This window comes from Flavilitoribacter nigricans DSM 23189 = NBRC 102662, assembly GCF_002646595.1.
Lineage (GTDB): Bacteria > Bacteroidota > Bacteroidia > Chitinophagales > Saprospiraceae > Flavilitoribacter > Flavilitoribacter nigricans.
On the sequence record NZ_PDUD01000009.1, the window covers coordinates 288,357 to 346,027 of the forward strand.

Genomic DNA, 57,671 nt, shown 5'->3' on the forward strand with positions numbered 1-57,671 from the left:
GAAGTTGGAAATGAGCAGGAGTACGGTCACGCCGAGCATCACCCAAAAAATGATGATGATGGCCCGGGCGCGCTCCTGATTGGGGCGAAGTTTAGTTTCCATCAGAGCGTTATTTTCAAATTCACCCCAATGTACACTTTCCTTCCCGGATTTTCACCCATTTCCGGCAGATCCGGCGATTTGCCCTAGCGTTTCCGGGAAGACCGGCCACCGCCACCGCCTTTCCGCTTTCCGTTGCCGGAGCGGCTGCGGTTATTGTTGCCCGATGATCGCCGGCGATTCTGCTGACGCCCGTTGCTGCGGGCGTTGCCGCCGCTGTCTTCGGAAGTCATTACTTCTCCGTCTTCCACCAGGGCCATATCGATCCGTCGGCGCTGCAGGTCCGTTTTCACGATCTGTACATCCAGCTGATCACCGCGTTTGATCACCCGGCCGTTGTGGCGGCCTTTGATGCTCAGGCGGCTGCTGTCCACTTCGTAGGGCTGATCCATCAGTTCGTACGGGATCATGCCTTCGCAGCGACTGTCGATGAGTTCGACGAATACCCCGAATTCCGCAATGCCGGAAACCAGTCCCGCAAATACGTCTCCGATGTGTTTCTCCATGAATTCCACCTGTTTGTATTTGATGGATTCCCGCTCGGCGGTCTGGGCATTGCGCTCCATGGAGGAGATGTGCTTACAGCGCAGTTCCAGTTTATCTTTCTTCACCCGGAAGAAATTGCCTTCACCGAGGTTGCGCTCCAGGATCCGGTGTACAAGTACGTCGGAATACCGGCGGATCGGCGAGGTGAAGTGCGTATAATTATCGAAGCCCAGGCCGTAGTGACCGATGTTGTCGGTCGTATAGATCGCTTTGGCCATCGTACGAATGGCGATCGGTTCCAATAACTTCAGGGCCGGGTTCTTTTCGGCCGCTTTGCCCAGCGCATTGTAGGCCTTGGCCACATCCTTGGGCGATTTGATATTCATGTTGTATCCCATATCCCGGGCGAAGGCCACCAGGTCTTCTACCCGATCGGGGTCCGGTTCATCGTGTACCCGGTAGACGAAGGGGATCTCCGTGTCTTTGCCCTTCTGATCAATGTAAGTCGCTACTTCGCGGTTGGCCAGCAGCATAAAATCCTCGATCAGCAGGTGCGCGTCCTTGCGCTCCTTCACGTACACTTCCAGGGGCGTACCGTCTTCAGCCAGGCGGAATTTCACTTCATCGGTCTCGAAGTTGATCGATCCCTTGCGGAAGCGTTGTTTGCGTAGCTTTTTGGCCACTCGGTTAAGCACCTTCAGTTCCTGCGCGTATTCACCTTTCCCGGCGTCCAGGATATCCTGTACTTCGTCGTAAGTGAATCTGCGGTCGGAGTGAATAATGGTCCGGCCGAACCAGCGTTCCACCACCCGGTCTTTCTCATCGAAAACAAATATCGCTGAGAAGGTCAGTGAATCTTCGTTGGGACGTAGGGAGCACAGCTCATTGGACAATTTCTCAGGCAGCATCGGCAATACCCGGTCTACCAGATAAACGGAGGTCGAGCGTTCAAAGGCTTCCTGGTCCAGAGCGGTCCCCGGACGCACATAATAGCTAACGTCGGCAATGTGTACCCCCACTTCCAGGCGGCCGTCCTCCAGATAGCGAATGGACAGGGCGTCGTCAAAGTCCTTGGCGTTATCCGGATCGATCGTAAAGGTGGTGATCTCCCGGATATCGCGACGAAGTTCGATCTCCGCTTCGGGGATATGGGTCAGTAAATGTTTGGTCTCTTCTTTTACCGCGGCGGGGAACTCCAGGTCAAAGCCATTATTAATGAGAATGGATTTCATCTCAATATCGTGGCTGCCGGCCGCCCCGAGTACGGCGGTGATCTCTCCCACCGGTTGTTTGTAGCGCGAATGTTCCCATTCGGTAATGGCAACGATCACTTTATCATCGTGCTGCGCATCCATGAGGTCTTTGGTGGCCACCCGGATCTCCAGGGGCACCACACTGTCCGTAACCACCACGGCGTGGCGGGAAAAGCGCTGCAGGGTACCGAGGAAAGCGGACTGGGCCCGTTCCACGACTTCGAGTACTTCACCTTCCAGTTTTTTGCGACCGCGCGGACGCCAGGTCCGGATAGACACGGTATCGCCGTGCAGGGCGCCGTTCATATATTTTTCGGAAACGTGAACGTCATCCGACAGGCCTTCCACCAAAATATAGGCGTCGCCTTTGCGGGTCATATCCACTTTACCCTGATAGGTATTGCGGTCACTCTTGGCATTATCTGAAGCCGGCAAACTGGCGGCATCTACTTTATATCGGTATTCTCCCACCACTTTCAGCGATCCGGACGCAACCAGTTGGTCCAGCGCATACTGCACCGAATCCTTGTTGTTCTCAATCTTTAATTTCTTAATGATCTGACGGGGATTGAATTGCTTCTTGGAGTGGTAGCGGAAAAATTTAAGTAGTTCTCGTTGTAGTTGTTTGGAGCTTAGCTTACTTCCTTTAATTTTTTTCTTCTTCTTTTTTGTCATTCTAAAGTTTTGGGTATTTTTCTTAAAAACCGTTTTGTGATTAGATAAGTTTCCTCGGGCGTATATTTTTCGATCCCGCCCGGGATGAAATAAGAAAATAACACACGCAATATACTGATAATCATCAGATTAAAAAAAATATTCAAAAATAGTGCAATAATGAATTTTGCGAATCGTTTTAGTTTTCGAAAGTCAAGGATAAGAAATAATTGAACCGTTATCACGCATTTCCCCCCAGCATTATACAGAGATCTACTTGATTAAACACGCTTAAATCAATCTTTCCCGGCCTCGTGCCGACAACGCTTTTCCCTTACCGTTCAGCTACTTGTATGCAGCAATACAGCCTTTGGCTGTTGGTGTTCACTGGCATTGATCAGTGCTGTGCCCTGGCGTCTGAAGGTGAATTTTCCCCGTTTTAATTCTTCTAAATCTAAAAGTATCGAAGCATTCGTACTTAGTTGAAACAATCTACATTTTTAAACTTAAATTCTAATCTGATGATGCTGAAGAAAGCATTCGTAATCCCAAGTGCATTCACCTTGTTGTTAATGCTGTTTACTTTCGCTTCTTGTGAAAAGGATGATACTACAGGACCGGACGGTGCCAGAGGCACGATGAGCATTGAAATAACCGATGCTCCAATTGATGACGCTTCCGTCCAGGGGGTTTTTGTAACTGTGGCGGACGTGAAGATCGACGGCCAGAGTGTGGAAGGTTTTACCTCTAAGACCATTGATATTAAAGCTTACCAGGAAGGAAACGTAGCGCTGTTGGCCGAAACGGACCTCACCGCGAAAACGTATTCCAGCATTTCTCTGGTACTGGACCATACTACCGATGCCAGCGGAAGCGCTCCCGGTTGTTACGTATTGAAAACGGACGGCACCAAAGAGGCCCTGATGGCCGGTGCCCAGAATACCACCGAACTTACCCTGAACGGTCAGAACATCATTGTGGAAGACAACCAAACGGCCGAAGTAGTGATCGATTTTGACCTGCGCAAAGCGATCAAGCGCGAAGGACAGGACGCCTACGATTTTGTTGCCGGCAGTGACCTGGCCGCTTCTCTGCGGGTAGTGACCAAAGCCAGCGCTGGTACCATTACCGGTAAAGTTTCCCAGTGGGACAACTATGCGGACAAAGTAGTGGTGTACGCCTATAAAAAAGGTACCCTGGACGCAAACGCCGAAACGCAGGGCAGCGGTGACGGACAACTGAAGTTCACCAACGCCGTAACCAGCGTACAGGCCAAAGCCGACGGAAGTTTCGAACTTCACTTCCTGGAGGAAGGTGACTACGAACTGTACTTCGCCGGATACGAGGATGATGACCAGGACGGGCAGTTCGAACTCAAGGGCAGCCTTTCTATCGACATCAACCTGCTGGCTGGTCTGGACCTGAGCCTGATCGACGTAGAAGCCAATAGCTCTACCACCGTAAATGTAACGATCATCGGCATTCTGCCGCTGTAAGCATAAGCATTAGTTAGATAACGTTCAATCCTTAGTTTGACTTTCCAATTTTAAGCAAGTAACTTGTCAAGGGTTGTTCTCAGGAATGGGAACAACCCTTTTTGTTTTCTCTACCATCCTATTTTGAGCAGCTGTATTTTTTTTCGCCAGCATAAACGGTACCCTTAGCAATGCCCTTTTGGTTGCCCATGGTGCGATATGCCCACTGGCTACTCCATATATATAAGCTATCCGATCATCCAATTCCCCAAACCGCACATTCCAGGCAAAAATGTGTTATAATAAATGAAGGCGATCCCGCCTCACCTGCAACCAGCTGGAGTACAGCGCTGCCCGGAAGATAACGGCAGCCAGCCGCAAAAACAGAATCCGGTCTGTCCGGATGATCCGCTTATTTTCCCGGTATTGAGAATAGGCTTACCTTTGTGAAAAGCCGAGCAATGATCCGCAATCTGCGAGCTTTGGTGTACCGGCTCTGTACATTTTCCCCATGATTCGTTATGGCCAGACTGGCTATTTTCTTTGTGAGGTCCCCGAATATCCTTCCCAAATCTTTTTTTCGCAATTTTCTTCTTGTTCAGTATTGATCATATTTAATCATATTGATTTTATTTAATCAAATTCGGTTTTTGTGATTCGGTGTAAAACATTGATATTCAATCTGTTATAAAATTGGCACGGCATTTGCAATAGTATAAATGAACTTGCAATAAAAAAATATACCTATATGACTACCATCGAATTCACTGAACAACTAAACCAATTTGAAGCATTCTTGAATAACTTTGCGCTGAGGTTGACGCATAACCAGGAGAAGGCTAAGGATTTGGTCCAGGACACGTCACTGCGTGCGTTCCGGTATCGTGAAAAATTCCAGGTAGGTACTAATTTTAAGGGCTGGATCTCTACTATTATGCGTAACACTTTCATCAACCAGTATCGCAAAGACAAGAAGCGTCGCCACGTAAGTGAGCCGGTTGAAAGCTTTGCATACGCCCTGGAAGGAAAAATCATCACTCCGAACGAAGGAGAATCAAACTTACGTATGCAAGAAATCATATCCATGTTTGACAGTATGAGCGACCTGTACAGTGTACCTTTTCTGCTGCATTACCGCGGATTTGAGTACAAAGAGATCGCCGAGAAACTTGACCTGCCTATCGGTACGGTTAAGAGTCGTATCCACACCGCACGCAACAAAATGAAAGCTAACATCGAACAACAATATGCTTCTAGAGTTATTAAGTAAGTTGGAAGTTCGCATAAGCATCAAAAAATAACTAAGAGGCTGTCTTTCCGACAGCCTCTTTTGTAGTCTATAGCCATATGAATTGGAAACATCCTAATACCATTTCTTTCTTTATTCTGATCTGTATTCTCCTCTTTGCCTTATCCATTGCTTATTTATTGTACCAGGAACAACCCGAAGGAACCGTGTTCCAGGGGGAGAACAGTGACTATACCTTTTCTTACGACCTGGGCAAACCTTACCAACAATATTATCTACCCAATGACCTGCGGGAAATTTCCGGCCTGGCCTGGAATACAGAGGACCAGCTTTTGTCCATCCAGGATGAGGAAGGAGTTATCTTCGTTTACCAGACCGGTAAACAGGAAGTGATCCAGAAGGTAAAGTTCGGCAAGAATCTGGATTACGAAGGCATCGCCCGTTCCCGGAACAAGATCTACGTACTCGAACGCGACGGCGATATATTTGAGATCGACAGCCTCTTCGGCGAATCGGTAGAAAGTAAAAAGTACGAAACGCCCCTCTCCTACCAGCAGGATGCGGAAGGCCTGGCCTACGACCACGTAGATGACTGCCTGCTCGTAGCCTTGAAGGAAGCTGGTGAGGAAAGTAACGAAACCGGTGAAGGACTCAAAAGAATGATCTACAGTTTCGACCTCAACGATAACCGGATGAGCGAAACACCCCTTTATTATATCGATCAGCTAGAACTCGGACGGCTCATCTATCAGAAAGAAAAATCCTACGAATTCAAACCTTCGGGGATCGCAGTACATCCTGAAAATGGTTATATTTATGTGATCTCCTCGGTAGGTCGCTTACTGGTAGTAATGAATCGAACGGGAGAGTTGCTTTACGCCGAACGCCTCAGTCCCAGTCAGCTTCCTCAACCTGAGGGAATTACCTTCGATGAAGAAGGTCGCTTATATTTGTCCAGTGAAGGCCGTGGTGGCCAGGGACGACTATTGGTCTTTAATCCGAAAAATTAATGAGTACGACTATTAAAGAAGATATACTTGACCAGAGTAGAAGTCATCTACGTGAATGGTATCAAGAACAAATGCCGGCTGCCTATGTGTATCACAATTTCTTCTTCGCTGAAGAAACGGTGGAAGCGGTACAGAAGGTGGCTGATAAATCCGAACACGAGATCAGCGACAGTGACTTTGAGTTGCTGAGTCTTGCCGCCTGGTTTCAGTTTACCGGCATGGCCCGGAAGGAAAGAGATTATTATGACGAGAGTGCATCGATCGCCAGTGATTTCCTTAAGGAACGCGGGTTCGGGCAGAGCGGCATCAAAACGGTACAAAGTCTAATCCGTTCCATCCGTCCGGATCACGAACCGGCCAACGTCATGGAAAAGGTCTACCACGACGGTATTCACCTCATCGCCGGTCGCAAAAGCTTTTTCAAAAAGGCAGATCTGCTGCGGCTGGAGGAAGAACACCTCCGGGAAGAACCCTACACGGAAAAGGAGTGGTCCGAACATGTGATCGAACTGCTCACCAATACGCATTTCTATACGGCCTACGCCCGCGGCAAATACGGTAAGCGCAGGCTCGAGCATTTGTCCAAGCAGAAGCAGAACAACGTCAAGGCCGAGCGCAATACGATCAAAAAGCTTACGGGTAAGGATATGGGACGTGGGATCGATACGCTGTATCGGACCGGTTTCCGGAACCACATCAACCTGAGTAGGATCGCCGATGGGAAGGCCAACATGATGATCAGTATCAATACGATCGTACTCTCTATTCTTTTGGCTGTATCCGGTGCGGGTCTGAGCTTCATCGAGAACTTCTTTTACGATAGTCCCGGATTTGCTCTGCCCGTGATCATTTTGTTGCTGAGCTCGCTTACGGCCCTGGTCTTTGCTGTGTTTTCGGCAAAGCCAAGTGTAACGACCTATAAATTAAACAGCAATTTCGATCCGAATTCAACGGAAACCAATATGTTGTATTTTGGAAATTTCCTGCAGTTGGAAAAGGAGGATTTTGTGCACTATATGGATAATCTAAAGGTTGACCAGGAGCAGCTTTATAATGATCTTTCCCGGGACCTTTATAACTTAGGTTTGGTGCTCCGGAAAAAATACCAGCTGCTTACCATATCGTACAATGTATTTGTAGGGGGATTGGTACTCAGTGTATTGGTATTCCTGGCCATTTACGTGTTGATGGCGTAAATCGCCATCAAACTGCGTTTCCCTGTCTAGACTTTATCTTTACTTTGTCCATAAATTCCAGCAAATTTACTTTGCCGTATGCGTTATAGGTAGCAACCAGCAGGCCGCGTATCTTATCCATGGTTTCGAGAGCAAATACGATCGAGATCCGGTTTGGATTATGGTCTTTGGGAAAGAACCGGTGGAACTCTACTATTGCGACTTCAGCAGGTGGGTATTCCCGATCACTTTCTTGGAGGATCAAACAATTGTCCTCCAAAATGAATTGTTCGGAAAATCCCCGCTTCTTTAGTGCTTCGGCCGCCCGGGCCAGGCTGGGATATCTTTTAAATTTCATGATCGCTAACGTTTTTTGTTTGTTTGTTTATGTTGGAATGGTTTTACATTTTACTACTCAGCAGGTTTTTCGTCTTTCAGTAATTGAAGCCATACAAAGGTCAGAATCAGACCGAATACCAGACATTCAAAGATCATCAGACCGTTGATCATTACGGAGTCCATAAAGGAATTGACCTCCAGACCAAATTTTTGCAAGACACCACTTTCGAGCCCGAACAGACTTACAACGAGATTGATCGCCGCCATCGTTACCGCAGCCACAAAAGAGGTAAACATACCCAGGACCATACCGTCCTTGAAGACTTTACCACTCGGTAGAAAAGATTTGTACTTATTCAAAAGCTGGCCAAGAACCAAACCGAGTGCGAGATATTTGACGAAATCCCATCCAACATTATCTTCACCTACTAAACTACTGATTATTAAAGAAATAGCCCCCATGATCGCACCTGCGGTCAGGCCGTAGGTCGTACCTTTCTGGTAAAATGGGAATCCATAGTCCTCCGACCGAACGTTCTCGTTCTTATCAACAACTACTATTTCATTTTTCTCACTAACTTCCATTTTTCTCTATTTTGATTTAAAAATTGGGATGAAGTGAGGAGAAAAACTCCCCACTTGATCTACTCAGAGCGTCGTGAAATTTATTTTCCAACGCCCGTCCTGATCCACTCATTCTAATGCACAATTGGTTGAGTTGTGAATCGAACTATGGAAAACTAACTCTTTCAGGCTACTACCTTCTGACTGCTTCTCCAGGCATCCAGCATCCAGCTTACTTTTTCCAGATTGCTGAGGAAACCGCCGACCATATCGATGGTACCTTCGTCACTTACCGAGTCGGCAGCCTTGATTACCCGGCGCATATTTTCAATGATGATCCGGTGATTTTCGAGAATGACATTCACCATTTCCACATCTTCTTCTACCCGGCCGGCTTCGGATACCTCAGCGCGATCCAGATATTCGGAAAACTGAGATACCGGACGCATGCGCAGGGTCAGGATCCGCTCGGCGATCTCGTCAATTTTCAGACGGGCATCGTCGTAAAGTTGCTCGAACTTTTCGTGCAGGTCCAGGAAGTTCTCACCCTGGATATTCCAGTGAAAATTTCGCAGGTTCTGGTAGTATAAATGATAGTTGGACAACAACGTATTCAGCTCATTTACAGTGCCTTTTACTTTGTCTTTATCCATGCCTAAATAATTCATGTTATTGAGTATATTTTGATTTTTAATTAAATTGATTCTCACTATTTAAACTGAAATCCGGCACGCTGTGTTCACTAAAATTTTAAGATTCCGGGTACCGGAACACCGAACCAGGCCTACTGTTCCGGGGTTATAAAACCGAACTATAAACCGGCGCTTCTCTGCCGCCCCATTTACTTAAATTAATAATGCTTAATCGTTAACTTATGTCAATCATCGGTAATGTTATCAAGACAGCCATTGAAATAAAGAATACGCTGACGCCCGAGGTGAAAAACGCCTACGAAGCCCAGCAGGATCAACTGACCAACCTCCTATCCAAAGCCGAAAAAACCTCTTTCGGTCTTTTTTACAACTTTGCGGAGATCCGGAAATCGGAAAATCCGATAGAAGCCTTCAGTAAAGCCGTTCCCATTCACGATTACGATCTGATCCACAACGAGTGGTGGCATCAGCAACAGGATAAGCCCAACATTACGTGGCCGGGACAGCCTAAATATTTTGCGCTGAGTTCCGGTACCACCGGCAAGGAAAGTAAACGCATCCCGGTGACGGATGAGATGCTGGCCTGTTTTCGCTCGGTTGGGATCTCACAGGTAGAAAGCCTGTCCAATTTTGATTTTCCGCCCGAGTTCTTCGAAAAGGACGTATTGATGCTGTCCAGTTCGGCCGATCTGGAAAAACACAAGGATCACCTGGAAGGCGAGATCAGCGGGATCAATACCAGTAATCTGCCAAGTTGGTTCGACGGCTTCTACAAACCCGGTCTGGAGATCGCGAGTATTCCCGATTGGGACGATCGCGTGGTCGCTATCGCCGAGGCGGCTCCGGAGTGGGACATTGTAGCCCTGGCCGGTATTCCCTCCTGGATCCAGATGATGCTGGAAAAGATCATTGAAACCCACAATCTAAAAAATATACACGAGCTGTGGCCCAATCTGCGGGTCTACGCGTCCGGTGGTGTCGCCTTCGAACCCTACCGGGAAAGCCTGGAACGCCTGATGGGTTACCCCCTGATCTACATGGATACCTACCTGGCTTCTGAAGGCTTTTTCGCCTACACCGCCCGGCCGGACACCATGAATATGCAGTTGGCGCTCAAGCACGGCATTTTCTACGAATTTATTCCTTTCGATGAGACCGGCTTTGACGAGACCGGTAACCTGCTGGAAGACCCGAAGGTCCTTTCCATCGAAGAGGTAGAAGAAGATAAGGACTATGCACTGCTGGTGTCCACACCCGCCGGCGCCTGGCGCTATATGATCGGCGATACGATCAAATTTACCGACCTGGATCGCTACGAGATCCGGATCAGCGGCCGTACCAAATATTTCCTGAATGTGGTGGGTTCGCAGTTATCCGAAGATAAGATCAACAACGCGGTCAACCAACTGGCGCAGGAAATGGACGTTGAGATCAATGAATTTTCCGTCGCCGCGGTGAAAGACGACAACGACGAGTACATCCACCAGTGGGTGCTCGGCACCAAAGCCGATATAGATGCAGAAAAAGCGACGGAACGCCTGGATGCCATCCTTCAGGACCTGAACAAGAATTATAAGGTTGCCCGTGAGAAAGCACTGAAAGGAGTAAGCGTGCGAACGGTACCCTCCCAACAGGTGTACGACTGGCTGGCCAGCCGTAAGAAAAAAGGCGGCCAGATCAAAATGCCGAAGGTGATGAAATCCGAAATGATGGAAGACCTGATGGCCTATCTGGACGAACAGTAAGCAATTGAGATCACGGGGGATCATTTGCCCCTGTTTCATAAATTATAGCAACCGGCCTGTAGTGTGTACTTACGCTACAGGCCGGCCCATTTTATATACGTTTTTCACTCACAGATCTCATCGATCCATTTCTGGTCGATCTTACCCTGCTCATCTATGTGGAAAACCGCACCGACCACACACCCCTTCGGCCCCACCGAATCCAGCGTGTAACGATAATCGAATCCCATATCGATCGGCTCACCGAGTACATCCCTTACCAGAGCGGTATCCGCGCCCAATTCGATCATATCCACCACTTTTTGCAGGCTCCGGTAATCCTGATATTCCTGATAATGTTTGCCGGCCGCGATCAGAGTGGTCACATTGGAACAGGCGACTGCCGCTCCCGAAAAGAGTATGATCCATCCAGCTTGCTTTAGCATCTTCATATAATGTTTTTAATTTTTTCATTCCAACCACGATTTGCGCCCGGCAGGATCCCAACGAACAGAATTTCTCTTGAGATACTTGAATTTATAAAGCATTAATTTCTAGAGGATTAATAACTTTAGAAGAATCTTTCAAGTAACAAAACGAAAACCAAAACAATGCACGTCAACATCAACCGCCGCCGCTTCCTCCTGGGCGCTGCCGGCACCCTCGCTGTTTCTACCCTGAATGCCTACCAGCTCGATCTGCTTTTCCGGGATCCGCCGCTGCGGGTCGGCCTGATCGGCGCCGGCTGGTACGGCAAGAATGACTTATTCCGCTTGTCGCAGGTCGCCTCGATCGACATCGTTTCCATCTGCGATGTAGACCGGCAAATGCTGGAGGAAGCCGCCGAAAATGCGCGCCAGTGGCATGCCTCGGGCAAATCCCCCCGAAAGTACGCCGATTACCGGAAAATGCTTGCCGAAAAAGATCTGGATATTGTGATCATCGGTTCACCGGATCACTGGCACGCCCTGCACGCGATCGAAGCCATGCAGGCGGGTGCTCACGTCTACGTGGAAAAACCCATCAGTGTGGATGTGCTGGAAGGGGAAGCCATGGTAGCGGCCGCCCGTAAGTACAACAAGGTGGTGCAGGTGGGTACCCAGCGGGTAAGCACCCCGCACCTGATCGATGCTAAGGAAAATATCGTGGAAGCCGGTCAATTGGGCAAGATCTCCCACGTGGAGATGTGCTGCTATATTCACCAGAGAGAAAACGGCAATCCTCCCGTGCAAAAAGTCCCGGAGTATTTTGATTACGATATGTGGTGCGGACCGGCTCCCATGCGCCCCTACGACGGTCTTCCCCATGTACGCTGGTGGCGCACCTTCACCGAGTATGGCAACGGCATTCTGGGGGACATGTGCGTACACATGTTCGATGCCGTACGCTGGACGCTCGGACTCGGCTGGCCCGAACGCATCCGCTCCACGGGCGGGATATACGTCCAGAAGGACGGCAAATCCAATATTTCCGATACTCAGCACGCAGTATTTGAATATCCGGAACTCAACTGCATCTGGCAACACCGCACCTGGGGTACTCCCGCCGATCCGGATTATCGCTGGTCCTACAAGATCTACGGTGAGCACGGCACCCTGAAGGCCAATACCCGGCAGTACGAATTCATCCCCCACGGAGCGGGAAAAACAGTGCTCAAAACCGCCCTGACCGAAGGGGATAAATTTCCGGAGGATATCGGAGATAATGGCCGGGCCAGTACCGGAGCACCGGCGTCGCGCCGGCATATGCTGGATTTTCTGGCAGCCATCGATCAGCAAAAAAAGCCAGTATCGGATATTCTGGAAGGACATATCTCTACCGCCAGTTGCATCCTGGCCAATCTCTCCGCCGATCTCGACGGGCGTCCGCTGGTCTACGATCCCACTACCCAAACCGTCAAAAATGATGAGGAAGCAAGCCGGATGCTCGCCCGGGAATACCGGGAGCCCTGGGTGCATCCCGGGAAGGCTGGGAAGTAATGAGAATTTCAGGATCTTTGATACGTTGGGATGGGTAAGCTTGTCTCCCAACGTTTCAACTTTTAACCATCCGAACCTCCCACCGTCCCATTTTCCAAGATCACCCGGATCATGCCAAGGTCATCCGTTGGTTTCAGGCCGTATTGGGTTTCTAACCGGCTGGTCTTTTTTAGCAGCATTCGATCATTCGCTGCGTCGGATCGGTCCTTAAAAAGTAGATCGACCACTTGTTTTTCCGAAAAGGCCGGGAATTCCTCTTCGCCCAGATTGGAAAAGGTGAATACGCCGTCGGTGGTGAGACTGATATCCTCGATATCCGAAAGTTGCAGGTGTTGCTCCTGAGCCTGGTACCATTCCGCAAAAGGTTTTTGCAGGTGATAGGCGAAGTAGTCCGGGGCATTATTCTGGTCGAAGACCACGATCTTTTCACCGGTGTAGACCGCCCCGTCCCCGATCGCGATAAAGCTACCGGTTTTTGCCCGTACGTCCACTATACCCAGTACAATGGTGCTCAGCAGTTCGTATTTGTCCAGCTGGAGATCGTTCTTGGTTTCCTGCAGTTCCCGGTGCAGCTCTTCCAGTACGGCTTTTTTGAGGGTTTCCAGATCGAGGACCGGTCCTTTTAAGGATTCCTGATAAAAGAAATGCCGGGCTATCTTTCGCAATAATTTGCCGATGAGGGCCGAAGCAAAAAAGCTTTCCGTGCCCATCGTACACCCGTCCAGTACCGCCAACAGCACCCGATCTCTACCGATATCCGCGTGGACAACGTAGTCCTCACAGTGATCCTTATGGAATAAGCCGATCTGGGTGTGCTTGTAAATTTTTATCATTCGGTTTCATTGATGGTAGCTCTTTTCCCGAATGCATTATAGGATTTATTTCCGTAATCACAAAAGATAATACTGACCGGTGATGGTCCGGTTATTTATTGGACAGAAACTACAACGGCCCAACCGTTTTTTACCGACTTTAGTTCCGGATTCCGTGAAAAACAGTTGAGCCGTTAAGCGAAAGAAAAAGAGGATTTTGATGATCTTTTTGCACCGGCAGATCACGATGCAAAAGACTGCCGGATGGCATCCCAGCGCTGCCGCTCCGCTTCCGTCAGGATCCCCATGATCTCGTGTAATTTCAGCCGGTTGGCCTCCGCTCCGGAAGTCAGGGTCTGCAGTTCCCCTTCATAATGACTCAGGATAAGGGTTTCCAGTTCGGCATCGTTCATGATGGGGATCACCTTTTCCGCCAGTTTGTTCATGTTGCGGTAAGACCCCTGCAGACGGAATGGCGGTTCGGTCCGGTCCTTTTCGGCAATTGCGGCCGAGTGTATATACTGCCGGTTGACCCGCAGCACCACTTCCCGGATACGCAGCAGTTTCTTCAGCACCGACAGGTACTCGTTCAGGGCTCCGGGGCTGTGATCGGCCTTGAGGTCCATGGTACCGGCTCCCGGCTGGGCGGCCTGCCGGATCAGGGTATACACATCGGCCATGCTTTTATTGGCCAGTCGCGAGAGCACCGGATTGGAAGTGAGCGCATTTTCCAGATAACTCAGTTCGAAAACCTCTCCCTGCCCGCCGATGATATCACCCAGGTTATAGATATCAGCCCGGTTGGCGAGCATGTCCGGCACCTGAAAACGTTCCCCGCTTTCAGTATAGGGGTTCCCGGCCATCACCACAGCAACCCGGCGCGAGCGGAAATCATAAGATTTGGCCACGCCCTTCCAAACGCCTTCGATACGCCGCTGGGCATCGCAGAGGGAAATGAATTTCTGCAGGAACTCCGGATGGCAATGCTGGATATCATCGACATAGATCATTACATTATCGCCCATTTCCAGCGCGAGGTTCAGTTTTTCGAGTTCCTTGCGGGCCGCCTGGTTGGGAGCATCGGCCGGATCGAGTGCGTGCACGCGATGTCCGATCGTCGGTCCGTTGATCTTCATAAAGATCAGGCCGAGCCGGTTGGCGATGTATTCCATCAGAGTCGTCTTACCGTAGCCCGGAGGCGATAGCAGCAGTAACAGCCCCATCCGATCGGTGCGGGTATGCTCTCCGGCCGTTCCGAGTTGTTTGGCAAGATTATCTCCGATCAGGGGAAGGTAGACCTGGTCGATGAGCTTATTGCGGACGAAAGCGCTCATTACTCTGGGTTGAAAAGTTTCCAGTCGCAACTCCTGCCGGTAGGCATCGACCTTTTCTCTTTTCAAACGATGGAATTTTTGGAAACGGGGTACCTTTTCCCGCTCGTATTGCTGCAGCTTCCGCATAAAGGTCGGATAATCGCTGCGGTAATCTTTCCCTTCGATCAGTGGGTGTTCCCCGCGTAACGCTTTTATTTCGATGCCGGTGGTGGCTTCTACCAGTCCAAATTCATCCGCACTGCCCGCCAACAGCAATAGCGCAGTTTCGGGAATACTGGCCGGACGCCCCGGATCTTCCGACCGGTCGCAAAATGCAGTCAGCCATTCCAAAAGTAATGAGTATTGCTCCGCCGGTAAACCCGCCAGACCTTCCAGGGAAGTGTTGAAGTCCGGCAATGCTCCCCGCTGCTTTAGATCCTGCAGAAAGGCATCGCGTAGCTCAACGGCCTCCGTTCCGAGGGTAAAGGTGTTACCGCGGCTCAGCTCTTCAAAAAGGTAGCCGGCCATTTCATTTAAAACCAGTGCGTGACCGGACGGATCAGGAAAAAAGCGCTGTATTTTCATATTTTAGGATTAATTAATGTTTTGTGGACAGATAATTGGTCAATTGCAAACACATTTCTACTAAAATGTTGTTTATAAAGTGTACCCTCTATATTTTTCGGTAAGTCCTAGGAGAAGTTCGACGGAACCCGGCACTGAACAGTAACCCAACAAAATGAATTACACGTCCGAAGTCATCAAGTTATTAAAGCAAAAATCCGTTCAGCCGACCCCCATGAGAATGCTGGTTCTGGAAGAGTTCCTGAAAAGCCGGACGGCTAAAAGCCTGCAGGAACTGGAGCAGCTTTTGCCCCACGCCGATCGCATCACGATCTACCGGACCCTCAAAACTTTCGACAAACAGGGTATCATTCACCAGGTAGATGACGGAACGGGTGTTCAGCGCTACGCCAGTTGCTCGGACCAATGTTCGGAAGAGGCCCATCAGGACGTACATCCACATTTTCACTGTGTGGTTTGCGAGGATACCATTTGCATGAAAGCGACCCGCCTACCCTATCTTTCCCTGCCTTCCGGTTTTCAGACTGAAAAAATCGCCCTGCGGATCGACGGGGTCTGTCCGAAGTGTAAAGCGGCTTAAGGGAGCGTATATTTGCAATTGTATTGCAAGCCATTTAGGCCCAACTTTGTTTTCGTAGAAACGATGTTGACTTACGAAAACAAGAACAGTTATGTCCCATTCCCACCAGCACGATCACGTCCACGACCACAGTTCCGGCAACATCCGGGTGGCTTTCTTCCTCAACCTGGGTTTTACCATTATTGAGATTATCGGCGGTATCCTGACCAATAGTGTCGCTATTCTTTCCGATGCCATTCACGACCTGGGCGACAGTCTTTCGCTCGGACTGGCCTGGTACCTGCAAAACCTTTCCCACAAGGGCCGAACTAAACGATTCACTTACGGATTTAAGCGATTTTCCCTGCTGGGAGCAATCATCACTTCCATGGTACTCATTGTCGGTTCGGTTATCATTCTGTATGAGGCCATTCCCCGGCTGAGTCATCCGGAGCCGGCCAATTCTTTGGGGATGATCGGGCTGGCGGTACTTGGCGTCCTCATCAACGGTGCGGCCGTGCTGCGTACCCGCAGCGGAGCCTCCATCAACGAACAGGTAGTGAGCTGGCATCTGCTGGAAGATGTACTGGGTTGGGTAGCCGTGTTGCTGGGTGCCCTGGTCATGTACTTTTTTGATCTCCCGATCATTGACCCGATCCTTTCGATCGCTATAACCCTGTTTGTGCTCTACAATGTAGTATTACGGCTGATCAAAGCCGGGCACATCATCCTCCAGGCCGCTCCGGAGCAGGTGGACATTGATGCCGTGAAAGAAAAACTAAAGGGTATCGGCGCCGTAGAGAATATTCACCACACCCACCTCTGGAGTCTGGACGGCAATTATCACATCGTCACGGTACACGCCGGCATGGACGGGCAAACCCGGCTGCAGGAACTGGCCCCGATCAAGAAAAAGATCCGGCAGGAGTTACACGACATCGGTATTGAACACGTGACGATTGAATTTGAATCCCTATCCGAAAACTGTAAAGCGCAGGTGGATTTTTAAAAGTCGGTAAAAAAATATGCCTGAAGGCTATCTTTTTGTTGACAAAAACATTAAATTGTTTTAATTTTATTTTTTACCTACAAAAAATTAAACCACCTAAGCCTCCATTCATGGCCATTTTCACACCCGACTTTGTCCAGTTCTTTAAAGAGCTGTCCCGGAACAATCAGCGCGACTGGTTTCAGAGCAATAAAAAGCGGTACCAGCAATCCGTTAAAGTACCTTTTGAAACCCTGGTCAGCCAACTCATTGTCAGCATTCAGGAACACGATCCCGAATTGCATCTCCAACCCAAAGATGCCATACTGCGCATCAACCGGGATATCCGTTTTGCAGCGGATAAAACGCCCTACAATACTTTCGTTACGGCTTTCATTTCCCACGGAGGTCGGAAGGACAAAAGTATCCCCGGATTTTTTATCCGCCTGTCTCCGGAAATGGTGGGGGTGATGGTCGGGTGCTACGGCCCCGATAAACACCAACTGGAAAATATTCGTACCGCTATTCTGGAAGCTCCCGATACCTGGGCGGGTATTGTTGAAGCCCCGGTCTTCCGGGAACACTTCCAGGATATTCGCGGAGAACAGCACAAACGTCTGTCCTCACCTTTCAAGGAACAGCTGGAGCAATATCCGGTACTGGCTAATAAGCAATTTTACGCGCTGGCCGAACTGTCTCCCGAGCTCCTCACCCGCGATGATCTGACGGAGCATCTGATGACCTACTGGCACGCAGCCCGCCCCCTCAATGAATTTCTGTTGAAAGCGATAAAAAGATCCTAAACATGGAAAGCACTACCCTATTCGAACAACTGGTATCGGAATACAGTCAAAAAGACGGTGTGGCTCCGGGCAAAATGATGTCCTCGCCCGCCTTGCAATACCGCGGGAAGGTGTTTGCCTTTTTCCATAAAGGAGCAATGACGTTTAAACTGGGAAAAAAATTCGATCCGTCGGCCTTTGGTCTGCAACACTGGTCCTACCTCAGCCCTTTTAAAAATAAACCACCCATGCAGGCCTGGGTCGTAGTAGAAGAACCGGAAAAAGAACAGTGGCCCTACCTGACAGAACTGGCCCTGGCTTTCATCCAGAAATAACGGACCGATTTACCATCCACCGTCAACCCTCAACCATCGACCGTCAACCATCGACCGTCCACCGTCCCCCGTCAACCGTCCCCAAAAATAACAATCCGCACCCAACCACCCCAAAGCGCTCCCACCGTTTCCCCGACCAACCTAATGCCCAAAAATATCTATCCGTCCAGCAGCCCATCTAAGCCTACCGCGCTCCATTCACCGCGCTTGTTCCCTCATCCTCAATGCATCCCGTCAGTGCCCACTTCCGAAGAGCCAATTCCCAGCAGGTCCCCGGCCCAGCTTTTTTTCCAATTCTTCCTAAAAAGATAGTGTTTATCCTACACTAATTAGTAATTTAGCAAAGATTTGCCCACGAATGGGCTTATTTCCGGCATCCCGCTCCGGGCCCGGAATTGCTGAAAATGACAAACACTTACTAAAGCGCCAATGAGTTTTTCTAATAAATACGTCTGCGTGCACGGCCATTTCTATCAGCCTCCACGCGAGAACGGGTGGTTGGAAGTTGTAGAACTTCAGGATTCGGCCGCCCCATTCCACGACTGGAACGAACGGATCAATTTCGAATGTTACGCACCCAATACGGCGGCCCGTATCCTGGATGACCAGCAACGTATCGCCAACATAATCAATAACTACGCTTACATCAGCTACAATTTCGGGCCCACGCTGCTCAGCTGGATGGAAAAGGCCGATCCGGAAACCTACGCCGGTATCCTGGCGGCAGATCGTCTGAGCATGGAACGCTTCGGAGGCCACGGTTCGGCAATGGCCCAGGTGCACAGCCACCTCATTCTGCCGCTGGCCAACCGCCGCGATAAGGAAACCCAGGTAAAATGGGGGATCTCCGATTTCGAATACCGCTACGGCCGCAAACCCGAAGGGATCTGGCTGGCCGAAACTGCCGTGGATACCGAAACGCTGGAAGTGCTGGCCGAGAACGGCATTACCTTTACAATACTGGCTCCCCGGCAGGCCAAAGCGATCCGTCCCATCGGTGACAAGGACTGGATCGATCTGCCGCACGATTCGGTAGATCCGCGCCGGCCCTATCTCTGCCAGCTGCCTTCGGGAAAAAAGATCAATCTGTTCTTTTACCACGGCGAGGTTTCCCAGGCGGTGGCTTTTGAAAGATTGCTGAACGACGGTAAGGCTTTTGCCCGCCGGCTGACCGGCTCTTTTGATTTCAATGAAACGCCCCAACTTCTGCACATTGCCACGGATGGGGAGAGTTACGGGCACCACCATTCCCGGGGAGAAATGGCGCTGGCGGATTGCCTGCACGAGATCATCCAACGGGAGGATGTAGAACTTACCAATTACGGGCAGTACCTGGAAATGTTCCCACCCGAATGGGAAGCTCAGATCTGGGAAAACAGTTCCTGGAGCTGTGTGCACGGCGTGGAGCGCTGGCGTTCCAATTGCGGATGTAATTCGGGAGGACGCCCCGGATGGACCCAGGCCTGGCGCAAGCCCCTGCGGGATACCCTGAACTGGCTGCGGGATGAACTCATTCCCATCTACGAAAAGGAAGGCGGAAAATTACTGAAGGATCCCTGGGAGGCCCGGAACGGCTATATCGAGGTGATCCTGCGCCGAAAGAATAAATCGATCAGGAATTTCATTGAGACCTATGCCAAAAAACCGCTGGAAAACGATGAAAAGATCCAGTTGTTACGCCTGATGGAAATGCAGCGGCAGGCTATGCTGATGTTTACCAGTTGCGGGTGGTTCTTCGATGAGATCTCCGGTCTGGAGACCAATCAGATCCTGCAGTACGCCAACCGGGCCCTGCACTACGCACAACAGGTGAGCGGGATCAGTTTCCACCAGGAATTTCTGGATCGTCTCAGCGAAGCGCCCAGTAATGTCTACGAGAACGGTGCGGTGAGCTACATGGAAAATGTGATCCCCGCCCGGGTAGACCTCGAGCGTGTGGGTATGCATTTCGCGGCCGCCTCACTCTTTGAGGAAAGGCCGGAAGAACTGGAACTCTTTAATTACATCGCCGAAAGCGAGATCCTCGACCGCTACCACGCGGGTATGCAACGACTGGCGATCGGCCGGACGACGGTTCGCTCCCGCATCACGCACTCCGAAAAGCGTTTCAGCTTTGCGGTACTCTACCTGGGACAGCAAAACATCATCGGTTCCATTTCCACCAATATGCCCCGAAAGGAGTTTGACGCGATGAGCCAGGGGATCGTGGAGGCCTTCGCTACACCCAATCTCGGGGAAGTGATCGGGCTGATGCAGCAACATTTCGGAGGGGAGAAATATTCCATCTGGCATCTTTTCCGGGATGAAAAACGCAAGATCCTCAACCAGATCATCCAGTTGAGCCTGAATAAAGCGGAAAATGATTTCCGGGATATTTACAATGTCAACTACCAGTTGATGACGGGGATCGCCAATATCGGCATGCCCATTCCGAATGCCTACCAAAGTGCCCTGGAATTCGTGCTCAACCGCGATCTACAGGCGTTTTTCAGTAAGAGCAACCGCTTTAACCTCCGGGAGATCCAGCGCCTGGTATCGGAATTTAAGAAATGGAATGTACGGATCACTCAGCAGGATTCCCTGCACCTGAGGATCAACGAAAGGGTGTTTGAAGCCATCTCCTCGCTCAATACCAGTGAGGAAGGGCTGCAGGACCTCCGCTTACTCAACAGCGTACTGGAATGTATTGCGAAACTCGAACTGGCAGCCGAATTCTGGAAAAGCCAGAACCACTATTTCTTCCTGCTCCAGAAATACCGCGGTATTGACTGGGAAGGGATCAGTAAGGAGTGGAAAGAAGCATTCGTTCACCTGGGTGAATTGATCTGGGTGAAAAATTAAACCGTCGGGAGGAAGCCGTTCCGGTCCGGATCAGCTTCCTCCCAATACGGTGATCTTTTCGTTCCGGTTCATGATCTGTAAGAGGAGTTCTTCCGGGCTAACCTTATCGGTGCGGTCTTCATCATCAACTACTTCCTGTTTGTCTACCTGCAGTCGCGGGCTGACCATCTTGTAATCCGCTTCGTGGTATTCGTAGACACTCCATTGCCCGTTCTGGTACTCCAGGGCCGTCAGGTTCTCCACCCAATCACCGGAATTCAGATAGGTTACGGTTTTGCCCTGCTCTTCCACCGTGCGTTGTTGGGGTCGATGGATGTGACCGCAGATCACGTAGTCAAATCCTTCTTCCCGGGCCAGGCGAATTGCCGTTTGCTCAAAATCGGCAATAAATTTGATCGCTTCTTTCACCCGGTTCTTCACCTTCTTGGCGAAGGACATGCGAGGGCGACCGGTAGCCGTGCGCAGATTATTGATGATGCGGTTAAGGCGGATCAATAGATCATACCCTTTCCCTCCCAGTTTTGCGATGTAAGGTGAATACTGAATGGTCAGATCGAATACATCTCCGTGAAAGATCCAGTATTTCTTGTGGTTGAGGTGCAGGATCATTTTATCCCGCAGGTGGATGTTGCCGGAGGAGAAATCGGTGTAGCGCCGCAGCAGGTCATCGTGGTTTCCGGTAATGTAGTAGACTTTTGTGCCTTTGGTAGACATCTTCAGGATCCGCTGGATCACCTGCAGATGTTCCCTTGGGAAATAACGCTTGCGAAACTGCCACATATCAATAAAATCGCCGTTCAGGATGAGGGTGCCGACTTTAATGCTTTTCAGATATTGGAGCAGTTCTTTAGCGTGGCAGCCGTAGGTACCCAGGTGAACGTCCGAGAGTACTACGATATCGAGTTCTTTCTTCATAGATCGATTTTCGCTAAAGTATTTTGGACAAAAGTCGGTAATGAACGTAAACTGGGTATGAAGGGAAATTTAAGTTTCTTATGCTATATGTGGAATCGCAATCCTCCCCGACGCAATGTGATTTGGATTGCTCAAGCCTAATTTAGGTCCGGCTATTCAGCATAAGTCCGAGAAGTACCGCCATGAAAACAGTCACTCGATTTCAATAAATTTGGACAAGATGAGAAAGACGGAGGTGACCAGAAAATTGGAAGCGGGGTAGCTTTTTCCGCTGCTTTTAATCTTCTAGTCTCCCCCTCCGCCCGTCAGGAAGGATTATCAAATAATAAGATCAACTGCAGGAATCCCAAACCGATCCGCATCAGTATTTGCTGTACTTATATAAGAGACTGTTTGAAAACCTCTCACTGGGTTCCAAAACGCGGCTTTTGCCCCCACTTTGCACCTATTTTTAACTCCGTAGTTGTGCTATGCAGTGAAAAATAGCTTTCAATTGACGCCAAAATCCGGGTTTTTCTCCGGCAGCAGAAGTTTTCAAACAGTCTCTAAGAACTCAACTTATCCAATAATCCACAAAGAGCTGCGCCCTTATTTTGATCAAACCACTGTGCACCGTCATAGATTGATCCTGTACGTTACTGGTTGCCTGGGCTTCCTCTACTAATTCTGAAGCATTGCGGACGGCAGCCGTCCGGGCCGAGATATCCACGTTGGCAATATTCCGGATCTTTTTTTGCTCCAAAGACAGTTCCTGGAGCAACTTTTGGGAGAGGACGTCGGCCTGTTGCAGCGCTTCGAGATAAGCCAAAGCTCGTAAACTGTCCATATCAGAATGCGCATAGGTAATATAACCGATCTGCAGATCCCGATTATCCAGCAACTCGGTATAAAGCGTGTCGAGCAGGTCGATATTGCGGACAGTGACGATCATGGAAGTTGTGCCGTTGTAGCCGGCGAAAACCCGGGTACTTTTGGTCCAATTGTAATTTTTGTGCATACTGATGACCGTAGTTTGCAGATCCGCTCGTTCGATGCCCAGGGATAATAAGGTAGTCGTAAGATCATCGGATTGCTCCAGAAGGCAGACTTTTGCGTCCTTCGCATTTCGCCGCTGACAAGTCAGATCGATGCTGAAGGTCGCCATATCCGGTACGGCTTCTATTTCTCCGGTGGCCTTGATCAGCATAGTATTGGCACCAGGCTTATCGGTGGCGGCTGCGGGCCGGCTACAAGAAAAAAGAAAAAGGGAGGCTGTTATCAGTAGGAATATCGCCTCAAAACGATTACGATAGTTTACCATTGCATTTTTTGTTTACGGAAATGAAAAAACATGAACTTTTCAAGTAGATGCATTTTCCATCTCCAGTACACAAAAAAAACGCATAAATAAATTGAGTTTTGGTCGATATTCTTTAGGATACTAACCTGGCGGACGATTACGGAACCGAACAACCGTTCCTCAGCAACGAAACACTTTGAGGGTAGCATAGCCATCGAAGACCTGTCTTGGCTAAAGCGGGCAGGTTCACTTCTGAAGTCCGGGATCATCGGGATTCAAGACAGCACCGGCTCAAGGGGACCAATACATTTGTCCCCGAACCATTCACACACCAAAGTTCGGCAGCCTGTCCAGGTAGACCCTAGGAATCCGCCACGGAACCCAGCCAGCGGGTCGCCTCCTCCAGCCCCATACCTTTCCGACGGGCGTAATCGGCTATCTGATCCGGTTGTACGCCTTTTACGGCGAAGTATTTGCTTTCCGGGTGGCTGAAGTACCATCCGCTTACGGAGGCGGCGGGGTACATCGCGCAGCTTTCGGTCAGTTGCATGCCGATCTGCTCCTCTACTTGAAGCAGTTCCCAGAGCGTTCTCTTTTCCGTATGCTCCGGACAGGCCGGGTAGCCCGGTGCCGGACGAATACCCTGGTAGTTTTCGGCGATCAAGCCTTCGTTATCGATACATTCTTCCGGGCTGTAGGCCCAGAATTCCTCCCGCACCCGCTGGTGCATCCGCTCGGCCATGGCCTCCGCGAGGCGATCCGCCAGGGATTTCAGCAGGATGGCGTGGTAATCGTCGTGATTTTCCTCAAATCGCTTGATGTGTTCTTCGATGCCGATGCCGGCTGTAACGGCAAAGGCCCCGATGTAATCCGCCTTACCACTGGATTTGGGCGCGATGTAGTCACTCAGGGCGTGGTTGAATCGCCCGGGCGCTTTTTTCACCTGCTGCCGCAGATGGTGCAGGGTAATCAGCACTTCTTCCCGGCTATCATCGGTATACACTTCAATGCTGTCCTTTTCGACACTCCAGGCCGGGAAAAGCCCGATAACCGCTTTCGCCTGCAACCAGCCTTCTTCCACGATCTGACGCAACATGCCCAGAGCATCGCGGTACAATTTAGTCGCCTCCTCCCCTACTACTTCGTCTTTCAGGATGGCCGGGAACTTTCCGCTCAGCTGCCAGCTGGAGAAGAAGGGTGTCCAGTCAATATAGTCCAGTATTTCGTTTATGTCGTAATCCTCGAAGACCTGAATACCGAGTTGCGCCGGCCGCGGCGGCTCGTAAGCAGACCAGTCGAGCGCATGGTGGTTGGCACGGGCATCGCTCAGACTCAGGTAGGTTTTTGCCGACTTGCGGCCGGCCCTTTGTTCCCGGATGCGCTCCATGTCCTTACGCTGATCCAGAATGTAATTGCTCCGGGCATTTTCATCTTCACCCAGTAAGGTGGAAGCCACCGCTACACTACGGGAGGCGTCCAGAACATGGATGACCGGCCCGGAGTATTTCGGTTCGATCTTCACGGCCGTATGGGTACGGGACGTAGTTGCACCACCGATAAGCAGCGGAATGGTGAATCCCTGACGTTCCATCTCCTCGGCTACGTTCACCATCTCATCCAGACTCGGAGTGATCAGACCACTGAGCCCGATGATATCCACATTTTCTTCCTGGGCGATCCGCAGTATTTTTTCGGCCGGTACCATCACGCCCAGGTCGATGATCTCAAAATTGTTGCACCCCAGTACCACGCCGACGATGTTTTTACCGATGTCGTGCACATCTCCCTTTACCGTGGCCAGCAGTACCTTTCCTTTTCCGGAAGTATCTCCTCCGGCTGCTTTCATTTCTTCGATGTAAGGCGTCAGATAAGCCACCGAGCGCTTCATAACCCGGGCACTTTTCACCACCTGCGGCAGGAACATCTTCCCGGAGCCAAACAGGTCGCCCACCACGTTCATGCCGTCCATCAGCGGTCCTTCGATCACGTTCAGCGGACTCGGATATTTCTGACGGGCTTCTTCGGTATCCGCTTCGATGTAGTCGGTAATACCGCGGATCAGTGCGTGTTCCAGGCGTTTTTCGACGGATTCCGACCGCCAGGCTTCGTCCTTTTTGATTCTCCGGCTGCCGTCCTGTTTGATGTTTTCCGCAAAATCGGTTAAGCGTTCCGTCGCATCTTCGCGCCGGTTGAACAGCACATCTTCCACCATCACCAGCAGATCATCGGGAATTTCCTCGTACACTTCCATCATCCCCGCATTGACGATCCCCATGTCCATACCCGCCTTGATCGCATGGTAGAGAAAAGCCGAGTGCATCGCTTCCCGCACGGCATTATTTCCCCGGAAGGAGAAAGAAATATTGCTCACACCTCCGCTCACTTTTGCGCCCGGGCAGGCCTCTTTGATCTGCCGGGTAGCTTCGATGAAGTGGATAGCGTATTCGTTGTGCTCTTCGATGCCGGTGGCTACGGCAAAGATATTGGGATCAAAAATGATATCTTCCGGGGCCAGTCCCACCCGTTCGGTCAGGATCTGGTAGGCGCGTTTGCAAATGGCTACCTTACGTTCCGTGGTATCCGCCTGCCCGGATTCATCAAAGGCCATGACTACAGCGGCGGCTCCGTAACGCTTCACCAGTTTGGCCTGACGAATAAACTCCGCCTCGCCTTCTTTCAGCGAAATGGAATTCACGATACATTTTCCCTGCACCACCTGCAGGCCGGCCTCGATCACTTCCCATTTGGAGGAATCGATCATGATCGGCAGTTTGGCGATATCGGGCTCGGCCATTACCAGGTTCAGAAAATCGACCATGGCCTGTTTGGAATCCAACAGACCTTCGTCCATGTTGACGTCGATGATCTGCGCGCCGCCTTCCACCTGATGACGGGCTACACTCAGTGCTTCGTTGTAATCATTTTCGCGGATCAGCCGGGCAAATTTGCGAGAGCCGGTCACGTTGGTACGTTCGCCGACGTTCACGAAGTTGGTATCGGGGCGGATCTCCAGCGGTTCCAGTCCACTGAGGCGGGTGTAATGCGGTACGGTCGGTATTTGCCGGGGTGGCAGGTCCCGAACAGCTTCGGCCATCGCCTGGATGTGTTCGGGAGTGGTACCGCAGCAACCACCGATGATATTGACAAATCCGCTGCCGGCGAATTCCCGGATATAGTCCCGCATTTCTACCGCCCCTTGGTCGTATTCGCCGAATTCGTTGGGTAGTCCTGCATTCGGATAAGCGTGCACGTAGGTATCGGCGATGCGCGACAGGGATTGCAGGTGGGGACGCATTTCCTTGGCGCCGAGCGCACAGTTCAGTCCCACACAGAACGGATCCACATGCTGCACCGATATCCAGAAAGCCTCTACTGTCTGGCCGCTCAGCGTCCGGCCACTGGCATCCGTAATGGTGCCGGAAATGATGACCGGTAGTTTGATCTGTCGCTCGTCAAAGAGGGTTTCAATCGCGAAGAGCGCAGCTTTGGCATTCAGCGTATCGAAGATGGTCTCCACCATCAACAGATCTACTCCGCCGTCCAGCAGACCGCGGGTCTGGTCGTAGTAGGCCTGGTAAACCTGATCGAAGGTTACGGCCCGGCTTCCCGGATTGTCTACATCCGGCGACAGGGATAAGGCCCGGTTGGTAGGTCCGATGGCTCCGGCTACGAAGCGGGGCTGGTCTTCACTTTGAAAATCGGCCGTGGCCCGTTTAGCGATCTCCGCCGCCGCTTTATTGATCTCATACGCCAATGATTCCATGTGGTAATCCGCCAGGGACAGCGCATTGGCGTTGAAGGTATTCGTTTCGATAATATCCGCGCCCGCCTTGAGGTATTCCCGGTGGATGGCCTCGATGATCTTGGGCTGAGTCAGACACAACAGATCATTATTCCCTTTGATCTCGCTTTTCCAGTCCTTGAATTGTTCCCCGCGATAATCTGCTTCGCTCAGCTTATAACGCTGGATCATGGTTCCCATAGCGCCGTCGAGTACGAGAATCCTTTCCTTTATGATGTCCTTGAGTGTAGATCGTTCCATAAGTAAAATGCTTATTTTTTCCCGTATGACGGGCAGGATGGTTTAGGGTGGATCCAACCGGGAGAATGGCGTGGCCGGCCGGAATTATTTTAAACAACATTTCAATTCCTAAAAAAGATTGGTTCTACTGGTCGGAAAAGTCCGGCAAAGTTATCCAATTTTGGATAAATAAATGCATCTGGGGAGATACGGCGGAAGAAAGGAGATACCGTTCCCGCCGGAAGTGCCGCAATACCAGGAAGATACCTCCGGAAGAGTCGTTGGGCCATTAAATCGTCATGGTAAAGATCGATCCCTGTCCGTCGACCGTCTGTACCTCCAGGCTGCCCTTGTGCAATCGCATGATCTGGCGGGATAAACTCAGACCAATACCCGAGCCGGTTTCCTTGGTGGTATAAAAAGGAATGAAGATCTGATCCAGTTTTTCGGCCGGGATCCCGGGACCGTTATCCGCCACCTGGAAACTCACCTTGCCGTTGGTACTTTTCTGCAAATGAACGTTGATCACCTTATCCGCCTGTCCCTCCAGGGCATCCATGGCATTTTTGATCAGATTGATCAGCACCTGCTCCAGGAGATTGGGATCTCCCTGAAACTGGACTTCACTCGGTGGGGTGTGCAATTGGAAGTTGATGTTCTCGGCCTCGATCCGGGCCCGGAATAAAGTTTCGGCCTCTTCCAGCAATTCTTTGCCGTCCACCAATTGGAATTTGGGCGGCGGAATGCGGGTCAGCTCGCGGTAGGTATCGGTAAAGGCCATCAGCCCCTGACTCCGTTTTTGGATCACTCCCAGCGAATGACGGACCATCTTCAGTGCATCCTGGTCCAGTTCCGACTTTTCACCGATAATGTCCTTCAGGGTAGAGCTCAGGGAGGCGATGGGTGCCACGGAATTCATGATCTCATGGGTCAGAATGCGGATCAGCTTTTGCCAGGCCATGAGTTCCTGACCTTCCAGTTCGCTTTGGATGTTCTGAAAAGAAACCAGCTTCAGCCGGCTTTTATTCAGGACCAGTTCGGTAGACTGGATTGCGACCTGGAGCAGTTTATTATCAATGATCAGTTTGGTTAAGGTACGTTCCCCGGACGGCAGGTCCCGCACCGTGGCGAACAGCTTTTCATCGACCGTGCGCAGGCCTTCGAGATTGATCAGGTAAGATTTGTGCAGCAGGCCCTGCAGCGCTTTATTCATCAACACGATCTCCTCGTCTTCGTCGTAGCAAAGCAGACCGATATTGATGTGCTCCACTACTGTCTGCAGAAACTGGTGATTGGCCTCTTTTTCCGCCCGCACTTCCTGAAATTTCCGGTTGATGAGGTTAAACCCATCGTACAACTGCCCAAAGGACCGGCCCCGGTGGGCGGCCGACGAGGTAGTCGTATAATCATTGAATTTAATGCTGGTCAGGAAATTGACCAGGTCCCGGTTGGTCTGGTCGACGTAGTAGAAAAGATTAAAGACCATGACTATGGTCAGCAGAAAAGCAAGTACCACCGGCAGGTCAATGGTACCATCGTAACTGGCAACTCCACCGGCCAGCAGCAAGACCAGGATCACAATCCGGATCACGACGTTAACGCGAAAACGATACAGCACGGGCTTGGAATGATTTTAGTTCCTACAAATATAGGATTTTCGGCGAAAGGTGTAAGGCCCTATCAGGTGATGAGCAACTGATCCGAACGCTTCCGCCGCTTCTGGCGATCCAGTAATATCAACCGGACAATGAGAGCTGCAACAATGAGAAACCCGCCGATTATAGCCAGATTGGATGGTCGTTCGCCGTGGCCGATCAATACCCATACCGGATTGAGGATGGGTTCCAGCATGGCCAGCAGGGAGGCCTCCAGGGCGGTGATCCGCTGCAGGCCGTAGGTAAAGAGTACATAGCCCATTCCCAACTGCATGATCCCCAGAAAGGCCAGCATACCGTGTTGGGGTAAGGTAGCCGGAGCGGACTGCAGGAAAAAGGGCAACCCGATCAGCATCACCCAGATGTTTCCCCAAAAGATGGCCGCTACGTGGTACTGCGGTGGATTTACCCGCTGCCCCAGGAAAAAAGCCGCCAGCAGCAGGCCCGATAGAGCTGCCAGCCCGATCCCTAATCCACCCGTCCAGTTGAGGTCACCGAAAAAGAACAGTCCCATACCGAGGAAGCAGAATACCGTGGTCCAGAGGTTGATCCGGTTCAGTGGGGTTTTGAAAAGGACGGGTTCCAGCAACAGGATATAGGCCGTGCCGGTATATTGCAGAAAGATCGCATTGGCGGCAGTGGTGAGTTTGGTCGCGACCACGAAGGTGAGCAGCAGCAGGGTGTAAAACAGGGTATTGATCCACATCTGCCGGTTGAATTGCAGCACCTGTTTACGGAATAAGAGTCCGAACAGCAACATGGCATAGGTAGACCGGTAGAACAGAATAGTGAAGGCATCCTGTGGCAGTAGCTTGATGAAAAGCCCGGCAGTACTCCAGAGTACCGCCGCCATGATGGTTGCGGCAATTCCGCGGTAGCGAGTTTGCATTGTCTGACGGTTGAGGGTTGATGGTCGACGGTCTAGGGTCGAGGGTTGACGGTCGACGGTTTTGCTTTAAAAATAAGCCGCAAAAGTACCCTACTCCTCCGAATTTGCAATAGTTCGGTGCGAATGAATTTTGGGCGCTTGCGGGCAGTTTTGCACTTCAACCGATGTGGTCGGAAAACCGTTCCAACGATCCCGAAAATATTCGAAATATTCCTACCTGAAGATCAGCGTTGGGAAAGTCCCGCAAACCACTTGCTTTATCCAACTTTAATGACTGAACCTTCCGGCTGGGATCAGATCACAAACTGGCGCAGGTAGCGACTACTTTGCTGCAGCGATTCTTTGCGACGCTCCAGGTTACCTTCAAAAGCGCGGTCTTCCACTTCCACACAGACCGGTCCGTTGTATCCGGTATCGGTGAGCGTGGAAAAGAACTGCCCCCAATTGACGTCGCCCATGCCGGGTAATTTGGGGGTGTGGTACTCGTTGGGAAAGGCCATAATTCCCACATCATTCAGTTTGTGCCGGTCCAGACGGACATCCTTTGCGTGGATATGGAATAGTTTGTGGGAAAAGTCCCGGATGGGTTTCAGGTAATCCATCATCTGCCAGATCATGTGGGAAGGATCATAGTTCAGCCCGAAGTAATCACTGGGAATAGCTTCGAACATGCGCCGCCAGACTGCCGGTGATTGCGCCAGGTTCTTCCCGCCCGGCCATTCATCTTTCGTAAAGGACATCGGGCAATTCTCGATTCCAATCTTCACTTCGTGTTCTTCCGCAAAGGCGATCAGGGGTTGCCACACTTCCAGGAAGCGCGGCCAGTTATCATCAACCGATTTGGTCCAGTCCCGGCCGATAAAGGTATTCACCCGGCCGAGTTCGAGCAGGGCGGCCGCCTCGATCACCCGCTTGAGGTGATCAATGTAAACCTGGGCCTCCGCCTGGTCCGGTACCAGCGGATTCGGGTAATAGCCCAGGGCGCTGATCTCTACCCGTTTCCGGATGATCAGTTCGCGTACATTTTTGGCATCCCTGGCCGAAAAGTCCGTTACATTCAGATGGGTAACTCCGGCATAGCGACGTTCGGCTTTTCCTTCGGGCCAGCACATGACCTCGATACAGTCATAATCCGCCTCCCGGGCCACATCCATGACGGCCTCCAGAGACAATTCGGGTAAAATGGCGGTAACAAATCCTAATTGCATAGTATTTTCAGATGATGATTTATGAATGCTGATTACTCGTGGACCTGCCGGTATTGCGATCCGGGCGTGTAGTGGAAAGCCCATGCTCTACCGATAACGATCCGTTCGGCTTTCCTCCGGATCGGGAGTGAGACCGGTATCCACTGTGGTGTTTTTTGACCGGTAACCGGCCCCGCAGACTCCGGACTTCGACCGCCCCAATATAATATTTCCCTTGCGGTATTCTTCCCGAATATTGTACTTTTAGGGCATTAATATCATTAACATTAAAATCATGAAAAGATTTCTGCTGTTATTAGTCACTGCTTCTCTGTTCTTCCTAACCGGCTGTCTGGAAGTATTGGAAGACGTTTATCTCAATGCCGACGGATCCGGTAAATACCAGATCACCATGGATATGAGTGAACTGTTCAGCGACCCCATGCTCAAGAGTATTATCGATGAGCAAGCCAAAAAAGAAGCCGGCGCCGACGAAGATGCGCCCCTCGAAATGGACTCCGTCATGTATTTTAAGGACGCCCCGGAATTTAAACAGCTTAGTGCGTCCGATCAGGCATTGATCAAGGACGTTTCCATCAATATGAACGCCAGTGAAAGTAAAGGCGAAATGGTCATCCGTATGAATTTCCCGTTCAGTAGTCTGGATGATTTTGAAAAAATGGGCGAAGTAATGAAAAAGCTCAATGTAGAGAAAGATGCCGGTGGGCCGGCCGGGATGATGGGCAACGGTATGTTCGGTACGCAGGGCGCCCAGTTCGCACTGAATAAAAGAGTACTTACCCGGATGCCTATGCCGGACGCCAAGGAACTACTGGGTCAGGATGAAGACAATCTGGCCATGATGAAAATGTTCTTCCAGGGCGCTTCCTACACCACCGTTTATCACCTGCCGGGTAAAGTAAAAAAGACCGATATTCCCAATGCCGTAGTGGATGGTAAAACCGTAACGGTAGAAAATAACTTTCTGGATATCATCGAAGGCAAAGCCAAGGTAGCCGGTGATATCAAGTTTAAAAAGCGATAGATACTATGATCGATAAAATCAAAAAAGCTTTACAGGACGCTTCAGATGTGATCAAGGATCAGACTTCCAGTCTGAGCGAAGGGGCGAAAGAAAAAACCTACCAGCTTATTGACGAATGGCTGCAGATCTTTCCCAAACTGGAGATCTACGGATTGGAGGTCAATAGCTTTGGTCTGAGTGTGGCCCTGAGTCCGGCACTGGAGGCGGAATTGATTGGCGATCACAAAAAATTCACCCCGGAACGGATCAATCAGATCTTACAGGAAAACAAATCCAGTGCGGCCCTCACTTCGGTTTTCACTACTATCAAAACCGCTTATACCCTGCACCGGAAAACCTACGCCAACCTGCGGGATCCGCTGATCGTAAAGATCAAGGTCAAGATCACTCCCGAGATAAACGTCATCATCGGCGAACCGCTCATCCAGTGATCGGGTGACCAGACAAAAAAATGCCGCTCTCCAGGCCTGGAGAGCGGCATTTTTTATTTCGTTAACGCAGAGCTGATTACTCGTTGAAGTAGGAAGAATCGTTAGAACCTCCTGACTGAACTTTTTCCATCCGTTCTTTGAACTTGTTGGAAGTATCCAGGTCATCTTTTCTGGCGTAGATCTCTTTAAGTGCGATCAGCGTATTCAGGCTGTTCGGATCGAGACTTTCCGCTTTCTGGAAGTAAGGCAGTGCCTTGTCAAATTCTTCGAAGATCTCAGCCTTCTTGGCTTCGTATTTTTTCATACCCTCTTTTGAGAAGTCATTGGACAGCTCGTTCAACTCAGAAGTCATGTTGGCTGCTCTGTTGTAGTAGAGAGCACCGATGCTGTACTGAGCGTCGAAATCCTTAGGATCTCTCTGCAGTGTCTGGTTGTAGTATTCGAGCGCCTCATCGAAATATTCCGTGGCTTTCTCCAAGTTTCCAGCCTTGAATTCTTTCTGATACAGGTTGTCGTAAACACTACCCATGGTCACATACAGGGTAAGGTTTTCGGGTTCTTTCTCGATAGCTGTTTTCAGCTTGCCGATCAGTTCGTTCAGCTTTCCAATTTTCAGGAAGTGGTTGATCTCGGCAAACAGCAGAGAAACTTCCTCCGGATACTTTTCGCGACCTGCCTGCAGGTACTGATAAGCTGCATCTAAGTCTGCATCTTCCGCTTTAGAGTTCAGGGAGTACAGTGCTTCGTAGATAGCAGGCTTGTCGTAGTCCGCTTTGTACAGTTCCTCGAAGATCGGACCGGCCATGTTCAACATGTTGTTGTTCAGGGCAGCCAGACCGGCCAGGTATTTCTGGTCCATGAGGGCCGCTTCGTCATCCAGCGTACTGCTTTCGCCGTTCTGCTTCAGCACTTCGTGTGCTTCCAGACCAGCTGCGAAGTTGGTGTAAGCAGCTCCGTAGTTCTGAGCTTCGTAAGCGTAGATACCAAAGTTGTACAGGTGGCCCTGTACTTCAGACAGGCCTTTCATGGCGTCTCTGACGTAGTATTTTTTGGATTTCTTCGCCTGCTCATTTTTTTCCAGAGCCGTCGTGTAGGCTTTAAATGCTTTTACCGCCAGCATATCTACTTTCGGCAGTTCATCTTCGGTGCCCAGGCCAGTTTGCTTGATAACGGCAATCTGGTTAGCCAGTGCACTATAAATATCTCCTTTCAGCAGATAAAAACTGGGATCGGCAGCGTCCTCTCCGCTAGGTTCTCCCTCGATAGCGTTCACTGCTTCCGTCAGCTTCTCTTTATTGCTTTGATCGAGGTTGAATGCGTTCAGCGCTTTCTTTGCTTCCTTTGCGTCCTGCGCCTGCAGTGAGGCGGCAAATAACACAAAAGCAAACATTCCTAAGATCAGTTTTTTCATTGTTGTTTAAGTTTTAGTGATCGAAAAACCGGTATTATGACGTTTACAACCGGTTTGAGGTACCTATATGTTTGTTAAAATAAGAAACCTTTCTGTTAAAGAACGTTAAATGCGGCTATTCTTCTTCACTAGAAGCCTCATTATCAACGATTTGTTCATCATCCACATCTTCTTCGGCTGGCATTACCGCTACATCGGCGATGTCGTCCTCGTCGTCCAGACGGATCACTTTTACGCCCTGTGTGGCCCGACCCATAACGCGGATATCCTCCACTTTCATCCGGATCGTGATGCCCAGGCGACTGGTGATCATGAGATCATCATCTTCGCGGACTGCCTTGATGGCGATCAGGTCGCCGGTCTTTTTAGTGACCTGCATGGTTTTCACCCCTTTACCTCCGCGGTTGGTCAGACGATACTCTTCAAAATCGGAACGCTTGCTCAATCCTTTTTCGGAAACCACCAGTACGGCGACTTCTTTGTCCGAAGGATCGATACAGATCATTCCCACAGCCTCGTCTTTGCTGCCACTTAAAGAAACGCCCCGGACACCGGCCGCATTGCGTCCCATCGGACGGACAGCGGATTCGTTGAAGCGAATGGCATTACCCGAACGGGTGGCGATAAAGACTTCACTGTCTCCCGTGGTCAGACGAGCTTCCAGCAATTGGTCCCCGTCGTTGATCGTGATGGCGTTGATACCACCTACACGCGGGCGGGAGTAAGCTTCCACCGGTGTTTTCTTGACGATCCCCTTGCGGGTTCCAAACATAATATAGTGATTATTCAGAAAATCCTCATCCGTCAGGTCCTTTATAATGATATACGCCCGGACTTTATCTTCTTTGGGAAGGGAAAGGATATTCTGGATCACCCGGCCGCTGGAATTCTTATTGGCTTCCGGGATCTCGTAAACGCGCAGCCAGTGACACTTACCCATCTCCGTAAAGAGCAGCAGGTAATTGTGATTGGTGGCCACAAACATATGTTCAATGAAGTCCGTTTCCCGGATACGGCTGCCCCGGGCACCGCGACCACCGCGGCTTTGGGTGCGATATTCGCTGGCGGGTGTCCGCTTGATGTAGCCCAGGTGGGAGATGGTCACTACCACATCATCATCGCTGATGAGGTCTTCGATAGAGATGTCGCCCTCTTCGTAGGTGATCTCCGTCCGACGGTCATCGCCGTATTTTTCCCGCACTTCCGCCAACTCCTCTTTCACGATATCCTTCTGGATCTCTTCACTCTCCAGAATGGCTTTCAGGTAGGCGATGCGCTCCTGGATCTCATCGTATTCAGCCCGGACCTTATCGCGTTCCAGACCGGTCAGTTTTTGCAGACGCAGATCCAGGATAGCCTTGGCCTGTTCTTCGGACAGTACGTTACCTTCCGCTACCTGCAGTTCTTCCGTCTGGGCTTCCTCGATCAGCAGACCGAATTTCTTCCAGAAAGCGTCTTTGTCATCGATGAAATCACCCTGCATCAAACCGTTCTTCGCTTCGTCCACCGTACCGCTCCCCCGGATCAGGTTAATGACCATGTCCAGGTAATCCAGCGCAACGAGTAGTCCCACCAGAATGTGCGCGCGGCCCAGGGCCTTGCGCAGATCGTAACGCGCACGCCGTACGATCACTTCGATCCGGAATTTGATGAATTCACTGATCAGATCGTGCAGATTCAGGATGCGCGGACGACCGTTCACCAGAGCGACGTTGTTCACCCCGTAGGAAGTCTGGAGCGCCGTATATTTGAACAGCTTACTCAGCACTACACTTCCCATGGCATCCCGTTTCACCTCCACAACGATGCGGAGTCCATCGCGGTCCGATTCGTCCCGCACGTCGGAGATCCCTTCGATCTTCTTATCGTTTACCAATTCGGCGATCTTGGCCACCAGTGTGGCTTTGTTCACCTGGTAGGGAATTTCGGAAATAACGATGGTCTCTCTTTCCCGGGCATCCGTCTGGATCTCCGCCCGCCCCCGCAGTACGATCCGGCCACGGCCGGTCTCGAAGGCTTCTTTCACCCCGGCGGTGCCGTAGATGATCCCACCGGTAGGAAAATCTGGTGCTTTCACGTGTTCCATCAGCTCTTCTATCGTAATCTCCGGATTGTCGATCATGGCGATAATGCCGTCCACCACTTCCCGCAGGTTGTGGGGCAACATGTTGGTCGCCATACCTACCGCGATACCCGATGCACCGTTGACCAGCAGATTGGGGATCTTGGTGGGGAGCACCGTGGGTTCTTCCAGCGTATCGTCGAAGTTGAGACTGAAATCGACGGTATCTTTGTTGATATCGGCCAGGATATCATCCGCGATCCGCTGGAGGCGGGCTTCGGTATAACGCATAGCCGCCGGACTGTCACCGTCCATACTGCCAAAGTTACCCTGACCGTCTACCAGTGGATAGCGCAGGGACCAATCCTGAGCCATACGCACCATAGTGTCATATACGGAGCTGTCACCGTGAGGGTGGTATTTACCAAGTACCTCACCAACGATCCTTGCGGATTTCTTGTGTGATTTGCCGTAAGTAAGTCCTAGTTCCGACATGCCGTACAAAACCCGGCGGTGAACCGGCTTGAGTCCGTCTCTCACATCCGGTAAGGCTCGAGAAACAATCACCGACATCGAATAATCGATATAGGCCGATTTCATTTGGTCCTCGATATTTACCGGGATAATTCTTTGATTTGAAGGCATTTAAAAGATTTGAACTTTATTAATTTTTCAAAGAGTAGGCTAATGCATAAAAGGTTGTTCCAAAGCCTTTTTCTAAAGCCCAGCAAAATTACGAAAAATGAAGCAAATAATGCTTATCAGCCCGGAATTTGCTGGCACTATTTGCATGATTTTCTACACTTTAAATCCCTTTTTCAAGTGTTTGGCAAATAGACCGTTCTCCCAATGGAAATTCCGTCCCGGAGCTGGATTATTGTCCGTCAGATTCCCGCTTTTTTCATCCGGCTGCGGCCCTTTTTCAGAAGCCTTTTGCCGCCGAAAAAATGGTTTTCCCGTCGAGTTGGGGCTCGATTTGGCCGCACCTTATTATAATAGGATACCAAAACGCTGCTCCCTTGCAAAAAGTGTGGCAGAATTTAATTTCCCAACGCATCAGCGGGACGAAATTGGATTTTCAGGTCAAAAACACCGGTTTTCCCCATTATTGAAATGTCTCAGACCGGTATTCGCCTCCATTGCCAATGGCACTTTTCCCGGTGGCCGCACGCCGCTTTTTGCAAATCAAAAGCTCAATTCCATATACTTTATCGACCTATTCTTCTGGTATTTTCACCCATTTGGTATCAGATCAAATCCGTATGGTATCAATCGGTGCAAAAAGGGGTAAAAAACCACGATACTTAGTCTAAAAAGCAAACTTTTATGCAATCGTTTTTCGGATCTTCGTCTGAAAAATCAAGTAATTATTGTTCGTTATATCCTAATCCACAAATAAAAAAACAAGTATTTCGCTTTTTTTGCAATAAAAATTTTTCTTTCTCTAAAACAGCTTTATATTAGTGCAATCGTTTGCAATAATCATGGGTAAATACAAAACAACCATACGAGACATCGCCAAAGAGCTGAATATTACGGCCTCCACCGTATCCCGGGCGCTCAATAAACATCCGGGGATCAGCGATGCAACCAGGAAGGCCGTTGAGGCCACTGCGAAACGTCTCCACTATCGGCCCAATCATATCGCTGCCGCTCTGCGCAGCGGCAAAAGCTACATTATAGGTGTACTGGTTCCCTCGGCGGATAAGAGTATTTTCCCCAGCGTGATCCGTGGTATCGAAGATGAAGTCAATAAGGACGGTTACAGTGTAATTGTAGGCCAGACCTACGAGAATCCCGACCGGGAGGTCAAAGTGATTGAGACCTTATTAAAAACCAGGGTAGACGGCATCGTCGTCTCACTCGCCAAAGGCACGAATGCCTACCAGCATTTGCGCCGGATCCAGGCGGAGGGTATTCCTCTGGTACTTTTTGATAACACCGTATCCGATCTGGGAGCGAGCATTGTTAAGACCGACGACTTTCTGGGCGCCTACACTGCTACCGAACACCTTATAGAAAGAGGACGGAAGCGGATCGTTCACCTGATCGGTCCCCGTACCAGTGAGATCTATCGCGAGCGTCTGCGCGGCTACATGCTCGCCCTCAGCAAATACGAAATCGAAATGGACCCGGACCTGATGATCGACTGTCCTTCCGATGTACAGGCCGGACAGGAGGTCGTGAAAGGGCTGCTGGACCGCGGCGTCACCTTCGATGCCATTTTTTCTTCCAGCGACTACGCGGCCCTCGGAGCACTCCAACAGCTTAAGATGTCCGGAAAAAAAGTGCCCGAAGAAGTGGCCATTGTCGGCTTCGGAAACGCGCCGTTCACGTCATACCTCGATCCGGCGATCACGACGGTCGATCAGAACGGCCTGCAAATGGGCCAGTGCGCAGCCCGTGTATTCCTGGAACAGATCAACAAAGGAGAAGACTATATCGTACGTAAGCATATCCTGCAACCTCAGTTAATTATCAGATCCTCTTCCCCATAGGACCAGCACACTTGAAGACGACTCACCAGCTTTATGAATTCAAATCTCACATTCGGTGGGATAAAAAACGAAAAACATGACTGCAACCGCAAAACTCACATTCAATCGCTCCCAATCCATTAACAAAGAGTCAAACGTGTGCAACAACAACTGGAATGACTCGGAGGTCTACCAAAAACTGTTTTACACCTTCTACCCTATTCTGTGTGAAAAGGCTACCAGTATTGTTAGTTGCCGGCAAAAAGCGGAGGAAATTGTCTCCGATGTATTTATCAAGATCTGGCTCAACCGGGATCAACTGACCATCAAGTCCAGTTTACCCGCGTATCTGCACATGGCAGTCCGCAACCAATCCATCGACTATCTGAGACGGTGGGCAAAACGAAGAACCATCAGCGGAGAACTGCCGGTCGATTCCGATTCCGGATATTCTTCTCCAGAAGACTATCTGATCTACCAGGAAACGCACCAGAAAGTAGTAGATGCCATCGAGGCGCTGCCCCCACGTGGACGTCACATTTTCAAACTCAGCCGGAACGAAGGCCTGAAGTACCAGGAGATCGCCGACCAGTTGGACATTTCCATCAAAACGGTGGAGACCCATATGCGTCGTTCCCTGATCTTCCTGCGCCTGCGTCTGGGAAAAGTAGCGGCTAAATAGCCCGAAACAAGTCTGGAAAAATTTGGTGAACTGACCGGCTTTTGCCGTGATCAGATCCTACCCACGCGGACATTTTTGTTTAGAATGGCACAAAAATGACCGGCTTCGGGTGTAGTTTTCCCTAAAATGCCTATCTAGCGGAAAATTTTAAAATCACATGAATTCCTTCGATCTACAGGATAAAGTAGCTGTAATAACCGGCGGTGCCGGTGTACTGGGTGGAACCATGGCGGACAGTCTGGCCAAAGCCGGCGTGAAAGTCGCCATATTGGGAAGAACCGCCCGGAAAGTCAACGATAAGGTCAATGAACTCCGGGAAGCCGGAGGCCAGGCCATGGCCCTGGTCGCCAATGTACTCGACCAGCAGGAACTGGAAGCTGCCTGCCGCCAACTGGAAGCGGAATGGGGCGCGCTCCACATTTTGATCAATGCCGCGGGCGGTAACGTACCGGAGGCGACGATCGGCCCTGACATGCACCCTTTCGATCTGCCCATCGAGGCATTTGACCGGGTAAACTCCCTGAATTTGCAGGGAACCGTATTGCCCACGCTGGTATTTGGCCCACTGATGGCCAAAACCCAGAATGCCTCCATCATCAATATCTCCTCCATGGCCTCTTTCCAGGCCATTACCCGGGTAGTAGCCTACTCTACCGGTAAAGCCGGGATCGATGCGTTTACCCGCTGGATGGCAGTGGAACTGGCCCGCCGTCACGGCAACCAGATCCGTGTGAATGCCGTAGCTCCGGGTTTTTTCATTGCTGATCAGAACCGGCGGCTGTTGCTGCAGGAAGACGGCAGCCTCACCCAAAGGGGGAAAACCATAATCGACAATACACCTATGGGACGCTTCGGGGAAGCCGAAGAACTCTGTGGTATCATTCACTGGCTGAGCAGTGAAGCTTCTTCCTTTGTGACGGGTGCCGTAATTCCCGTAGATGGTGGTTTTAGTGCTTTCAGCGGGGTTTAGGCCCCGAATGAAGGTGCTGGCTTCACTTCGTACTTTTTCAAGACAGTGAGCTATTGTCTGAGATCTACCGTTTCAGATAACAGCTCACTTTCCTCCATATTTCAATTCCCCGAGCCGGAGTGCCCACCCAATGGGTGCGGGATATCCCAGCCTTCCTTCCAAAGTCACATTTCAGGTATTCTAACAGTCTGTAAGTTCTATTGAGCTATCGCTCCCCGCCCGTTCGGGTAGATACCGTAACTAACCTTAGTACGGTCCATCATTTCTTGATTCAAGGGTACCGTGTAGTGCGTGGGAGGTGATTTTGCGACTTTTGACTTCTTGCGGCCCGCACAATCAGCGGGACCGTTCATCCAAGCAGTGTGCGAATTAACCGGCACATGCTCCCTTTCCCTATTTCTGCAAACCGTATAGATTGGGTTGATAACAACCAGGTGGCTGCGATCCTGATCGCGGCCGGAGTCACCTCCATGCACCGCCATTGCAAGTAACAACCAAACTATATCCACTATTATGAAAACCCTTTTACCCTGCTTATTACTTATTTTCTTCTTTGGCTACCCTTTCCAGGAATTGATGTCCCAGATCAGCAGTGCATCGACACCGGACAAATTATCGTATACCCACTCCGAAAACCCCAATTACCTGGGTAACTACGGCATTGGCGGACTAAACATCAAGAGCAATAATTTTTTGACCCACATGGATGCTTTTGCCCTGAGCCTGCAGGGGATCGACCAAAGCTCGACGGTGAGTTCCAGTAATCTGTACCTGGCCCAAAGTCTCACCGGCTACAGCCAGGCCCTGAGTGTGACTTCCCGGCGACTGATCTTATCCGGCTCCCAAAGCGGCCAGGCCAATCATGAGATCTGGCACCTCGGGCTCACCGACATCGGGGCTTATGATTCCGGAGATCCTGTAACGTCGCTGTTTTCCCTCACTTCCGAGCGGAATATTGGCGGTAATCCCTCTCTACAGCACCGTTTCTTCAGTGCGGACCCCATTTCCGGTTCGCTCAGTATCGGTACCGACGAGATTGAAAGTACATCCCGGATGTACGTTCTGGAGTCGACCGATGAAAAAGACATAGCCCTGCGCGTGCGCCACGAGGGGCCTCCACTATCCAGTGCCTTCGGCCTCTACGGCATTTTTGTCAGCAACGATCAGAGCTCGATCACCAGCCGGTACGGTATCTTCTCCTTTGCCGGAGGAAGTAGCACCGGCAATTACGGCATCTACGGCAGTACCGATGCCACTGCCATGCACTACGGGGTCTACGCCAGCGGTAACCTGGCTTATACCGCTACGCTAAGCAATGTCTCGGACCGGAAATTTAAAAGAGACATCGCCGAATTCCGCGCCCTCGACCGGATCATGAAATTAGCCCCCAAGACCTACGAGATGAAACGGGAAGAATACCGGAGTATGAACCTGGCCGCCGGCCGGCAGTTCGGCTTTATTGCGCAGGAACTCCAGAAGGTTTTTCCGGAACTGGTTCACGAAAGTCTTAACTCTGTTCCGCTGGAAGGAACTGACGGCAGAGTTACCAACGAAAACATCGAATATCTGGGCGTCGACTACATCAGCATGGTGCCGATCCTTACCCAGGCGATGCAGGAACAGCAGGAGATCATTGGGGCTAAAGAAGAAAGGATCCTGAGACTGGAGCATCGACTGGACGAACTGGAAGCGCTGGTCCGGAAGTTGACCGACCCGACCACCATCGGCGAAACGGGCACCGGAGCCAGTTTACAGCAAAACCAACCTAACCCCTCACGGGCAGGTACCGCTATTCCCTATTACATCCCGCCCGGAGTAAAACGGGCCGCGTTGCAACTCACCGACGCCGGCGGCAGGATACTGAAAAATATCGATCTGGAACAAAGAGGTACCGGCCGGCTGCTGCTGAATACCGATCAATGGAGCAGTGGGGTGTATTACTACAGCCTGCTGGTAGACGGGAAGGTGGTGGATACCCGTAAGATGGTAACGATAAAATAGGCTAAGGATACCAATTTGCACAGGTAGGTGCAGCGCACCGGACTATTTTCAGACCAAAGAGATGAAAATACCTAGAGCTACAGCGTAGCGATCTATTCAACCGATGTAGAAAATCATCAGGACGGTGCGCCGCATCGATTATCGAGAATGGCTTGTACAATTTACGATACACCCATAGCAGCGACGGCTGATAGCTCAGCCGTCGCTGCTATGCGATCATATCTTCAAACCGGATTAATTATAGCCCGGATTCTGTTCCAGGACGGCCCCCGTATTGCTCTCGATCTCACTAAACGGTATCGGGAACAGATTGTGGTAGGGCTGTACATCGACACCGTAATTAGCCGATACCGGATTCCCGTCACAGTAGCGATTAGTCCGATCGTACAGCAATCCCAGGCGGTTCAGGGTCAGGCGGCGTTTCTCCTCTACCCCCAGTTCCCGCATACGCTCGTCCAGGATATAGTCGATATCCACCGCATCCGGACTTACCGGACTTGCATTGGCCCGGCTTCGAAGTGCATTGATATCTTCGGCGGCTTTATTGAGATCTCCGCTACCCATATAAGCTTCGGCCCGGAGCAAATAGGTCTCCGCCAGCCGGATGTGATACTGATCGGTGTACGTACTGCCGGCTGCCGAGGCGTTCAGCGTCATCAGTTCGGCATCTACGAACAACTCCGCAGGGTGATTGCCCGGGGTTGTCACTTTGGATTGGTAGGGATAGAAAAAGCGGATGGTATCATCATTAGTCTGACGGAATAATTCCCAGTGATCGGAGAGCATCTGCCCGTACCATTCCGATTCGGGATTATTGAAGGCCACATCCCTTACGAAGTTGAATTCCGAGTTGCGCATATCGTCCCAGTTTTCCGCTTCCCAGATCCCGTAATTGAAATGATTGGTCCCTCGGAAACGTCCGATGCCCCGGCCGCCGGTATAATCCGAAACGCCCAGCGACAGGAATGGATTCACACCCGAGGGATCCGCGTATTTGAAACTCCAGGGACGGGGGGCGTGATCTCTTTCCAGTTGAGCACTATTGCTGCTGCGGCTGTTGGAGGACAAAGCGCCTCCCGGCGTATCGATCTCCTGCTGCCACACCCAGATCCCTTCCGTATTACCGGAGCTGCGGTTTTGGTTGTTCTGCCGAAAAAGATCCCAGTAAACATCACCGGGTTCGGACATTCTGGAGCCAAAGCGATCGCTCATCAGAGCCGTTGCCGGATCATCGATCACCTGGGAAGCCGCAGTGATCGCATCGGACCAGCGCTCCAGGCTGACGTAAACTTCCGCCAAAATGTGGTAGGCCGCCAGATTGGAAACCTGCCCGTCCTGTACATCGGTAATGCCCGGAAGGTTGGCGGCCGCAAATTCCAGATCCTGGGCCGCCTGCTCGTAGACCGCCGACCGGGAAGCCCGGGTATAGTCTGTCTTGGGAGCGCCCACTTCTTCCAGTTCGATCGGAACGCCTCCGAAAAGATGCGCCAGATTTCGGTAAGCCAGCCCGCGGAACAGTTTCGTTTCGGCTTCCACCCGGATCTTCTCCGCATCGCTCATCTCCGCGTCCGCCAGGCGGTTCAGGATGACGTTGGAGGAAGAGATGATCTTGTAGTACGCCTGCCAGTGGGTGATCACTAATCCGGACTGCGGGGTCAGGGTAGCCAGGTAGCTGCCAAAACGCACGTTCAGCTGCTGGGCGCCGTTAAACCCCAGATCCGTACCGTAGATGTAATCCAGTGGCCGGTGTTCTCCGCCGGAGAGGATCGTCCGGGCGTTATCGTAGAGCGCATAGATAGCGGAATTAAAATCGTCAATGGTCAGGAAGGAGTTCTCCGGACTGGCAAAATCCAGCGGTACCTCCTCCAGTATAGCCTCTTCATCACAGGCCGAGAAGAGCAGTAAAAAAGCGAAGAGCAGAAAAGCTAATTTATTTTTTAAAGGTTCCATCATGTTAGAATTGAGTGTGATAAAAGGTGGCCGTTCCGACCGGCCGCTGCGGTTCCAAACCAGCATTTCAACACTAAAAAGTTGCATCAAGTCCCACCGAAATACCCTTCAGTACCGGGCGGCCGCTGGCTCCGAAACCCAGTCCCGTTTCCGGGTCCCAGCCTTCCCATTGGGTCCAGGTCTTGAGGTTTTTACCACTTACAAATAACTTGAGCCGGTCAAAACCGATCCCCTGCAAAAAGTCTCCGTCGAAATCGTAAGCCAGCGTGATATCCTGCAGGCGGATGAAACTGCGATCCCCGTAGTAGATGTAATCAACGGCGGGCTCCTGGTCCAGTCGGCGGTAACGGGCATTGGGGTTAGCCGGCGTCCAGTAATCGAACTGCGTCCAGAAGTTGTTCCGCCGGATATTGTCGCCACTACCGAAACCGTCCAGCATATTGCGCCCCAGATAACCGTCCTTGCCGCCCTGAATGGAGTTGATGAAAAAGCGGAAAGTGAAGTTCCTGAATTTGATCTCGTTCAGAATACCGAAACGGTAGGCCGGCTCCTGACGACCGATAATCACCCGGTCGTTGGGCGTAATGGCGCCATCACCGTTCTGATCGACGATGCGGTGGGTGCCGACAAAAAAACCGGTGGGGGTTTCCTCTCCCAGCTGGATGATGCCGTCCGACTCGTAGGTAAAGACCGAATTGATGGATTCCCCGAGGAACAAACCGCTGGCCACCAGATCATCTTCCTGCCCGTCGTCATCGGCATCCAGATCGATCAGGGAAACGATCTTGTTCTGGTTGGAAGCCAGATTAAAGGTTACATTCCAGTTCCAGTCGCTCCGGTTCATGACGGTCGTATTGAGCGTCAGTTCCAGACCGCGATTATCAATTTCTCCTACATTGGTGGTGATGCGGTTAAAGCCGGTGATCTGCGGGATCGACACGTCGAAGATCAGATCGGAAGTGGTAGTCGCGTAGTAGTCAATCGAACCGGAGAGCTTGTTATCAAAGAGAATGAAATCCAGACCAAAATTGGAACCGGTAGTCGTTTCCCAACTCAGGTTGGGATTGGCCAGGTTCTGGATCTCCTGCCCGAACAGCGTGGTTCCGCCATCCCCGAACACGTAGGCCGGAAAGGAGGCCAGGCGGGCGAGGGAGGAATATCTTCCCACCAGGTTGCCGTTGGTACCGTAGGAGAATCTCAGTTTGAGGTTATTGATCCAGGAAGCGTCCATAAAAGGCTCTTCACTGATCACCCAGCCGAGACCGAGCGAGGGGAACAAGGCCGTTTTTTCGTTTCGGGCAAAGCCGGAAAATCCGTCTCTCCGGATGGTTGCCGTCACCAGGTATTTGTAGTTGAATTTGTAGTTGATCCGGCCCATCTGGTAGATGTAGCTTTCGTTCCAGGCACTGGAATTGATCAACTGGATCCCACCCAGACCAAGATCGTTATAACTCAATCGCAAATTGTTGTAATTGGAGCCGAGTGCCGCCGTTTGTTCGAAAAAACGTTCTCTTCTTCCGTATACCAGCGTCACGTCGAGATTGTGGATCTCGTTGAAGGTCCGCTTGTAGGACAGGATGTTGTCCAGGGTCCAGTCGTACCAGCTGTTGTTGATCTTATCGGCACTGCCGGCCGCGCTGTTGGCGTAGGTGTTGGAATTGTACTGGCGATTCCAGCGGTAGTTATTCCCGAAATTCAATCGGAAGTTGAGCCCTTCGATGAAGGGAACATCAATATCGGCGAAGAAATTACCGAAGATGCTGTTTCGTTTGTCAAAATCATCGGCCAGGGAAAAGAGGAAGGGGTTATCCAGGTTGGCCCCGTTCGGATTAGGAATGAATTCCCCGTTATCATCCCAGGGCGTCACCAGCGGGGTCATGCGGCTGAGCAGACCGAGAGAAGGAGAAGTACCGCTGTAATCGGAGAAAGAACCGAAAGTCTGAGCGCCGATGGTAAACCAGTCGAGGATCTCATTCTCAATATTGATCCGGGTGGTGACCCGCTGGAATTCGTCGTTCAGGATGTATCCTTTTTGATCGGTATAACCGCCACTGAGGAAGTAAGACACCTTGCCTTCCGAACCCCGCACGCTCAGGTTGTGCGCGTTGATGTAGCCGGAATTGGTGGCATTATCCCACCAGTCGTAGTTGGTACCGTTCTCAAAACCGGCCCGCAAGGGAGGGTCCGTGACGATATCATCGTAGGTCCAGTCTGATCTAAGCCGGGTATAGTCCGGCGCTTCGAAGGAGGTTTCCCAGTCAATGTCGAAGGATTTATTGATAAAGCCTTCCCGGTCAAAGACCGTGAGTTCATTGCTGGGGTTTTGTGTGGTGTAGGAAGCCGTGTAAGTGAAGGCCGGTTTGCTCGCTTTTTTACCGCCCTTGGTTTTGATGAGGATCACCCCATTCGCCGCCTGCGCTCCGTAAATAGCCATACTACTGGGATCCTTCAGGACGTCGATGGATTCAATGTCGGTCGGATTCAGTTCATTGAGGCTGCCGGTAAAAATGATGCCATCCACCACGATGAGTACGTTCTGATTACCGTTGATGGTGGTGGATCCCCGCACGGAGATACTGGGGTTCTCGCCCGTGGCGTCTACCTGTCCAATGTTCAGCCCGGGTACCGTTCCCTGCAGCGACTGGACCACACTCACATTCGGCGACTCCCGGAAGGATTCGATATTTGCCCGGGCCACCGAACCGGTCAGATCCGATTTTTGCTGCGTACCGTAACCCACCACCACGATCTCATCCAGTTCGGTTACATTGGACAACAGCACGATTTCCACGATCGACGCATTACCGATGGCAATTTCCTGCGTCGTGTAACCGATGTAGGAAACTTCCAGGTATTTAACGTCATCCGCAATGGTCAGCGAGAATTTTCCGTCCAGGTCGGTGACGGTACCCGTTGCGGCGCCTTTGACCTTGACGCTCGCTCCGATCAGGGGAAGCCCCTCTTCGTCCAGAACGGTTCCGGTAATATCCCGCTCCTTCAGAGCTTCTTCCGCGGCGTTGAGGATTGCCCCCAGCCGTCGGCCCCGGTGGTTATCGATGTTTTGCTGCACCTGGAGATTTTCCTCCTGCTCCAGCTTTTGGATCTGTTTAAATTTCCGCTGTAGCTTTTTGATATTCTTCTTGTTGGATCGGGTCTCTTTGAAAACGACGTAATACTTTTCCGTGAGTTGTTTGTAGCGCAAACCCGTACTGTTCAAAGCCCGGTTCACCGCTACCTCCAGTGATTCGTCGGCTTTGAACTCGAATTTGACCTTGATGTTGGAAAGTAACTTGGCGTTGTAGGTGATGATGACCTGATATTTTTCGCTGATCTGGTCCAGCACCTCGTTTAGAGGCTGATTTTGCGGGAGGTAGTTGTTTCCCGGGAGGGGCGATAGACCTATACATAATAGGATAATCACCAGGATTTGCTTGAAACCTGCCTTTAGTTCCATAAATTTGTGTGTTTATTATTATATAAGTATTAGTCTGGGGTAGGCCTTTCGGTCTGCTCCAGTATTTTCTGCTCTATTCCACGCCGCTGATCAGGTAGCGGTTTCCGTCCGCTTCAATCCGTAATCCGTAGACGTCGCGCAGGGTTTGCAGCGTCACCTGCAGGTCCCGGATCGGGACGCCTCCCCCGATGGTTTCGTCCAGCAATTTTTCTTCCAATACGACAAACTCGATCCCGTATATCTCTTCAATTTCCGGCAGGGCTTCGGACAATGGCGTCTCTTTAAAGATCAGGGTGCCGTCTTTCCAGGAGACAGATTCCAGGGCGGAAACGTCCTTTTGGTTTTCCAGCAAATTGTTCTGTTTCTTGGAATAACTCACCAGGTCTCCCGGTTGCATATCGATCCTGGACCTTTCCGGGTCGGCCACCTGGAGGCTTACTTTACCTTCTTCCAGGAATACTTTGGTCTGATCATTGCGGGCATTGACGTTGAAAGCGGTCCCGTGTACCGTTACGGCCAGGTCCTCCGTGATCACCTGAAAAGTGGCTCCGGTGGCAGCTTTTTTCTGCACCTCGAAAAAGGCCTCTCCTTCCAGCCAGACTTTCCGGGGCTTGTCCGGGTAATAGGTAAGCCGGGAATTGGCATTGAGATGCACCAGGGAGCCGTCCGGAAGTTGAGTCTGGTACTGTTCCCCGTAGTCGGTGGATAATTGGATCGGCTTATTGGCAAATTCGCTGCGGTAAATGCCCCAGCCTATTGTCAGTACTAATATTATACTGGCAACCGCTATCCACCGCCGCCCGGGTCGTAGTTTTCGAAGGCGGGCTTCGCGATTAGTTCGGCCCGATCCCCCCTTTTGTTCCAGGCGTTGCAGGAGTTGATCGAGCGCCGCCCGGTCTTCCGATTCATCAACCGGGACTTTTTGAAAGGGTACGCCAATGACTAAGGACCTGCCGGTCTCTCCCAGGGCCTGAAGCCGGGGATGCAGGTTAAAGAAGTGTTCCCAGTGGGCGATATCCGTATCGTTGGTCTGCTTGGCCCAGTTGTGGAAGCTGGGGTCGTCCAGCCACTTTTCGAGTAGATCTAATTGCTCCTGGTTCAGGTTCATCTATGCTTGGTATCTCAATCAATAATTCGTGCGAGTTATCAATAGGATACACGGATAGTCATTTCATACTATCGATTTCGAAAAAAAATTTGATCTTTTTGAAAAAGGAGTAGGCGGAAGCCTAAATACTGGTGAGATACAGCAGGAGCCAGGGGAAGAGATAACCCACAAATTTCTTGAGCTTCTGGAAGTTCCTGATCTTCTTCAAGCCCTGGTGCAGGGTGTTGAGTACGGTCTGGTTGGCGGTGCCCATTACCTCGGCGATCTCCCGGGTATTGAGCCCGTTGTAGTAGCGCAGATAGATCGCTTCCCGTTGCCGCCAGGGCAGGCTATTCAGCGCTTCGAGCAGCACTTCCCTTACTTTGGAGTCTTTTAGTTCTTCAAAGCGGATATCCTCCTGGGAAAAACTGTTTTTAAGGGTTCCCATCCAGAGCAACTCTTTATTTTTTTTGCTTTGTTCGCGTTGAATACGGCGCAGCAGGCGGTTGCGGAGGGCCCGGAACAGATAGGCTTTTACGTAACTGACCTCCGGAAGGTCAGCCCCTTTTTCGAGCAGGTGGATGAACAGTTCCTGAATAGCCTCTTCCACGAGTACCCGGTCGGGTACAACGTGTTGGCCATAGTGAAGCAAATCGCTGTGATATCGCAGGAACAGGACCGATAATGCTTCTTTTTGCCCCTGGCACAGGGCCGAAAAAAGCTGATGGTCATCCCAGTGTTGCATTTAAAAACAATTTCTCACCAAGGTACAAAACTTCTTTCAAGTACCATTACGCCAGCTATTATTCCTTTTTATTTGGGAATTATAAAATTATTGATGCCGGTACGGGGATTAATGCCTTTTTGCGGCATCCGGTGACTTGGGGAAACTGGGATAAAAAGCGGCAAAATTGCGCTGCAAATTTTACTTTTTATTCAATATGGTTTCCAGGTCCGCCGGAGAATAATTGATCGACTTCAGGGTCTTGTGATCCGTAGTGCGGTACACCAGATACACGTCTCCTTCCTTTTTGATATAGCTGTCGAAACCTCTCTCTTCCTGGTAATAAGTGGCCGTTGCTTCGGCTTCCTCCAGGCTTTTGCAGGTTTTGCTCATATTGGAGCGCTGCACCTCATCGAAGAGTTCCCGGAATTTATCCCCCAGGCCGAATTCCAGCACGGCACCGGAGAGTACATATTGAATATCGCACAGGGCGTCGGCTACTTCCACCAGGTCATTATCCTGGATCGCCTTTTCCAGTTCTTTCAGCTCTTCGGCGATCAAATTGACCCGCAGGCGACAGCGGTCTTCCGACGGAATGACCGGCTCGGACTCAATGGGATGCTTGAAAGTGCGATGGAAAGCGGCAACTTGATTCAGGGCATCGATCTTATCCATACTTATCTTTTTTTTGAAGCGCTAATGTAAGGAAAAAATTATTCGACCCTATCACTGCATTTCTACCTATTTTAATCTACTTTTGCGAAGATTTTTTGACACCATAATTCATGATCCGCAACTGTGACTAATAAGTACTTTGATCTGATTGACCAAACCTTCTATTTTCCACAGGAGGGTTTTGATATCGAAAACGGATATCTGGAATTCAACGGTATTCCGTTGATCCATCTGATTAGAAAATACGGCACACCTCTCAAGTTAACCTACCTGCCCAAGATTGGATCTCAAATCAAAAAAGCCCGTAATCTGTTTACCCGGGCGATGCGATCCTTAGGTTATGCCGGAAAATACCATTATTGCTATTGCACCAAAAGTAGTCATTTCAGCTATGTGCTCAACGAAGCCCTGGAGCACGACGTCAAGCTGGAGACTTCTTCCGGATTTGATATAGATCTGGTGAGGCGGCTGCACAAGCAGGGTAAGATCGATAAGGATATTATCATCGTTTGCAACGGTTTCAAACCGGAATCCTACATGGCCAAGATCGTGGGCCTGATCCACGACGGCTTTGTGAACGTGATCCCGGTTTGCGACAATGTCAACGAGATCGACTATTACGCCAAACACGTCAAAGGGCAGTGCAATATCGGTATCCGGGTAGCGACCGAGGAAGAACCCAATTTTGAGTTCTATACCTCGCGCCTGGGCGTCCGGGGTGCCGACGTACTCTCTTTCTACCAGGCAAAGATCGCCAACAATCCCAAGTTCAAACTGCGGATGTTGCACTTCTTCGTGGATACCGGCATCAAAGACTCGCTCTACTACTGGGGCGAACTAAAAAAAGCACTGAAGCTTTACTGTGAACTCAAACGCCAGTCAGAAGATCTGCACGCGATCAATATCGGTGGCGGTATGCCCATTCGCAATTCCCTGGGCTTTGAGTTCGATTACAAATATATGGTGCGGGAGATCGTATCCAATGTACTGGGTGCCTGTGAAGAGGAGGACGTTCCAGAACCGGATATTTTCACCGAATTCGGCAAATATACGGTCGGCGAATCGGCGGCTACCATCTTTTCCGTGCTGGCGCAAAAGCAACAGAACGACTCGGAGATGTGGTACATGATCGACAATTCGCTGATGACTACCCTACCCGATTCCTGGGGTATCGGTGAGCGTTTCATCCTGCTGCCCATCAATAAATGGCACAACGATTACCGCCGGATCAACATCGGTGGGTTGAGTTGTGACAACTCGGATTATTACAATTCGGAGATCCACGAAAGTCAGGTTTACCTGCCGGAATTCGACATTAATGACGAGGAACCGCTTTATCTGGGCTTCTTCCATACCGGAGCCTACCAGGATAGTATCAGCGGTTACGGCGGCATCAAGCACTGCCTGATCCCTTCTCCCAAACACATCATCCTCGATCGTGACGAGCAGGGCAACCTGGTCGACACCCTCTACCAGGAGGAACAATCGGCTAATGATATGCTAAAGATCCTGGGGTATTGATCAGGCTCCTTTAGTGCGGACATTTACGGTGCCCGGCAGCAATCTGCCATATGTGTTTGGGCAATAAGACAAAAAGGATCACCGCAAAGACGCCAAGCCGCTAAGTTTTTTGTGCGGGTCGCTTCCGGTACGGTCCCGTTTGGGAAGTACTTCAAAAAATTTTCGAATGCAAATTTTCTCGAAGAAGACGGCTCTGAATCTTTGCGGCTTAGCGCCTTTGCGGTAAAAAATATGCTACCCTGATACAATTTGCCGGGCACCGTAATTTTTGAAGCTACTCTTCACTTCCCCACCACTTATTCCCCGGATCGTAATCTTCCGACAGGAAATTAAGCCGCTGCTCTTCCAGCCGCGGCCAGCGTTCGTTCACCACCTTTTCCAGATAGGCCTTTTCCGCCGCTGCGCTGTATTCCGGATCCTTTTCGGGATAGCGGGCGCCCACTTCGTTCAGATAAGCAAATAGCTTTTCGCTCAGGGCCGTCACCCGGTCGGGATGGTCGGCGGCGATATCGGTGGTTTCTTCCAGATCGTTTTTGAGGTTGTACAGTTCCTCCCGGCCATCTTCGTAGTAATGGATCAGCTTCCATTCTCCTTCCCGGATGATGGAGGACGGTTCTCCGCCCTGGTTGCCGTAGTGCGGATAGTGCCAGACCAGCGCCCGTTCCCCGATCGATTCCCCTTCCAGGAGAGGCAACAGACTCACACCGTCCGAATGCTCGGAAGGCCGCAGGTCCGCACCGACCAGATCCAGAATCGTCGGATAGAAGTCCGTCCCGTTTACCGGTACATCGCAGGTCTCGCCACCGGAATTCATCCAGGGCACACTGATGAAGTAGGGTTCCCGGATACCACCTTCAAACTGATAACCTTTGCCCGCCCGCAACGGCAGATTGGAAGTTGCGAAAGCATCGCCGGCGGCCACCCCACCGTTGTCCGAAGTGAAAACGACGATGGTGTTCTCATCCAGTCCCATGATCTTGAGGGCGTCCAGTACGCGGCCGACCGCGTCGTCCATCGCTTCCACCAGACCGGCATAAACCGGATTGTCCTGCACCTGGCGAATGGGTAGGAAATGGCCCATTTCAAAACCGGATTCGGCGATCCCCATTTCAGCGGCCTTTTCCCGGTATTTGGCCCATTTTTCCCGGGTAGTCTGGATGGGACCGTGCACGGCGTAAAAGGAGAGGAAGGCAAAAAAGGACGTATCCCGGTTGGCTTCGATAAAGGAGACTGTCTCTTTAGCCAGCCGCATCGAAAGGTTCTCTCCGTCTTCCTGATTTTCCAGGTTGGGATTCTCCCAGGGGGAGAAGTAACCACCGATGGGGCTTCCCTTGTCCCAGCCGCCACGGTTGATATCGAAGCCGTGATCCGTCGGCCAGGAGCCTTCACTGCCCAGGTGCCATTTACCGGCAAAGAAGGTCTTGTAGCCGGCCTCCTTCATCGCTTCGGGTAGTGTCGTATAATCGTGGGGAAGGTTGTGTACGTATTCCGGCGGCAGGAGTTTATTGTGCCGACCGGCCTTACGCCATTCCTCGCCCGTACGGGCACCGATCCAGTCGGTGATGCCGTGGCGGGCGGGCGTCTTGCCGGACATGATGCTGGCCCGCGACGGACTGCACACCTGGCAACCGGCGTAGCCGTTGGTAAAGACCATACCCGAATTGGCGATCCGGTCGATATTAGGCGTTTCGTAGTATTTGCTGCCCATGCAACTGAGATCGTGGTAGCCCAGGTCATCCGCCAGAATGAAGAGTACATTCGGCTGGCGGCGGGTTTCCTCGGTGTCCTCAGCGGACTGACAGGCGGTAAAAAGGAGAAGAAAAATTGCTCCTACCTGCAAAAGGTAGCCGGTAATTTTTGTCATAGTTGGTTGTTTGAACTTAGAACAGATTTAAGGTTCCTTTATTCGAATAAAAATGAGGTTCAGACGGCAAGTCGGGTTACTTTACCGCTTACGGGAAATGATCTGCCGCTGCGGGCAGCGGCACTTTTTCGCCGGTGGCTTTATACTGGGGCATCTGGGCATCTACCGATTCCAGGTAGCGGCTCAGTTCGGTCGCCAGGGACCTCACCCGGTCGGGAAAACTTTCGGCCAGATTTTGGGTCTCTCCGATATCTGCGTCGAGATCAAAAAGTTCGAATGCCTGATCATTGTGGTAATAGATCAATTTCCATTTGCCTTTGCGGATCGTGGAAGTAGCGCCGATACCCGGACCGGAAGGTCCCCAGTTGTTCGGAAAATGCCAGAACAATGGCCGGTCTCCGGTAGACTGATTTTTCCCGTGCAATAAAGGTACGAAGCTTTGCCCATCTACCGGCTGTACCGTTTCGAATTTACGGATACCCGCCATTTCCAAAATAGACGGAAAAAAATCCTCGATGATCAGATACTGCTCATTGGTGGAACCGGGCGGGGTCACTCCCGGCCATTTCGCCAGCATCGGGACCCGGATCCCGCCCTCCCGGGCTGATCCCTTTCCGCTGGATAGTGGCAGGTTGTGCGTGTGCGGGGTACCGCCCCGGCCCACGGCACTCAGGCCGCCGTTATCGGACATGAACAGGATAATGGTATTGTCGGCAATTCCCTTTTCATCCAGGTACTGCATCACATCTCCTAAACTTTTATCCATCCCCTCGACCATTGCCGCATAGCGCGCTTCTTTTTCATCCAGGCCCAGATCAATATAGGTCTGGTAATAACGATCGTCCACTTCCAGCGGCGTATGCACCGCGTAGTGAGCGAGGTAGAGGTAGAACGGCTGTTCGGCCGATACGGCCCGATCGACTGAACTTAATGCTTCCCGGGTAATGGCTTCGGTCACGAAGATGTCCTGCCCGTGGTATTTTTCCAAACCGGGAATATCCCAGATCCGGTCGCCGTCCCGCCAGGCTGCGCTAAAATTATTCTTTCCCAGATAACTTCCGGGGCCACCGGCGGCATGACCGGCAATATTGACATCAAAACCCAACTGACGGGGATCCTCCCCGGGGGTACTGACCGCACCAAAGTGGGCCTTTCCGGCATGAACGGTAAAATACCCGGCCTGCCGGAGCAATTCCGGTAAAGGGGTGATGTAGGTAGATCGTTCGATGCTGTCTGCGGGTTGGATACCGTTGACGTTCCACTGCGGAAGTTCCAGATCCGGATGGGCCCGGTCGTTGGTGGCATTTCGGCGGAGCGTCCAGTTGGTTACCCGGTGCCGGGCGGCATTCATACCGGACATCAGACTGATCCGGGTCGGAGAGCAGACACTGGCCGCATAGGCCTGGGTGAATTTCATGCCCTCCCGGGCCAGGCGCTCCATATTCGGTGTCCGGTAAAGCCGGTTGAAATCCGTAGCCTGGTCCCAGAAAGGGACGGAGGTATCCTGCCAGCCCATATCATCGACCAGAAATAGCACAATATTGGGTGTTGTTTCCCGGCTTGCCGTTTCTTTAGCCGGAAAGCAGGCAGGTACCCATAGTAGCCCCAGTCCACACAGGACCACCAGATTTATCCATCGTTTATTCATCAGCTTATTTTTTGGTAACTCTTGCCGGCATCCTATAAAGCCGGTTCCCGTACGCGCACGAGTTGCAGTGGGCCGTTGTTGGTCGCGAACAGCAATCCGAGATCACCGCCGGCCAGACGGATCTTCGCAGCAGCTTTGACGTCACCCTGCAAGTACAGTCCATTCTCATAGGGCATCTGGGCGGAGAATTTGCCCGTTCCGTCACCCGCCAGGAATACGCCATAACCGGCGTCATTGCGGGAAGTTTCTACCTCGGAACTGTACAGATTGCCGGCCAGCAGCAGGTCCGGATGTTCATCGCGATTGAAATCGTGGATGAGCACGGCATTGGTGGAGGATAGCTGAGCGTAGGATGGCAGTATATGCGGTTTGAAGGTACCGTCCGCCGTTTGTTCGAAATAAGTGGTCCCGAAGTTCCGGGCCTGGTAATGGACGGATTCCGCCAGTTTTTCGGGCTCGTAAACCTCTTTCAGTTCAGCTTTTCCGAAGGCATCGTAGGTCGGGAATTTCTTTTTGATAAACGGCATCTGGTTGGAAGAGCACTGTCGGCCGCGCAGTGGATAAAGGCCGCCCTGGTTGTAATAGCCCAGTACGATATCAATACTTCCGCTGGCGTCAAAATCATTGGCATATACTTCGAAGGGCTCCTCCGGACTGGCCTTGTATTTATAGTTGAGGCCGAGGTTACCGGCCAGGATATCAAGATCGCCGTCGCCATCCATATCGGCGGTTTGCACCGAGAACCACCAACCGGTTTGTTCGCTGAGGCCCAGGTCCTCGGTCCGGTTCTCAAAACGCTCACCGGTCCACTGCAAAACGGTAAGCGGCATCCACTCGCCCGCCAGGATAAGTTCGTCCCGCTGATCCCCGTCCAGGTCCGCCCATTCAGCATCAGTTACCATTCCCAGTTCGGTGAGGCCGGGCGCCAGGTCTGCCGCAACGGCCTCAAAGACGATTTGTCCCGACTGCGACCGGTTTTCCAGGATCCGGCTGCTGACCGGATAAGGATATTTGCCTGCCTTTTGTCTGCCGCCCACAAATAGATCGAGGTCACCGTCGCCGTCGTAGTCGGAAGCAGCCACGCAGGATCCGCTGAACGGTTTTCCCCGCAGCACGGTAGGCAAACGCCGGAAACTACCGTCGACATTTTCGTAAAAACGATCCAGATAATAGGGATGCCCCTCTTTCATTTCATTGCCGCCGCTGACCACGTAGAGATCGAGATCCTGATCCTGATCGGCATCAAAAAAGAGCGCGCTTACATCTTCGAAGGCGCTTTCTCCCATCCAAAGTTCTTCCTGGACGGACGCAAAAGCGCCCGTCGGATCCTGCAGCCAAAGCTTGCCCGCAAAACCCGCCGCACCGCCGACAAATACATCGTCCAGACCGTCACCGTTGATGTCTCCAACGGTTAGGGCCGGACCAAAACGCGACATCCGGTGCGGAAGCAGACTTTCCCGCGCAAAATCGTCAAATTCGTTTTCCCGGTGTTGATAAACCGGTGCCTTACCCGGAGTACTGACCAGATCGAATAAGGGTGCAGCGGGGCCGGATTTCGTGCCTTCGGCAGTAGCGTCTTCGTAGCGCAGATTCAGCGTTTGATTAACCGGAAGATCCGTCAATTCTTGCCGTTTCCCATCGGGCCAGGTCACCGTCAGCAGATCGATGCGATCCACCGGTCCGAGCCCGAAATGCAGGCCCGGAGCTACAGCGGATTGAAAGCCGCGAGTCAACTGATGTTCCAGAGTCTGGGTCCGAAGTTGATCCACGATCTGCACCCGGGTGCCGATGCCGAGGGGATTGGCGGCGGGGCCTTCCAGACGGATCTTCAGATAATTCCCCCTACCCTGCTCCGTACTGTTATTGCGGTAAACAAAAGCCAGATCGTCCATATTATTGGTGATCATATCCAGATCCCCGTCATTGTCGAGATCGGCATAGGTAGCTCCGTTAGAGCTTCCCGGCAGGGTGTCTATCGATATTTTGGTAAAGGTGAGATCGTCATTGTTCAGGAAGAAATAATTGACCTTTTTGCGTTCCGGCATTTTGGCCATCACTTCCTTGATGTAGGCTTCTTCATCGATGGAGCCTTTTTCCGCCAATTCGGCCCGCAGGGCTTTGTGGTAACGCACAAAATCATTGTTTCGAAAATCGCGTTTGATACCGTTCCCGACGAACAGGTCCTTATCCCCGTCCAGATCCATATCGAAAAAGAGTGGTGCCCAGCTCCAGTCCGTGTTGGACACTCCGGCCAGATGGGCCATTTCCGAAAAGTACGGTGTCTGCTCCGCTCCGCTTGCGCCGTTGTTCAGTTGCAGGGTATTGAACATGTACTGATGGTGCAGGCCGAGGTCGACATGATGAAAAAACTTGTCGGGATTCATCCCGCTCATACTCGTTTTGATGCCGTAATTGTCTTCGGAAACCATATCCACCGCCATGATATCCAGCCAGCCGTCATTATTAAAATCCGCCAGATCATTCCCCATCGAGAAATTGGATATATGCCGCATGGATTCTTTGATCCGTTCGGAAAAGGTCCCGTCACCCCGATTGATATACAGATGATCCTCTCCGGAAAAGTCGTGGCCCACATATACATCCGGCCAGCCGTCATTATTTACATCGCCGATCGCCAGGCCCAGTCCGTAACTCAGGCGATTATCCCTGATCCCCGCTGCGGCCGACACATTGACGAAACGACCGTCGTCATTGCGGTACAGCCGCTCTCCACTGAGTACACTGGGCGTATGCTGGTATTCCTCCAGTTGTTCATCCCCGTAGATATCCACATCGTGATTGATCAGGAACAGGTCCAGGTCGCCGTCCCGATCGTAGTCAAAAAAGG

At 51.2% G+C, this 57,671-nt stretch carries 43 protein-coding genes (2 of these 43 cut by a window edge); 19 read left to right on the plus strand and 24 right to left on the minus strand.

What is annotated here, in order from left to right:
* Both CRP01_RS05995 and rnr read right to left on the minus strand, forming a co-directional pair.
* Positions 1-102, minus strand: partial view of a DUF4328 domain-containing protein gene (locus tag CRP01_RS05995; protein ID WP_099149099.1) — the 5' end (the start) only. The gene continues 576 nt to the left of window position 1, outside the view; only the first 102 of its 678 coding nucleotides appear in the window; it begins with the start codon at positions 100-102; its stop codon lies beyond the left edge, outside the window.
* A gap of 83 nt (positions 103-185) precedes the next feature.
* Entirely contained in the window at positions 186-2,513 is a 2,328-nt protein-coding gene (rnr, locus tag CRP01_RS06000; protein WP_099149100.1) for a ribonuclease R, read from the minus strand.
* Between the two features lie 500 nt (positions 2,514-3,013).
* Between rnr and CRP01_RS06005 the strand changes: the two genes are divergently transcribed.
* From CRP01_RS06005 to CRP01_RS06020, 4 genes are all read left to right on the plus strand, one after another.
* Positions 3,014-3,988 carry a DUF4382 domain-containing protein gene (locus tag CRP01_RS06005; protein WP_233752636.1) on the plus strand — a complete coding sequence of 325 codons (975 nt, stop codon included), beginning with the start codon at positions 3,014-3,016 and terminating at the stop codon, positions 3,986-3,988.
* A 727-nt stretch (positions 3,989-4,715) separates the two neighbouring features.
* Positions 4,716-5,237: an RNA polymerase sigma factor gene (locus tag CRP01_RS06010; protein WP_099149101.1), complete on the plus strand. Its 522-nt coding sequence runs from the start codon at positions 4,716-4,718 to the stop codon at positions 5,235-5,237.
* A 77-nt stretch (positions 5,238-5,314) separates the two neighbouring features.
* The gene (locus CRP01_RS06015) at positions 5,315-6,226 is read left to right on the plus strand and encodes an SdiA-regulated domain-containing protein (RefSeq protein ID WP_099149102.1); all 912 of its coding nucleotides are present in this window, start codon (positions 5,315-5,317) and stop codon (positions 6,224-6,226) included.
* The gene (locus CRP01_RS06020) at positions 6,226-7,422 is read left to right on the plus strand and encodes a Pycsar system effector family protein (RefSeq protein ID WP_143473285.1); all 1,197 of its coding nucleotides are present in this window, start codon (positions 6,226-6,228) and stop codon (positions 7,420-7,422) included. Before CRP01_RS06015 ends, CRP01_RS06020 begins: the two co-directional genes overlap by 1 nt.
* A 7-nt stretch (positions 7,423-7,429) precedes the next feature.
* Here CRP01_RS06020 and CRP01_RS06025 read toward each other — a convergent pair whose 3' ends face one another.
* The 3 genes from CRP01_RS06025 to CRP01_RS06035 all read right to left on the minus strand — a co-directional run bounded on the left by CRP01_RS06025 (position 7,430) and on the right by CRP01_RS06035 (position 8,972).
* A complete protein-coding gene (locus CRP01_RS06025) occupies positions 7,430-7,759 on the minus strand; it encodes a hypothetical protein (protein WP_099149104.1) in 330 nt (109 codons plus the stop codon).
* Positions 7,760-7,812: 53 nt separating this feature from the next.
* On the minus strand, positions 7,813-8,325 hold the full coding sequence (locus tag CRP01_RS06030; protein ID WP_099149105.1) for a hypothetical protein: 513 nt from the start codon (positions 8,323-8,325) through the stop codon (positions 7,813-7,815).
* 164 nt (positions 8,326-8,489) lie between these two features.
* Positions 8,490-8,972: a Dps family protein gene (locus CRP01_RS06035; protein WP_099149106.1), complete on the minus strand. Its 483-nt coding sequence runs from the start codon at positions 8,970-8,972 to the stop codon at positions 8,490-8,492.
* A 206-nt stretch (positions 8,973-9,178) separates the two neighbouring features.
* On the opposite strand from CRP01_RS06035, the gene CRP01_RS06040 reads away from it, so the two are divergent.
* On the plus strand, positions 9,179-10,702 hold the full coding sequence (locus CRP01_RS06040; RefSeq protein ID WP_099149107.1) for a GH3 family domain-containing protein: 1,524 nt from the start codon (positions 9,179-9,181) through the stop codon (positions 10,700-10,702).
* A 104-nt stretch (positions 10,703-10,806) separates the two neighbouring features.
* On the opposite strand, the gene CRP01_RS06045 is transcribed toward CRP01_RS06040, so the two are convergent.
* Positions 10,807-11,127: a hypothetical protein gene (locus tag CRP01_RS06045; protein ID WP_143473286.1), complete on the minus strand. Its 321-nt coding sequence runs from the start codon at positions 11,125-11,127 to the stop codon at positions 10,807-10,809.
* A gap of 165 nt (positions 11,128-11,292) precedes the next feature.
* Between CRP01_RS06045 and CRP01_RS06050 the strand changes: the two genes are divergently transcribed.
* On the plus strand, positions 11,293-12,660 hold the full coding sequence (locus CRP01_RS06050; RefSeq protein ID WP_099149109.1) for a Gfo/Idh/MocA family protein: 1,368 nt from the start codon (positions 11,293-11,295) through the stop codon (positions 12,658-12,660).
* A 62-nt stretch (positions 12,661-12,722) separates the two neighbouring features.
* On the opposite strand, the gene CRP01_RS06055 is transcribed toward CRP01_RS06050, so the two are convergent.
* On the minus strand, positions 12,723-13,493 hold the full coding sequence (locus CRP01_RS06055; protein WP_099149110.1) for a protein phosphatase 2C domain-containing protein: 771 nt from the start codon (positions 13,491-13,493) through the stop codon (positions 12,723-12,725).
* A 221-nt stretch (positions 13,494-13,714) separates the two neighbouring features.
* On the minus strand, positions 13,715-15,370 hold the full coding sequence (locus tag CRP01_RS06060) for an AAA family ATPase (protein WP_099149111.1): 1,656 nt from the start codon (positions 15,368-15,370) through the stop codon (positions 13,715-13,717).
* Positions 15,371-15,524: 154 nt separating this feature from the next.
* On the opposite strand from CRP01_RS06060, the gene CRP01_RS06065 reads away from it, so the two are divergent.
* From CRP01_RS06065 to CRP01_RS06085, 5 genes are all read left to right on the plus strand, one after another.
* Positions 15,525-15,950 (plus strand): Fur family transcriptional regulator, encoded by a 426-nt coding sequence (locus CRP01_RS06065; protein ID WP_099149112.1) that lies wholly within the window; start codon positions 15,525-15,527, stop codon positions 15,948-15,950.
* A gap of 91 nt (positions 15,951-16,041) precedes the next feature.
* Complete coding sequence (locus tag CRP01_RS06070) at positions 16,042-16,938, plus strand: cation diffusion facilitator family transporter (RefSeq protein WP_099149113.1); 897 nt, start codon at positions 16,042-16,044, stop codon at positions 16,936-16,938.
* 110 nt (positions 16,939-17,048) lie between these two features.
* The gene (locus CRP01_RS06075; RefSeq protein WP_099149114.1) at positions 17,049-17,720 is read left to right on the plus strand and encodes a DUF2461 domain-containing protein; all 672 of its coding nucleotides are present in this window, start codon (positions 17,049-17,051) and stop codon (positions 17,718-17,720) included.
* 2 nt (positions 17,721-17,722) lie between these two features.
* Positions 17,723-18,034 (plus strand): hypothetical protein, encoded by a 312-nt coding sequence (locus CRP01_RS06080; protein ID WP_099149115.1) that lies wholly within the window; start codon positions 17,723-17,725, stop codon positions 18,032-18,034.
* A gap of 429 nt (positions 18,035-18,463) precedes the next feature.
* Positions 18,464-20,875, plus strand: coding sequence for a DUF3536 domain-containing protein (locus CRP01_RS06085; protein WP_099149116.1), 2,412 nt, complete (start codon positions 18,464-18,466; stop codon positions 20,873-20,875).
* Between the two features lie 30 nt (positions 20,876-20,905).
* Here the strand turns inward: CRP01_RS06085 and CRP01_RS06090 are convergent, their stop codons facing one another.
* From CRP01_RS06090 to CRP01_RS06120, 6 genes are all read right to left on the minus strand, one after another.
* Entirely contained in the window at positions 20,906-21,790 is an 885-nt protein-coding gene (locus tag CRP01_RS06090) for a UDP-2,3-diacylglucosamine diphosphatase (RefSeq protein ID WP_099149117.1), read from the minus strand.
* Positions 21,791-22,343: 553 nt separating this feature from the next.
* On the minus strand, positions 22,344-23,090 hold the full coding sequence (locus tag CRP01_RS06095; protein ID WP_099149118.1) for an SIMPL domain-containing protein: 747 nt from the start codon (positions 23,088-23,090) through the stop codon (positions 22,344-22,346).
* 340 nt (positions 23,091-23,430) lie between these two features.
* Positions 23,431-27,111, minus strand: a complete 3,681-nt coding sequence (gene metH / locus CRP01_RS06105) for a methionine synthase (protein ID WP_099149120.1) — start codon at positions 27,109-27,111, stop codon at positions 23,431-23,433.
* A gap of 268 nt (positions 27,112-27,379) precedes the next feature.
* Positions 27,380-28,708 carry a sensor histidine kinase gene (locus CRP01_RS06110; protein ID WP_099149121.1) on the minus strand — a complete coding sequence of 443 codons (1,329 nt, stop codon included), beginning with the start codon at positions 28,706-28,708 and terminating at the stop codon, positions 27,380-27,382.
* Positions 28,709-28,770: 62 nt separating this feature from the next.
* On the minus strand, positions 28,771-29,634 hold the full coding sequence (locus tag CRP01_RS06115; protein ID WP_099149122.1) for a DMT family transporter: 864 nt from the start codon (positions 29,632-29,634) through the stop codon (positions 28,771-28,773).
* 293 nt (positions 29,635-29,927) lie between these two features.
* Positions 29,928-30,842 carry a sugar phosphate isomerase/epimerase family protein gene (locus CRP01_RS06120; RefSeq protein WP_099149123.1) on the minus strand — a complete coding sequence of 305 codons (915 nt, stop codon included), beginning with the start codon at positions 30,840-30,842 and terminating at the stop codon, positions 29,928-29,930.
* 274 nt (positions 30,843-31,116) lie between these two features.
* Here CRP01_RS06120 and CRP01_RS06125 point away from each other — a divergent pair, with 274 nt between their 5' ends.
* Positions 31,117-31,866, plus strand: a complete 750-nt coding sequence (locus tag CRP01_RS06125) for a hypothetical protein (RefSeq protein ID WP_099149124.1) — start codon at positions 31,117-31,119, stop codon at positions 31,864-31,866.
* Positions 31,867-31,871: 5 nt separating this feature from the next.
* Entirely contained in the window at positions 31,872-32,297 is a 426-nt protein-coding gene (locus tag CRP01_RS06130) for a hypothetical protein (RefSeq protein ID WP_099149125.1), read from the plus strand.
* 76 nt (positions 32,298-32,373) lie between these two features.
* On the opposite strand, the gene CRP01_RS06135 is transcribed toward CRP01_RS06130, so the two are convergent.
* Both CRP01_RS06135 and gyrA read right to left on the minus strand, forming a co-directional pair.
* Complete coding sequence (locus CRP01_RS06135; protein ID WP_099149126.1) at positions 32,374-33,708, minus strand: tetratricopeptide repeat protein; 1,335 nt, start codon at positions 33,706-33,708, stop codon at positions 32,374-32,376.
* Positions 33,709-33,823: 115 nt separating this feature from the next.
* Positions 33,824-36,415: a DNA gyrase subunit A gene (gene gyrA, locus CRP01_RS06140; RefSeq protein WP_099149127.1), complete on the minus strand. Its 2,592-nt coding sequence runs from the start codon at positions 36,413-36,415 to the stop codon at positions 33,824-33,826.
* A gap of 97 nt (positions 36,416-36,512) precedes the next feature.
* On the opposite strand from gyrA, the gene CRP01_RS41825 reads away from it, so the two are divergent.
* The 5 genes from CRP01_RS41825 (at position 36,513) to CRP01_RS06160 (ending at position 41,900) form a co-directional block, all read left to right on the plus strand.
* Positions 36,513-37,061, plus strand: a complete 549-nt coding sequence (locus CRP01_RS41825; protein WP_143473287.1) for a hypothetical protein — start codon at positions 36,513-36,515, stop codon at positions 37,059-37,061.
* 193 nt (positions 37,062-37,254) lie between these two features.
* Positions 37,255-38,268, plus strand: a complete 1,014-nt coding sequence (locus CRP01_RS06145; protein ID WP_099149128.1) for a LacI family DNA-binding transcriptional regulator — start codon at positions 37,255-37,257, stop codon at positions 38,266-38,268.
* Positions 38,269-38,344: 76 nt separating this feature from the next.
* The gene (locus CRP01_RS06150) at positions 38,345-38,929 is read left to right on the plus strand and encodes an RNA polymerase sigma-70 factor (protein ID WP_099149129.1); all 585 of its coding nucleotides are present in this window, start codon (positions 38,345-38,347) and stop codon (positions 38,927-38,929) included.
* A 157-nt stretch (positions 38,930-39,086) separates the two neighbouring features.
* Positions 39,087-39,899, plus strand: a complete 813-nt coding sequence (locus CRP01_RS06155; protein ID WP_099149130.1) for an SDR family oxidoreductase — start codon at positions 39,087-39,089, stop codon at positions 39,897-39,899.
* Between the two features lie 513 nt (positions 39,900-40,412).
* On the plus strand, positions 40,413-41,900 hold the full coding sequence (locus tag CRP01_RS06160; RefSeq protein WP_099149131.1) for a tail fiber domain-containing protein: 1,488 nt from the start codon (positions 40,413-40,415) through the stop codon (positions 41,898-41,900).
* A 234-nt stretch (positions 41,901-42,134) separates the two neighbouring features.
* Here the strand turns inward: CRP01_RS06160 and CRP01_RS06165 are convergent, their stop codons facing one another.
* The 5 genes from CRP01_RS06165 to CRP01_RS06185 form a co-directional block, all read right to left on the minus strand.
* Complete coding sequence (locus tag CRP01_RS06165) at positions 42,135-43,853, minus strand: RagB/SusD family nutrient uptake outer membrane protein (protein WP_222845660.1); 1,719 nt, start codon at positions 43,851-43,853, stop codon at positions 42,135-42,137.
* A 70-nt stretch (positions 43,854-43,923) separates the two neighbouring features.
* The gene (locus CRP01_RS06170) at positions 43,924-47,304 is read right to left on the minus strand and encodes a SusC/RagA family TonB-linked outer membrane protein (protein WP_099149132.1); all 3,381 of its coding nucleotides are present in this window, start codon (positions 47,302-47,304) and stop codon (positions 43,924-43,926) included.
* A 73-nt stretch (positions 47,305-47,377) separates the two neighbouring features.
* Complete coding sequence (locus CRP01_RS06175; protein WP_099149133.1) at positions 47,378-48,412, minus strand: FecR family protein; 1,035 nt, start codon at positions 48,410-48,412, stop codon at positions 47,378-47,380.
* A 121-nt stretch (positions 48,413-48,533) separates the two neighbouring features.
* Positions 48,534-49,136, minus strand: a complete 603-nt coding sequence (locus CRP01_RS06180) for an RNA polymerase sigma factor (RefSeq protein WP_099149134.1) — start codon at positions 49,134-49,136, stop codon at positions 48,534-48,536.
* A gap of 180 nt (positions 49,137-49,316) precedes the next feature.
* Entirely contained in the window at positions 49,317-49,790 is a 474-nt protein-coding gene (locus CRP01_RS06185; protein WP_099149135.1) for a pyrophosphohydrolase domain-containing protein, read from the minus strand.
* A 123-nt stretch (positions 49,791-49,913) separates the two neighbouring features.
* Between CRP01_RS06185 and CRP01_RS06190 the strand changes: the two genes are divergently transcribed.
* Positions 49,914-51,311: a type III PLP-dependent enzyme domain-containing protein gene (locus CRP01_RS06190; protein ID WP_099149136.1), complete on the plus strand. Its 1,398-nt coding sequence runs from the start codon at positions 49,914-49,916 to the stop codon at positions 51,309-51,311.
* A gap of 274 nt (positions 51,312-51,585) precedes the next feature.
* Here CRP01_RS06190 and CRP01_RS06195 read toward each other — a convergent pair whose 3' ends face one another.
* From CRP01_RS06195 to CRP01_RS06205, 3 genes are all read right to left on the minus strand, one after another.
* Positions 51,586-53,175, minus strand: a complete 1,590-nt coding sequence (locus tag CRP01_RS06195) for a sulfatase (RefSeq protein ID WP_099149137.1) — start codon at positions 53,173-53,175, stop codon at positions 51,586-51,588.
* Positions 53,176-53,263: 88 nt separating this feature from the next.
* Positions 53,264-54,823 carry a sulfatase gene (locus CRP01_RS06200; RefSeq protein WP_099149138.1) on the minus strand — a complete coding sequence of 520 codons (1,560 nt, stop codon included), beginning with the start codon at positions 54,821-54,823 and terminating at the stop codon, positions 53,264-53,266.
* A 32-nt stretch (positions 54,824-54,855) separates the two neighbouring features.
* On the minus strand, positions 54,856-57,671 hold the 3' portion of the coding sequence (locus tag CRP01_RS06205) for an FG-GAP-like repeat-containing protein (RefSeq protein WP_170110254.1). 550 nt of this gene lie beyond the right edge of the window; only the last 2,816 of its 3,366 coding nucleotides appear in the window; the start codon falls outside the window, past its right edge; the stop codon is at positions 54,856-54,858.

What these genes read in the sequence shown, in the direction of transcription:
- rnr (WP_099149100.1), bottom strand. Translation starts at nt 2,513, where the DNA reads ATGACAAAAAAGAAGAAGAAAAAAATTAAAGGAAGTAAGCTAAGCTCC.
- CRP01_RS06005 (WP_233752636.1), top strand. Translation starts at nt 3,014, where the DNA reads ATGATGCTGAAGAAAGCATTCGTAATCCCAAGTGCATTCACCTTGTTG.
- CRP01_RS06010 (WP_099149101.1), top strand. Translation starts at nt 4,716, where the DNA reads ATGACTACCATCGAATTCACTGAACAACTAAACCAATTTGAAGCATTC.
- CRP01_RS06015 (WP_099149102.1), top strand. Translation starts at nt 5,315, where the DNA reads ATGAATTGGAAACATCCTAATACCATTTCTTTCTTTATTCTGATCTGT.
- CRP01_RS06020 (WP_143473285.1), top strand. Translation starts at nt 6,226, where the DNA reads ATGAGTACGACTATTAAAGAAGATATACTTGACCAGAGTAGAAGTCAT.
- CRP01_RS06025 (WP_099149104.1), bottom strand. Translation starts at nt 7,759, where the DNA reads ATGAAATTTAAAAGATATCCCAGCCTGGCCCGGGCGGCCGAAGCACTA.
- CRP01_RS06030 (WP_099149105.1), bottom strand. Translation starts at nt 8,325, where the DNA reads ATGGAAGTTAGTGAGAAAAATGAAATAGTAGTTGTTGATAAGAACGAG.
- CRP01_RS06035 (WP_099149106.1), bottom strand. Translation starts at nt 8,972, where the DNA reads ATGAATTATTTAGGCATGGATAAAGACAAAGTAAAAGGCACTGTAAAT.
- CRP01_RS06040 (WP_099149107.1), top strand. Translation starts at nt 9,179, where the DNA reads ATGTCAATCATCGGTAATGTTATCAAGACAGCCATTGAAATAAAGAAT.
- CRP01_RS06045 (WP_143473286.1), bottom strand. Translation starts at nt 11,127, where the DNA reads ATGCTAAAGCAAGCTGGATGGATCATACTCTTTTCGGGAGCGGCAGTC.
- CRP01_RS06050 (WP_099149109.1), top strand. Translation starts at nt 11,293, where the DNA reads ATGCACGTCAACATCAACCGCCGCCGCTTCCTCCTGGGCGCTGCCGGC.
- CRP01_RS06055 (WP_099149110.1), bottom strand. Translation starts at nt 13,493, where the DNA reads ATGATAAAAATTTACAAGCACACCCAGATCGGCTTATTCCATAAGGAT.
- CRP01_RS06060 (WP_099149111.1), bottom strand. Translation starts at nt 15,370, where the DNA reads ATGAAAATACAGCGCTTTTTTCCTGATCCGTCCGGTCACGCACTGGTT.
- CRP01_RS06065 (WP_099149112.1), top strand. Translation starts at nt 15,525, where the DNA reads ATGAATTACACGTCCGAAGTCATCAAGTTATTAAAGCAAAAATCCGTT.
- CRP01_RS06070 (WP_099149113.1), top strand. Translation starts at nt 16,042, where the DNA reads ATGTCCCATTCCCACCAGCACGATCACGTCCACGACCACAGTTCCGGC.
- CRP01_RS06075 (WP_099149114.1), top strand. Translation starts at nt 17,049, where the DNA reads ATGGCCATTTTCACACCCGACTTTGTCCAGTTCTTTAAAGAGCTGTCC.
- CRP01_RS06080 (WP_099149115.1), top strand. Translation starts at nt 17,723, where the DNA reads ATGGAAAGCACTACCCTATTCGAACAACTGGTATCGGAATACAGTCAA.
- CRP01_RS06085 (WP_099149116.1), top strand. Translation starts at nt 18,464, where the DNA reads ATGAGTTTTTCTAATAAATACGTCTGCGTGCACGGCCATTTCTATCAG.
- CRP01_RS06090 (WP_099149117.1), bottom strand. Translation starts at nt 21,790, where the DNA reads ATGAAGAAAGAACTCGATATCGTAGTACTCTCGGACGTTCACCTGGGT.
- CRP01_RS06095 (WP_099149118.1), bottom strand. Translation starts at nt 23,090, where the DNA reads ATGGTAAACTATCGTAATCGTTTTGAGGCGATATTCCTACTGATAACA.
- metH (WP_099149120.1), bottom strand. Translation starts at nt 27,111, where the DNA reads ATGGAACGATCTACACTCAAGGACATCATAAAGGAAAGGATTCTCGTA.
- CRP01_RS06115 (WP_099149122.1), bottom strand. Translation starts at nt 29,634, where the DNA reads ATGCAAACTCGCTACCGCGGAATTGCCGCAACCATCATGGCGGCGGTA.
- CRP01_RS06120 (WP_099149123.1), bottom strand. Translation starts at nt 30,842, where the DNA reads ATGCAATTAGGATTTGTTACCGCCATTTTACCCGAATTGTCTCTGGAG.
- CRP01_RS06125 (WP_099149124.1), top strand. Translation starts at nt 31,117, where the DNA reads ATGAAAAGATTTCTGCTGTTATTAGTCACTGCTTCTCTGTTCTTCCTA.
- CRP01_RS06130 (WP_099149125.1), top strand. Translation starts at nt 31,872, where the DNA reads ATGATCGATAAAATCAAAAAAGCTTTACAGGACGCTTCAGATGTGATC.
- CRP01_RS06135 (WP_099149126.1), bottom strand. Translation starts at nt 33,708, where the DNA reads ATGAAAAAACTGATCTTAGGAATGTTTGCTTTTGTGTTATTTGCCGCC.
- gyrA (WP_099149127.1), bottom strand. Translation starts at nt 36,415, where the DNA reads ATGCCTTCAAATCAAAGAATTATCCCGGTAAATATCGAGGACCAAATG.
- CRP01_RS41825 (WP_143473287.1), top strand. Translation starts at nt 36,513, where the DNA reads ATGAAGCAAATAATGCTTATCAGCCCGGAATTTGCTGGCACTATTTGC.
- CRP01_RS06145 (WP_099149128.1), top strand. Translation starts at nt 37,255, where the DNA reads ATGGGTAAATACAAAACAACCATACGAGACATCGCCAAAGAGCTGAAT.
- CRP01_RS06150 (WP_099149129.1), top strand. Translation starts at nt 38,345, where the DNA reads ATGACTGCAACCGCAAAACTCACATTCAATCGCTCCCAATCCATTAAC.
- CRP01_RS06155 (WP_099149130.1), top strand. Translation starts at nt 39,087, where the DNA reads ATGAATTCCTTCGATCTACAGGATAAAGTAGCTGTAATAACCGGCGGT.
- CRP01_RS06160 (WP_099149131.1), top strand. Translation starts at nt 40,413, where the DNA reads ATGAAAACCCTTTTACCCTGCTTATTACTTATTTTCTTCTTTGGCTAC.
- CRP01_RS06165 (WP_222845660.1), bottom strand. Translation starts at nt 43,853, where the DNA reads ATGATGGAACCTTTAAAAAATAAATTAGCTTTTCTGCTCTTCGCTTTT.
- CRP01_RS06170 (WP_099149132.1), bottom strand. Translation starts at nt 47,304, where the DNA reads ATGGAACTAAAGGCAGGTTTCAAGCAAATCCTGGTGATTATCCTATTA.
- CRP01_RS06175 (WP_099149133.1), bottom strand. Translation starts at nt 48,412, where the DNA reads ATGAACCTGAACCAGGAGCAATTAGATCTACTCGAAAAGTGGCTGGAC.
- CRP01_RS06180 (WP_099149134.1), bottom strand. Translation starts at nt 49,136, where the DNA reads ATGCAACACTGGGATGACCATCAGCTTTTTTCGGCCCTGTGCCAGGGG.
- CRP01_RS06185 (WP_099149135.1), bottom strand. Translation starts at nt 49,790, where the DNA reads ATGGATAAGATCGATGCCCTGAATCAAGTTGCCGCTTTCCATCGCACT.
- CRP01_RS06195 (WP_099149137.1), bottom strand. Translation starts at nt 53,175, where the DNA reads ATGACAAAAATTACCGGCTACCTTTTGCAGGTAGGAGCAATTTTTCTT.
- CRP01_RS06200 (WP_099149138.1), bottom strand. Translation starts at nt 54,823, where the DNA reads ATGAATAAACGATGGATAAATCTGGTGGTCCTGTGTGGACTGGGGCTA.